Genomic DNA, 54,425 nt, shown 5'->3' on the forward strand with positions numbered 1-54,425 from the left:
CCCGGCCCGCCGTGGTTGTCCTAGCTGCCCAACGGGATCACCAGGTTGACGCCCAGAAGGGTATCCTCGACGCCGGCCTCGTCGACCCGGGCCAGCGCGCCGCCCAGGGTCAGGCCGTTGGCCAGTTCGTACTCGGCCCCGATTGAGACCAGGTCGGTGCGCCCGGCGCTGGACAGGTCGCGCATGGCGTAGGTGCCCGACAGGGTCAGCTGGCCGATGGCATAGGCCGCGTTCAGCGTGGCATAGGTGGCGTCATCCGTGGTGCCGCCGTAGCCGTCAAAGGCCGCCACCTCGCCAAAGAGGTCAAGCCCGTTGCCCAGCGAATGACCCAGGCCGGCGACGATGCCGGTCTCGTCATCCACGTCGCCGACGCCCGCCGAGAGATAGCGCAGGCCGACATAGCCAAAGGTATCGTTCCATTCGTTGGACCATTGCAGCGCGGCGTTGTTCAACTCTCCGGTGTTGCCAGCGCCGCCAAAGGACGAGGAATTGCGGCCCCGGTTGAAGCCGATGGAATCGCTCAGCCCGGTGTCGTCGGCATAGAATACCCCCATCGACAGCGTGCCCGCCGCCCCGAGGTCGACTGAGGCCAGGGCGCCGATCTGTTCGGACAGCTCATAGTCTTCGGCCAGCGCCGAGCCATAGAAGCCGGCCGCCGAATCCCAGGCGGTGCCGAACTCGGGGTGGACCTTGCCGATCTGGAAGGTGGCCGCGCCGGTTTCGAACTGCAGGCCCAACTCGTGGAAGTAAAAGCCGTAGCCGGTATTGCCGCCGGCGTCCTCGACTTCCTCGAAGGTCAGCCCGCCGAAGACCGACAGGCTGTCGGTCAGGGCAAAGGCGCCGTTGAATTCGCCGCTGGCATAGGCGCTGTCGCCCTCATTGGCGGGCACGGTCGAGTCGAAGGTCGATTCGTATCCGATCTCGACCTCACCGTCCCAGGTGAAGCGGCCGGTCTCCTGCGCCATGGCGGCGGGCGCAAGAATCGCGAACGGCGCGCCGAGGGCCAGCGCCGCAGTCAGGGTCTTACTCATGTCTTGGTCTTTCTCGTGGAGCAAGGCCGGGCTTGCGCGGGCGCTGGCTGGGCCGGATTGGGTTGTATTGGGTTGGGTCGGGGTTACTGGAACACGGCGGTGGGGTTGTCGAGGCTGTCGGAGCCTTCGAATTCCATCTGGTCGAGGTTCAGGGTGGAGACGATCCGCTCGATGGTCTTGGTCTGGTCGATCAAGCCGTTCACGCCGCCCATCACCAGGGCCTCGCCCGCCGCGTTGCCGCGTGCCAGCATCTGGTCATAGGCCAGGCCGGATTCGGCGGCGGTCTTGATGCGGCCCAATGCCTCCATCGTCGCGGTCAGCTTGGCGCGCATCTCGGCATCCAGATCCGGGTTCGCTTCGGCCACCAGGTCGGACAGCGACGGGCCGGAGACAAGTTCACCATTCACCCGCAGGTATTGACCCAGGTAGACGTTCTGGATGCCCTTGCCGTCATAGAAATGGCTATTGTGGGTGTTGTCCGAGAAACAGTCGTGCTCTTCCTCGGGGTCGTTCAGCATCAGGCCCAGCCGCATCCGCTCGCCCGCCTGTTCGCCGTAAGACAGGCTGCCCATGCCGGTGAGCATGGCGGTGATCCCGGCGGGGGCGTCCTGTTCCAGCGTGGCGCGGGCGGCGCCGCCCTCGGCCCATTGCGCCGCCATCCAGTCCAGATCGCTGACCAGCAGGTCGGTCGCCGCCCTGAGGTATTCGGCCCGGCGGTCGCAGTTGCCGTTGGTGCAATCGTCGCCCTTGGCGTAATCTGTCCAGGGGCGGTTGCCGGCGCCGGGGCCGGTGCCGTTCAGGTCCTGCCCCCAAAGCAGGAACTCGATGGCGTGATAACCGGAGGCGACGTTGGATTCGATCCCGTCGGCCTCGTGCAGGGTGCCCTCAATCAGCGCCGGGGTGATCTGGGTCGCGTCCACCTCCTGCCCCGCGATCGAGAGCCTGGGCTGCGCCACCACGTTCAACGCCGCCAGCGGATTTTCGTCCGACGCGCCCCCATAGGCGGCGTCGACATAGTCGATCAGCCCCTCGTCCAGCGGCCAGGCGTTCACCTTGCCCTCCCATTCGTCGACGATGGGGTTGCCGAAGCGGAACGCCTCGGTCTGCTGGTAAGGCACGCGGGCGGAAAGCCAGGCGGATTTGGCGGCGGCCAGGTTTTCCGCCGAGGGATTGGCGATCAGCGCATCGACGGCGGCCAGCAGGCGGCGCGCGGTGATCGCGCTGTCCTCATAGCCCGCCTGGGCGATATCGGCATAGGTGTCGATCACCTCGGGTTTTTCGACGGCATGGGCGGCGGTGCTGGCGAAGCCGGCGAGCAATGTCGCGCACAGCAGTTTCGTCTTCATGTCACATGTCCTCTGGTTCGGGTTATCGGGGCCGGGGCGGCGCGTCGTGGTGCGCGTGCGCGTTGCGGTGCAGGTCGTCCAGCCAATCAAGCTGGAAGCACACCCCCTCGCCGCTGGTGTCCATCAGTGCGCAGCGCTCGGCGCAGCACAGCGCCAGCGGCGCGGGCGGCGTCATCGGCATTGACGGAAAATCGGTTTCACACGGCATACAGGGCCCCTTGGGATGGAGTGCGGGCTGACCTGTCGGGGACAGGGTGGCTGTGCGCGCTATAACTGAGTGATTAAGTCAGGCATGTCAACGACCTATTCCGACAGCCGAGAAGGATTTTGATCGGTCGGATGCGACAGGGTGTTGGGGGCCTTTTTCCGGGCATCGGGGCGGCTGTTATCGTCGCACCGGCGGGGGTTTCTGGCCAAGGACGCGACGCGGAAAGATCCCCGCTTGCGCGGGGATGACAAGATCAAGGGGAGGGGCCAGCCCTGTCACCCCCGCGAAAGCGGGAGGCTCATGGCGGGGGCGCCGAAGGGAGAGGTCTTCTGGTGACAAGATCAAGCGGCATGCCCCACCCTGTCATCCCCGCGAAGGCGGGGATCTCATGGCGGGGGCATCAATGCGAAAAGACCCCCGCTTGCGCGGGGGTGACAACAGCTGGGGATGGCAGGGCGACGCCTTACATCACTGCCTCGATCAGCACCGGGCCGGGGGTGGAGAGGCCGGCGTCGAGGGCGCGGGCGAACTCGGCGGTGTCCTCGACCCGGGTCGCCTCGACCCCCATGCCGCGGGCCATCTCGACCCAGCCCAGCGTGGGCCGGTCCAGCGACAGCATGTCGATGGCGCGCGGGCCCGGGTTTTGCACCCCGACGTTGGTGAGTTCCCCCCGCAGGATCTGGTAGGCGCGGTTGGCAAAAATCACCACGGTCACATCCAGCCCCTCGCGCGCCAGCGTCCACAGCGCCTGAACCGTGTACATGGCGCTGCCGTCGCTGATCAGCGCCAGCACCTTGCGGTCGGGACAGGCGATGGCGGCGCCGATCGAGACCGGCATGCCGTAACCGATGGAGCCGCCGCAGTTGTTCAGCCAGTCATGCGGTGCGGCCCCCGCCATGGCGGGACCGAAGCGGCGCCCGGTGGTGACGGATTCATCCACCACCACTGCATTTTCCGGGATCGCGCGGGCGATCACCGGCGCCAGGCTCTCGGGGGTGAGCGATCCCAGCGGCGGCAGGTCGGGCAGCGCGGCTTTCGCCAGCCGCGCTTCCGCGCCCCCTGCCCCCACGGCCTGAACCAGCGCATCCAGCGTGGCGGGCAGATCGGCACCGGCGTTGGCCAGTTCGAGGATCTCGGCCTCGGGGTGGGTCAGCCGCGCGGGTTTGCCCGGATAGGCAAAGAACCCGATCGGTGCCCGCGCGCCCAGCAGAACGATGCGGCGATAGGGCGCCAGCGCCTCGAGCGCGAGGTCGATGGGATAGGGCACCTTGGCGACCGACACCCGGCCGGCGCCGCGCGCGGCGCGGGCACTGGCCCATTCGGACATCAGGCCGCAGCCGGTTTTGGCGGCGATCCGACCGGCAAGCTCCAGCGTCGCCTCGCCCATCGCGTCGCCGCCCAGAAGCAGCAGGCTGTCCGGTCCGGCCAGCACCTGCGCCGCCTGTTCGACCAGCTCATCCTCGGGGCGTTTCGGGGCGGGCGGTGCCAGAGGCTCGGCCACCGCGCCGCCCTCGCTCCAGGCGGTATCGCCGGGCAGGATCAGGCTGGCCACCTGGCCCGGCGCCGTGCGGGCCGCGCGCACCGCGCGGGCGGCGTCGAACCCCACGTCGACGGCAGAGGTCGAGCTGTGCACCCAATGCGACACCGGCCGCGCGATCCCCTCGATATCCGAGGTCAGCGGCGCATCCAGCGCGATATGGGTCGAGGCATGTTCCCCGACGATGTTGACGACGCCCGAACCGGCCTTTTTCGCGTTGTGCAGGTTGGCCAGCCCGTTGGCGAGGCCGGGGCCGAGGTGCAGCAGGGTCGAGGCCGGCTTGCGCGCCATGCGCCAGTAGCCGTCGGCGGCACCGGTCGCCACCCCTTCGAACAGCGCCAGCACCGAGCGCATGCCCGGCACGTGGTCGAGCGCGGCAACGAAGTGCATCTCGGAGGTGCCGGGGTTGGTGAAACAAACCTCCACGTCACTGGCAAGCAGGCTGCGCACAAGGCTTTCGGCACCGTTCATCGGGTCTCTCCGGATCTATGGACATGAAAAGGGCGGGTGCCGAATGGCCCCGCCCCCTTATCATTCCACGCCGCCGGGCGCGGCGCCAGATCGGAATCGCCCAAGGTTACTTCAGGCCGCGTTCGATCCGGTCCAGTGTCGCCATCGCCGGCAAGGTTTGCGCAACCGAGGCGTTGGGTTCGCGCCCCTCACGGATGGCGGCGATGAATTCGCGGTCGATCAGCTCGATGCCGTTGTTCGATACCGCCACGCCGCTGAGGTCGATCGGGGTCTCGTTGCCGTCGAAAAGGTCGTCGTAGCGCGCGATGTAGGTGCCCTTGTCGCAGATGTAGCGGAAGAAGGTACCGAACGGCCCGTCGTTGTTGAACGACAGCGACAGGGTGCAGATCGCGCCCGAGGGGGTCTTCATCCCGATGCTCATGTCCATCGCGATGTTCAGCTCCGGGTGCATCGGCCCCTGCAGCCCGAAGGCCTCGGAGCAGGTCTCGCCGGTCTGGTACTGGAACAGGTCGACAGTGTGGCAGGCATGGTGCCACAGCAGGTGGTCGGTCCAGCTGCGCGGCTCGCCCTTGGCATTGGTGTTGGTGCGGCGGAAGAAATAGGTCTGAACATCCATCTGCAGGATCTTCAGCTCGCCGGCGGCGACCTTGTTGTGGATCCACTGGTGCGAGGGGTTGAAGCGGCGCACCTGCCCCGCCATCGCCACCAGCCCGGTCTCTTTCTGCTTGTCCACCACCGCCTGGCTGTCGGCCAGACTGTCGGCCATCGGGATCTCGACCAGCACGTGCTTGCCGGCCTCCATGCAGGCGATCGCCTGTTCCGCGTGGACCTGGGTCGGGGTGGCCAGGATCACCGCGTCGACATCCTCGCGCGCAAGGCAGTCGGCCAGGTTGTCGGCGGCGTGGGGAATGCCGCGCTCGGCCGCGAAGGCCTCGATCTTGGACTTGGTCGGCCCCATCACCGAGGTCACCTCGACCTCGTCGATATTGGCCAGCGCGTCCAGATGCTTGATGCCGAAGGCGCCATAGGCGCCGGCCACGCAAATTCTCATCTCAATCTCTCCGTTCGCCGGGTTTCAGTCGTGGTTTTCAAGGATGATATGGCCCACCGCCGTGTTCGAGGCGGGCACATGGTAATGGCGGTGTACCTCGGTCACCTTTTCGTCGAGCGCGCCGCGCATGACCAGCCACATCACCATCTCGATGCCCTCCGAGCCGGTCTCGCGCAGGTATTCGACATGCGGAATCTGGCTGGCCGCGACCGGGTCGTTGGCCATCATGTCGAGAAAGCGGTTGTCCCATTCCGGGTTGATCAGCCCGGCGCGCTTGTACTGCAACTGGTGGCTCATGCCGCCGGTGCCGAAGATCATCACGTTGAGATCCTCGTCATAGGCGTCGATCGCCCGGCGGATCGCCTTGCCGAGGTTATAGCAGCGGTTGCCGGTCGGCGCCGGGTATTGCACCACGTTGACCGCCAACGGGATCACCAGCGCCGGCCATTCGCCGTCCTGCGGCACCTCGCCGTACATCACCGAAAGCGGCACGGTCAGCCCGTGATCAACCTCCATCTCGTTCATGATGGTCATGTCGAACTCGTCCAGCACCAGCGACTGGGCGATATGGCTGGCCAGCTTCTGGTGATTCTTCACCACCGGCACCGGGCGCGGGCCCCAGCCCTCGTCGGCGGGCTGGAACTCGGCCGCACAGCCCAGCGCGAAGGTGGGGATGCAGGAAGCATCGAAGGCGGTGCAATGGTCGTTGTAGACTAGGAAGATCACGTCCGGGTTCTGCTCTTTCATCCACTCGCGGGACTTCTTGAAACCGTCGAACACCGGTTTCCAATAGGGTTCGTCGGTGATGCCGGTGTCCATGGCGACGCCGATGGCCGGCACATGGGAACAGCCCACACCTGCGGTGATCCGTGCCATTACTCTTCCTCCCATTCCGATTTGGAGCGGTTGCCCTCGATCGGGCGTCCGCCGTGCAGCATCATGTCGCGATAGGCCTCGACCCCCATGCCGGTCATCAGCCCGGCAAGGTTCTGGAAGTTGATCCCGTCATTGGCGGCCAGCTTGGACGTGTAATAGATGTTGCCGCCCAGTTCGAGCAGCCGGTTCCAGTCGCGGGCCAGCACCGCCGCGCGCTGCTCGGCGCTCATCGGGTATTTGTCCAGATAGCCCTCTTCGTCGGCATTGAAGGCATCGCGGTTCCTCTGCAAGCGCAGCGAGATGCAGAACTGGTTCAGGTGATAGCCCTCGCGCGAGCGGTCGGCGTCGAACACGAAGGTGCCCGGAATATCCTCATAGGGTTTTTCTGGTCGATCGGTCATCTGCGTCTCCCTTCCGCATCCCTTCCGCACGGGGGCGGCAGCTCCACCCCGCCCGTCACTCTGGCAGGCCGTCGCCGGAATCGCATCCGGTCCCGCCTAGCCTGTCGCCCTGCCCTAGCAGCCCCGCGCCCGTGACAGAAATTCTTTGCCGCCGGATTTCATTCGTTTGTGTTATAGATGCGCTCAGACAGCCTGTTCCCGGATCAGATCGAGAAACCGCGCCTGGGTCGGCGTGGGGCGCCAGTTGGCCCTGTAGGTCAGGCCGATGGGCCGGGCGCTGTCGCCCAGGTCGATGGGCAGCGGCGACATGATGCCGTATTGCTGTTCGACCTCGATCTGCTTGTGCGACATGATGGTGACGTAGTCGCCCCGCATCATCAGCCCGCGCACCAGTACCAGCGAATTGGCCACCACCCGCACCGGCGTGTCGGGCAGTTGCGGGATGCGCAGGCTTTCATAGAGATAGGTGCCGGTGGGCGTCGGCTGTGGCGGCGCGATCCAGGGATAGGCCAGCGTATCCTCGAGGGTCAGGTTCGGCTGGCCCGCCAGCGGGTGATCGCGCGCCGCCACCACCGAGAGCGTATCCTCGAACAATGGCTCCTGCACCACGTCGTCGGCGGGCACCGGGTCGCGCAGCGCGCCGACCAGCACGTCCAATTCGCCGAACCGCAGGTCGCGCAACAGCGCGCCATAAGGGCCGTCGACGCAGTGCAGCTGCAACCGCCCCGCGCTCTCGCTCAGCAGCCGGTCGATGGCACCGGGCAGGATCGCGGTCCGCGACAGCGGCATCGCCCCGACCGCGATCCGGGTGGAATCGCGGCCCAGGTATTCGCCCACCTCGTAGTACCCCTGCCGGATCTCGGCCCGGGCCAGCCGCACGTTATGGGCAAAGGCCTCGGCCGCCGGGGTCAGCATCACGCCGCGCCGGACCGGATCGAAGAACACCAGCCCCGAGAGCCGCTCGAGATCACGGGCGGCCCGGTGCACGGCGGGTTGCGAAACGCCCAGCTGTTGCGCGGCATGGCTGAAGTTTCCGGTCTGGGCCACGGCGGTCAGCGCGCGCAACTGCACGGCGGTGGTCAGCCGGTGGAAATCGCGCCGCCCGGCCGGGCCGGGGCGCGGCGCCTTCTTGCGCGCCAGACGCTCGCCCTCTTTCAGAAGGTCGAGCGCGCGCGCGACACGGCGCAGGAAAATCTCTCCCACCTCGGTCGGGAACATCCCTTCGGGGCGGCGGTCGAACAGGCGCGCCGACAGCGCCGCCTCGAGCTTGGCCACCGCCTGGGTCACCGCCGGTTGCGACAGGTGCACCGCCGCCGCCGCGAGATTGATGCGGCTCCGGGCTGCCACCTCCTGCACCGCGAGGAGATGGCGCACGTTGGGAAACAGGATCGTCACGGGGCGCCCCCTTTGGTTTCGCAACATCTATAACATAAACCAATATAACAAACCAAGCTTCCAACTGGCGCTTTCGGCCTGTCCGGACCTAATGTCGCGCCACGCCAGATCCCGCCCCTCGCCGGGCGCGAAACACCGAGGAGAGCGCCCAGATGGACCCCGATTACCTGCCCTTCCACCCCAACCCCAAGGTGCCCGATTTCACGCCGCCCGCGGGGGCCGTCGATGCCCATTGCCACGTGTTCGGCCCGGCCGACGCCTTTCCCTATTCGCCCAAGCGCAAGTACACCCCCTGCGACGCGCCCAAGGAAAAGCTGTTCGCGCTGCGCGATCACCTGGGATTTTCGCGCAACGTGATCGTCCAGGCCAGCTGCCACGGCACCGACAACGCCGCGCTGGTCGATGCCTTGCAGACCGCCGGCGACCTGGCGCGCGGCGTCGCGGTGGTCGCGCCCGATGTGAGTGACGAAGACCTGCGCGCGATGGATGCCGCCGGGGTGCGCGCGGTGCGCTTCAACTTCGTCAAGCGGCTGGTCGATGCCACCCCGAAAGAGGTGTTCACCGGCATTGCCGAGCGCATCGCCAAGCTGGGCTGGCATATCGTGGTTTATTTCGAGGCGCCGGACCTGGAGGAGCTGATCCCCTTCCTCGAAAGCCTGCCGACCACCATCGTGGTCGATCACATGGGCCGGCCGGACGTGAGCAATGGCGTGGATCATCCTGATTTCAAACGGTTTGTCGATCTCCTGGCGCGCAACGACAATATCTGGACCAAGGTCAGCTGCCCGGAGCGGCTGACCGTCGCCGGCCCACCCTATGACGACGTGGTGCCTTTTGCCCGCCATTTGGTCGAGACCTTTCCCGACCGGGTGCTCTGGGGCACCGACTGGCCGCATCCGAACATGAAATCGCATGTGCCCGACGACGGCCAGCTGGTGGACGTGATCCCCCGGATCGCCCCCACAGAGGCGCTGAAAAAAGCGCTGCTGATTGACAACCCGATGAGGCTGTACTGGCCCGAACAGGGCTGAGCGGAGGAGACATGATGGATATCACCGAGTTCGACCATCACAGCCCGATCCCGGGCACCACGGTGTTCGACGGCAAGATGGCGATGAAGGGCTATGCGCTGAACAAGATGTGCTATTCCTTCAACGGGGCCGGAGCGCGGGCGGAATACCTCGCCGACCCAGAGGCTTACATGGAAAAGTTCGGGTTGAACGACGACCAGAAACAGGCCTGCCGCGACAAGAACGTGCTGGCGCTGATCGCCGCCGGCGGCAACATCTACTACCTGGCCAAGTTCGCCGGCATCTATCGGCTCGACGTGCAGGACATCGGTGCCCAGCAGACCGGCCTGACCAAGGAAGAGTTCAAGGAAAAACTCCGGAAAGCGGGAGACTGACCATGGCCAAGATTCTGGGCGGGCTGACCACCTCGCATATCCCCGCCGTCGGCAATGCCATCCACAACGGGCTGTTCGACGATCCCTATTGGAAGCCGTTCTTTGACGGCTATCCGCCGATCCGCGACTGGCTGGATGAACACAAGCCCGACCTCGCCATCAACATCTACAACGATCACGGGCTGGGGTTCTTTCTCGACAAGATGCCGACCTTTGCCATTGGCGCCGCGCATGAATACCGCAACGAGGACGAGGGCTGGGGCATCCCGCAACTGCCCCCGTTTCCCGGCGCGCCCGAGGTGAGCTGGCACATCATCGAGAGCATGGTGGAGCAGGAATTCGACATCACCTCTTGCCAGGAACTGGCGGTGGATCACGGGTTCGTCGTGCCGATGCAGCTGTTCTGGCCCGGTGCGCCGAACAACCCCGACATGCCGCGCAGCATCCCGATCAGCGCCAATACCGTGCAGCACCCGATCCCGACGCTGAAACGGGCGCTGGATTTCGGCAAGGCGCTGCGCCGGGCGATCGAAAGCTACCCCGAGGATCTCAAGGTGGTGGTGCTGGGCACCGGCGGGCTCAGCCATCAGCTCGACGGCGAACGCGCCGGCTTCATCAACAAGGAATTCGACCAGTACTGCATGGAAAAGATCGTCGACGACCCGGAGGCGCTGACGAAAATCAGCCGGATGGAGCTGGTCGAGAAGGCCGGCGCCCAGGGCACCGAGTTCCTGATGTGGATGATGATGCGCGGCGCGCTCGGCGACAAGGTGGTCCGCCGGCATTCCAACTATCACATCCCGATCTCGAACACCGGGGCGGGCACCATGCTTTTGGAATGCGTGGAGTGATCCGGCGACCGGGGAAACCGAGGGGCCCTGCCCCTCTGCGCCTGCGGCGCATTCACCCCGGAGAATTTGCGGCCTTATGTATCAAACGCACCAAGAAACCGGAATCCCCAACCGCCTGATTTCGCTATCCTATGCCCATGCAGGACAAGTCGATAGACAACGCGCTACTGGCGCTGAGAAAGCAGATCATCCGGGGCAACCGGGACGGGCTGGAACACGTAGAGGCGCTGCTCAGGTTGCGCGGGGTGGACATGCCGCGTGTACTGCCAGCCAAGCGGTCAGACGTGGCGCGGCGCGGTCATATGACGCTGTTGATATTGGATATACTCAGGGACGGGCCGAAGACGCTGCAGGAGGTAGCCGCGCGCGTTGCTGAGTATCGGCCAGAAAGCGCTGATCGTGCTTTCTCCCGAACGGCGCAGGCTCTGAGCAAGATGAAAGCCAAGGGGTTGGTGGGGTATGAGGGGCGGGTGTAGAAGCTGGCCCAGAAGGGCCAGCCAACGCTTCAAACCAGAATCAATTTCTCTTCGATATCGAATTTGGTTGAGGGGTCTACCTGATGAATCTGAACACCAAGATTGATTACGCGTGAGACAAGAGCATGCCGATACTCGCTTTCATCGAGCATATTATTGCGGCACAGCCACTCAGACACGTCAACCCAGTCCCACAATGGTGACTTGGCGTTAAACCGGGCATCAGGCAATGGGAAACCGTCTCGCCGTTGCCCCTTCGCGTAGTTATCAACCGCCGCCCTCGAAAGCTTGGCGCGTTCAGCTATCTCAGGAGCAGACACAAGAAAATCAGGCTCAAATCTGATGATTTCCACGCCAGTAGACTTAATGTCTTGGTATGCGGACAAGACCGCGTCTTTGTAGGTTTCACCCTCTCTGTCAAAGCTGACGGCAAGAGCGCCTCTTCTCAAAATGAAGGTAGCGTCGTCGCAGCCAGCCTCAATGAATACGTCTTCGAAGCTTTCATCGCGCGGGTCGGCCCCCACGATGAAAGTAAAGTCATACGTCTGCATCGTCCTCCCCTCCTTGGTGTGGGCATGTATCAAAGACCCTCCGCAACTTCGCGGCGTGGTTATGGGCGTTTTTCGGCGTTGAGTTCACAGACACTTGACACCCGTCTCTATCAGCGTGCTCACATAGCATACGACCCCAGACGTGGGCGCTTTTGCCTGGAGCCTTGTACCGCCATCCGTTCCTATCACCGTACTGGAGGGCGGCTTCAATTTCCTTATTCGGGTGCCTTGGTCGGCTCACTCGTCTTGCCCCTATATAGAGTTGGCCGTTGACAAACGTCAACGGATCATTCTCAACAAGCCGAAATTGTGATCGGCAACTCAACATTTAGTAATCGAGGTAACCAAGGAGTGCCACCATAAGGGGTAGCAGGCAACAATCACGTTGCTGCGCTGTAACATTGCGCCGCCCGTTGCCAGTAACCCTTCCACTGGCGGCTGACCGGCGTACTCATGGCGTTCGACACCACGATCTGTGCCAGCGTTCCGTTGTCGGTGCGGCGGTTGTCTTCCAGCCGTGCGGCGTGGTTCGCGTACTGGGACAGGTACTGCGGACTGACGTGGTGGTGTTGGCCTTCGACCATGCGGCGCAGGCGGGAAAAGAAGCTCTCGACCATGGTCGCGGTCTACCTAACCGCAACTGACCAAGAGTGGCACTGCACGGCTGCAATATTCGACATCTACATCAGGGATGCTACCGGCTGCGGGCTTGGCTATCCTTTCCCATTGGACGGGGAGGCTGTACCCGGTGAGCGGTTCAATATCGTCATGCGCCGCAACGCCATAGGCACTTGATACGGCTGCCAGCACCAACGCCTTAAACATCGCTCAGCCCTCGCACGCTTGGTGCGTTTGATACATAAGGCCGAGAATTTGCACCAAGAGAAGAAGAGGCGCGGTCGCGGCTGCGCTTTTTTTCTGGCGGCGATCTTGGCGGCGGGCCACAGCGTAACAGGTAAGGGACATGAAGATTGCGATGACCGACCCGCTCGACGCGCTGATCGTGGCGCATGGCCAGCCCTCCGACCCTGACCCGGCCGAGGCCGCACTGGCGGCGCTGGCCGTCCGGGTTCAATCGCGGATGGACGGTGCTGCAGTGGGTTCGGCCACGCTGGCCGCGCCCGGAACGCTGGAGGCCGCTCTGGACCGGCTGGCGCCCGATGGGGCGATCTATCCGTTTTTCATGGCCGACGGGATTTTCGTGCGCAAGACGCTGCCGGCGCGGCTGGGCGGGCATCCGGCACGGGTGCTGGCGCCGCTGGGGCGCGACCCAAACCTGCCGGCGCTGGCGGCGCGACATCTGGAGGAGGAGCGCGTGGCGCGCGGCTGGCCGGCGGAGGAGGTTGCCCTGCTGATCGCGGCGCACGGCTCGGCACGCGGGCCAAGCGCGGCGGCTGCGGCGCGGGATTTCGGCGCTGCGCTGGACGCGCTTTGGCCCGGATTGGCGCCGGTGTTCGGTTTTGTCGAACAGGCGCCTTTTCTGGCCGAGGCGGCGCGGGCGCAGCCCGCGCGCACGCTGTGCCTGCCGTTCTTTGCCGCCGAGGGCGGGCATTACCGCGAGGACGTGCCCGAGGCGCTGGAGGCGGCCCGGTTCGCCGGCGCGCTGCTGCCGCCGCTGGGCCAGCACCCCGGGGTGCCGGAGCTGATCGCGCGGGCGCTGGGGGGCTGACCGCGCCGCCGGGTCAGATCCGAAAGATCGGCTGCAACAGGCGCGGAATCATGCTGCTGAACCGCAGCGGCGCGTCGGTGGCGGCCAGGCAGATGCAATCGGCCCCGACCCCGGCCACCGGTGTATGCTCCAGCGTATCATCGGCGATCTCGACGTCACCGACGCGGAACTCGCCGGTCTCGTCGCGGAAACTGCCCTGCAGCACCAGCGTCAGCTCCATGCCGTTGTGGCCGTGGTCCGGCACCGCCTGGCCGGCGGGAATGTAGAGCAGCCGGGCGCTGCCGGCCTCACCGGCACTCAGGATGGTCTGGCGCACGCCGCCGCCCAGCCGTTTCCAGCGCGGTGGACGGCCCTTCAGCGCCTCCATCACCGGGCCGGGATAAACACCGGCGCGGCGAAATACCGGTTCCGGTTCAAAGGGCGCATCCAGCATCTGCATCAAACCGGGTTTGAGGGCGGGCGACAGCGCCTCGGGCGTTATCTGTTCCAGCAGGGCGCCGCCCACGGCCTCATGCGCCTCGAAGCTGGCGCGGCAATCGTCGCAGAGCGACAGGTGCGTCGCAACCACCAGTGCGAAGGGATGATCGAGCGATCCGGCCGCATAGGCGGCGAGAACGGGCTCGGGGATATGATGGGTAATCGTGGTCATGGTTCTCGGATACTCTTCAATTCGTGTCGCAGACGGTCGAGGCCAAGGCGGATCCTCGATTTGATCGTGCCCAGCGGCAACCCGGTCTGATGTTTGATCTGCTGATGGGTCAGTTCGCCCAGATAGGCCTTTTCGATCATCTCGCGCTGCTCGGGCTTGAGCCGGGACAGCGCCTGCTTGAGCTGCGCTGCCTCCTGCTCCAGCGCAATGACCTGTCCGGCGTCCGGTTCGCTGTCGGGTTCATGCGCCAGCGCCTCGGGCAATGGCCGGTTCTCGCGGCGCATCTTGTCGATCTGCCGGTTGCGCGCGATCTGATAGATCCAGCTGGCCACCTGGGCGCGTTCGGGATCGAACATCGCGGCCTTGCGCCAGACCGTCAGCATGACTTCCTGCACGACCTCCTCGGCCTGACCCGAGCCGATGCCGCCGCGCATCACGAAATGCTTGAGCCGGGGCGCGAAGAAATCGAACAGCGCGGCAAAGGCCGCCCGGTCGCGGCTGTCGCGCACGGCGATCATCCACAGGGTCTGCTCGGACATCTTCGGCTCGGCGCTCACCGCGGTGCGATCTTTCCCCGCCCGGCCCGGCGCAGGGGGTGCGGGCGGGGTGGACGGCCTGTCGAGGGTTTCACTTTGCATCAGCATACCCCGGATACGCGGCCTGAACAGGGCCGGATCAAAAAATGATCCGGTTGGGTGACAGGGGCGTAATCCCTGTATTGTAACGAGGGCGAGAGCAGTATGACATTTCACGACGATCGGATCGCGGCGCAGCGGGTCGCCATCATCGGGGGCGGGATTTCCGGCTTGGCCGCCGCCTACCTGCTGGCCCCGCGCCACGCGGTGACGCTGTATGAGGCGGCGCCGAGGCTGGGCGGTCATGCCCGCACGATCCTGGCGGGCCGCAACGGCGACCAGCCGGTCGATACCGGGTTCATCGTGTTCAACACTGCCAACTACCCGCATCTGACCGCCATGTTCGACGCGCTCGACGTGCCGGTCGAGAACAGCGACATGAGCTTTGGCGCCACCATCGACGGCGGCCGGATCGAATACGGGCTGAAGACGTTGACCGCGCTCTTTGCCCAGCGCCGCAACCTGACCCGGCCCGGATTTGCCCGGATGATCCGCGACATCCTGCGGTTCAACGCGCAGGCCGAGCGCAGGGCGACAGACGACAGCGCCACGGTAGGAGAATTGATGGACGAGTTGCGGCTGGGCCGCTGGTTCCAGGACTATTACCTCACGCCGCTTTGCGGTGCGATCTGGTCGACCCCGACCGAGCAGATCCGCAGTTTTCCGGCGCGGTCCCTGGTGCAGTTCTTTCGCAACCACGCGCTGCTCTCGACGCGCAACCAGCACCAGTGGAAGACCGTCTCGGGCGGGTCGATCGAATATGTTCGCCGGCTCGAGGCGCACCTGCGCGCGCGCGGCGTGGCGATCCGCAGCGGCACCCCGGTGCAGGCGGTGACCCGCGACGGCACGCAGAGCACGATCCGCACCGCGAACACGCCCGACGAGCGGTTCGATCACGTCATCTTTGCCTGCCATTCCGACGATGCGCTGCGCCTGCTGGAGCGCCCCACCGGTGCCGAGACCTCGGCGCTGTCCAACCTCACCTACCAGGGCAACCAGATGGTGCTGCACCGCGACACCGGCCAGATGCCGCGCCGCCGGGCGGTCTGGTCCAGCTGGGTCTACCAGGCCGACAGCGCAACCGTGCGGGACCGGATCGGCGTCACCTACTGGATGAACCGGCTGCAGAACATCCGCGAGGATGATCCGCTTTTCGTCACCCTGAACCCGGCCCGCCCGGTGGACGAGCGGTTGATCTATGACCAGACCACCTTTCGCCACCCGGTGTTCGACCACGCCGCCCTGCGCGCACAGCGGGAATTGACCGCGATCCAGGGCGACAACAACACCTGGTTCGCCGGCGCCTATACCCGCCACGGCTTTCACGAGGACGGCATCCTGAGCGCGGTGAAGATCGCCCGCGCGCTGGAGGGCACGCCCGAGACCGAGATACAGGCGGCATGACCCGTTGGCCGGAACATATCGCGGGGGTTACCACCCATGCGCGGCGCGGCGCGATCCGCAACGCCTTTCGCTATGGTGTCGATTACGTGCTGATCGACCCCGAGGCGCGGCGAGGGCCATGGCTGTTCGCGCGCAACCGCTTCAACCTCGCCTCGGTGCATGACCGCGACCACGGCGGGCCGCTCAGGGCCGGGCGCGGGGCGGATTGGGCGCGCGACGTCCTTGCCGACCGGGGGCTGCGTGACGTGCGCCTGCTGCTGCTGACCCAGCCGAGATTCCTGGGCTACCAGTTCAACCCGGTCAGCTTCTGGTTGGGGTTTCGCGGCACCGATCTTGTTGCCGTGATCTGCGAGGTGGACACGCCCTTTGGCGATCGCCATAGTTACCTTTGCCACCTGCCGGGGTTCGCGCCCATTACTCCCGAAGCCCGGATAGAGGCCCCCAAGCGGCTTCATGTCTCGCCATTCCAGGACCGCGACGGCCAGTACAGCTTTCGCTTTGACATCCGGCCCGACCGGATCGCCATCCGGATCACCCACCAAAACGGGGACGAGGGGGTGATCGCCACCCTGTCCGGGCCGCGCAAACCGGCGACCAGCCTCGGCCTTTTGTCCGGGCTCCTGCGGCGCCCGGCGGGGGCGCTGCGCACCATCGCGCTGATCCATTGGCAGGCGCTGAAACTGAAGCTCAAGGGCGCCCGTTGGCGCCGCCGCCCCGCGCCCGTCGCCGAGGCGCTGACCGGGCCGACTTTACCGATTGTACCGACCCCAGTAACGAGGAGTGATTTTGATGACCGTCCTGTTGACGATCCTTCTGGCCGTGATCCTGTTGGCGCTGTTCGCGCGCCGGATGCTGTCCTTTCCGGCGCAGAAACCGGCTGATTACGCCGCCACCGGCCCCGCCTTTGATCTGCATCGCCACCTGAACGGCCTGATGACCTGCGATGGCATGATTTACGGCCCCACAGGGCGCGTCACCTCACGGTTTTCGGCACGGATGGAGGGCCGCTGGGACGGCGAGAACGGGCGCCTGACCGAGGCCTTTGTCTATTCCAGCGGATCTCGGCAGGACCGGACCTGGCGGCTCAAGATCGGCCAGTCCGGCCGATTTACCGCCCGCGCCGACGACGTGATCGGCGAGGCGCAGGGTGTGATCTCGGGCGCGACGATCCGCATGAGGTATCAGTTGCGGCTGCCCGACGAGTCCGGCGGGCATGTGGTGTCGGTGACCGACTGGCTTTACCTGTGCGAGGGCGGCGTGATCCTCAACCGCTCGCAGCTGCGCAAGTTCGGGGTCAAGGTCGCCGAATTGTTCGCGGTGATGCGCCCCGCGGACGCGGACGGCTGACAGGAGGCGCGCCCCGAAAAGACGGTTGATTTTCTGCAAAACCCCCTTGACATTGACACTAATGTCAAGGGGGTAAACGCGTTCGGGAAAGGGAACCGACCATGCAGATCAAGCAAGCCGCCGATCACCTGGGGATCAGCCCGCGCAGCCTGCGCCACTATGAGCAGGTGGGCCTTCTCTCGCCCGCGCGGGACAGCAGCGGGTACCGCCATTATTCCCCGGCAGACCTGCGCCGGGCCGCGCGGATCCGCGACATGATCGCCACCGGGTTTTCCACCCGCGAGGTGCTGGCGATGGCCCCCTGCCTGAGCGATGACGGCGCCGGCGCCTGTGAGGGCGGGTTGGCCGACCTGGAGCACAAGCTGGCGCAGATCGACCGGCTGATCGACGAACTGCACAACCGTCGCCAGACCACGCTGGAGCGGATCGCGCAGTTCCGCGGGGCCCTTTCGAAGACCACAATCGAAAGGGACACCCCCGACCATGACACCCACGACCCTACTACTGTTTCTGATCGCCTTTCTCGTCGGCAGCGATGAATTCCTGCTTGGCCCGATCCTGACCCCCGTCGGCGCCGACCTCGGCGTCGCCCCCGAACGGATCACCCTTTTCATCGGGGCCTATGCGCTGCCGGTGGCGCTTCTGGCCCCGGTCTTCGGAGCGCTGTCCGACCGGCATGGTCGGCGCGCGGTGCTGCTGCCGGCCGTCGTGCTGTTCTGCCTCGGCTCACTCGGCACCGCCGGCGCGCCCGGCTATGGGCTGGCCCTGCTCACCCGCGTCGTCACCGGGATCGGCGCGGCGGGCCTTCTGCCGGTGGCCTTCGCCTGTGCCGCCGACAGCGGACCGGCGCGGGCGCCGGCCAATATCGCCGCCGTGCAGGCCGGCCTGACTGGCGGCATCATCCTCGCGCCGCTCTACGGCGCCTGGGTCACCGGGCTATTCGGCTGGCAATGGGCCTTTGCCGGCCTCGCCCTGGCCGCCGCCCTCACCCTGCCCGGCCTTGTCGCGCTGCGCGGCGGCACGGCTCCGACCGGCGCGGCCCCCTCCGGCCCGGTGTTCGTGCCCGGCGCGGCGGGCGCGATCCTTGCCATGGGGTTCGGCCTCGGCGGCGCGGTCGGCGTCTATGCGCTCGCCGGCGAGCGGCTCCGCGACCTCACCGGGTTCGAGACCGGGGGCGTCGGCCTTGTCTACGCCGGGTTCGGGCTGCTCACGCTGGCCGGCAACCTCTTGATGCCCCGCGTGATCGGTCAGGTGCGGGACGGACGCCAACTCATGCAGCTGTGCCTTGCCGGCGTGCTGGTGGCCATCGTCGCCCTGTTCGCGCTGCCGCTGGGGCCGATGGCGGCCTGTCTCGCGCTCATTTTCTGGGCAGGTCTGGGCGGGCTGGGTGCCCCGGCGTTGCAAAACCACCTCGCCACGCTCTCGGACAGCCGACGCGGGACCCTGATGGCCCTGGGCGCCAGCGCCCTGAATCTCGGGGTCGCGGTCTGGTCGACGCTGGCTGGCATGGGCTTTGCGCATTCTCCCGCGCTGGTGGCGGCGCAGGCCACCGCGACGATCGGCCTTGCCATCGGGGCGCTGGCCCCGCGCCGCGGGCGGCAACAGGCCGGTTGCGTCACCCCGCATGTTCGATAAAGTCGCGACTCGCAGGACGCGGTACCGCCGCGCCCTGCCCGGCCCAGCCTATCGCGAGGAACACCCATGCATTACCATCGCCCCGCCACGTTCGAGGATGCCGTGGCGCTTGCCACCGGGTCCGAGGGCGTCACACGATTTCTTGCCGGGGGCACCGATGTGCTGGTGCAGATGCGCGCGGACATCGTCACCCCCGACACGCTGATCGACATCAAGGCGATCCCCGGCACCCATGAGATCGCCCGGCAGGAGGATGGCGGCTGGCGCATCGGCGTCGCCGTCACCGGCGCCGAGATGCGCGAACATGCGGAACTGGGCCGCGACTGGCCCGGGCTGGTCGAGGCGATGGACCTGATCGGTTCGACCCAGGTGCAGGGGCGCGCCACGCTGACCGGCAACCTCTGCAACGCCTCGCCTGCCGCCGACTCGGTGCCGGCGATGATCGCCGCCGGGGTCACCGCCACCATCACCGGCCCGGGCGGAACCCGCACTGTCCCGGTCGAGGAGATCCCCGCCGGTCCGGGCAAGACCACCCTCGCGCGCGGCGAAATCATCACCGCCCTGCACGTGCCGCCACGCGGCACCGAGGGCGGCGATGCCTACCTGCGGTTCATCCCCCGTACCGAGATGGATATCGCCGTGGTCGGCTGCGGCGTGAACCTGACCGTCGAGGGCGACACCATCACCCATGCCCGCATGGCCCTGGGCGCGGTCGCCCCCACCGCCGTGCTGGTCCATGCCGCCGAGGACGCGCTGGTGGGCCGGACGCTGGACGAGGACGCGCTTACCGCGCTGGCCGACCTGGCCGAAGCCAGCTGCAACCCGATCGACGACAAGCGCGGCACGATCAAGTTCCGCACCCATGTGGCCGGCGTGCTGGCCCGCCGCACCGCCAAGATCGCCTTTGACCGCGCGAAGGGAGCCGCGAAATGAGCAAGCTGCACGTCACCACCAAGATCAACGGCGACGAGGTCGAGTTTCTTTGCGACCCGCGCGAAACCCTGCTGGACGTGCTGCGCGACCGGCTCGGCCTGACCGGCGCCAAGGAGGGCTGCGGCACCGGCGATTGCGGCGCCTGTTCGGTCACCGTCGACGGGCGGCTGGTCTGTTCCTGCCTGATGCTGGGCGCCGAGGCCGAGGGGAAAGAGATTGCCACCGTCGAGGGCATCGCCGAGGGCGAGGCCCTGCATCCGCTGCAGAAGAAGTTCATCGAATATGCCGCCCTGCAATGCGGCATCTGCACCCCCGGCATCCTGGTCGCGGCCAAGAACCTGCTGGAAAAGAACCCGGACCCGACCGAAGAACAGGTCCGCTACTGGCTGGCGGGCAACCTGTGCCGCTGCACCGGGTACGACAAGATCATTCGCGCCGTGATGGACACGGCCGCCGAAATGCGGGAGGCCTCGTGATGGCGCTGGACAGTTCGAAAACCACCGGTTTCAAATATGTCGGCACCCGCCCCGACCGGCCCGACGGGCTGGACAAGGTGACCGGCCGCGCCCGCTTCGGCGCCGACGCCACCGCCCCCGGCATGCTGTTCGCCGCGATCAAGCGCAGCCCCCATGCCCATGCCCGCATCCTGCGGATCGACGCCACCAAGGCGCTGGCGATGGAGGGGGTCAAGGCGGTGGTCACCCGCGCCGATTTCGCCGAGGGGCTGACCGGCGAGAACTGGAACATCCTGGAAAACGTCATGGCCGGCGACACCGCGCTCTATGACGGTCACGCAGTCGCCGCCGTCGCTGCCACCACGGCGCTGGCCGCGCGCGACGCGATCAAGGCGATCGAGGTCGACTACGAGATCCTGCCGCATGTCACCGATGTCGACAAGGCGATGGCGCCGGACGCCCCGGTGATCCGAGCCGGGGCGGCGGACGCCTCGGTGCCCGAGGGGCTGCATCCCAACGTGGTGCGCTACCACGAAAGCGGCCATGGCGACGTCGAGGCGGGCTTTGCCGAGGCCGACCTGGTGATCGAGGATCATTTCGTCACCGAGGCCACCCACCAGGGCTATATCGAGCCACATGCCTGCCTTGGCACGCTGGGCACCGACGGCAAGGGCGAGCTGTGGTGCTGCACCCAAGGGCATTGGAACGTGCAAAAGGTCTGCGCCGCGCTGCTGGGGCTGGAAACCAGCCAGCTGCGCGTCACCGCGTCCGAGATCGGCGGCGGTTTCGGCGGCAAGACGGCGGTGTTCATCGAACCCGTGGCGCTGGCGCTGTCGCGCAAGGCCAACCGCCCGGTGAAACTGGTGATGACCCGCGCCGAGGTGTTCAAGGCCACCGGCCCCACCTCCTCGACCTCGATGGATGTCAAGATCGGGATGAAAAAGGACGGCACCATCACCGCGGCGCAGGGCACCTTCCGCCTACAGGGGGGCGCCTTTCCCGGTGCCCCCTGCGAGATGACGGCGATGTGCGCCTTTGCGCCCTATGACCTGAAACACGTGAAGCAGGTCGGCTATGACGTGATGGCCAACCGCCCGAAACAGGCGGCCTACCGTGCGCCGGGCTCTCCGATGGCGGCCTTCGCGGTGGAATCGGTGATCGACGAGCTGTGCAAGAAACTCGATCTCGACCCGATCGACACCCGCCTCAAGAATGCCTCGCGCGAGGGGACGCGCGCCAGTTTCGGCCCGACATGGCCCCGCATCGGGCTGGTGGAAACGCTGGAGGCGGCCAAGGCGCACCCGCATTACTCCGCCCCGCTGGAACCGGGCCAGGGGCGCGGGATCTCCTGCGGATTCTGGTTCAACCACGGCGGCGAAACCTCTGTTTCTCTTGCACTTTCCGAGGATGGCACTGCGCAAATCGCGGTCGGCACCCCGGATATCGGCGGCTCGCGCGCCTCGATGGCGCTGATGGCCTCCGAGGTGCTGGGCATCCCCTATGAGGATATCCGCGTCATCATCGCCGACACCGCCTCGCTCGGCTATAACGAGATCAGCCACGGCAGCCGGGTGACCTATGCCAGCGGCCTGGCCACCATCAAGGCCGCCGAGGACGCAGTGCAAAAGCTGTGTGCGCGGGCGGCGGCGAAATGGGGCATCCCCGAGGACGCGGTCTATTGGGAGGATGGTTTTGCCAAGCCGTCCGGTCCCAACGCCGGGGATTTCGCTCCGCTGCCGATCGCTGAGATCACCGCGACCATGGGCGCCACCGGCGGGCCGATCAGCGGCCATTTCGAAGCCACGCCCGAGGGCGCCGGCGTCAGCTTTGCCACCCATATCGTCGATGCCGAGGTCGACCGCGAGACCGGATCAACCAAGGTGGTGCGCTATACCGTGGTGCAGGACGCCGGCAAAGCGGTGCACCCCACCTATGTCGAGGGGCAGTTCCAGGGCGGCGCGGCGCAGGGCATCGGCTGGGCGCTGAACGAGGAATACATCTATGGCGAGGACGGACGGCTGCAGAACGCCGGCTTCCTCGATTACCGGATTCCGGTCGCCTCGGACCTGCCGATGATCGACACGGTGATCGTCGAGGTGCCCAACCCCGGCCATCCCTTCGGCGTGCGCGGGGTCGGCGAAACTTCGATCTGCCCGCCGCTGGCGGCCATCGCCAACGCGGTTTCGGCCGCCGCCGGGGTGCGGATGCGGCAATTGCCGATGCGCCCCTCGCGCATCCTCGAGGCACTGGACAGCGCGGCGGATGGTTGACGTCGCGCTCTGGTCCGGCCTGCGGCCCCTGATCGGGGGCCGGGACAGCGTGGCGGTCGAGGGCAGCACCGTGGGTGAGATCCTGACCGCCCTGCGCCGGGATTACCCGGCGTTGGGTCCGACGCTGGACGCCGGCGTCTCAGTGGTGGTCGATGGCCGGGTGATCGCCAGCAGCCTGACCGAACCGGTCCGCCCCGACAGCGAAGTGGTGCTGATGATGCGGCTGAAGGGGGGCTGAGGGCCGCGCCCGGCACCCCGACGGGATCAAACCAATGGCTCAGGTTTCCCGGTTATAGCACTGAGAGAAAAGACAAAAGGGAGAGTGCCCATGCAAACGGTTGCCAATTTCGACCGCATCGGCGAAGAGAACGCCTTTGCCGTTCTGGCCCGGGCCACCGCGCTGGCCGAGGGCGGCATGGACGTGATCAACCTCGGCATCGGTCAGCCGGATTTCCCCACCCCGCCGCATATCGTCGAGGCCGCCGTCAAGGCGATGCGCGACGGGCAGCACGGCTATACCCCTGCCGCCGGGATCGCGCCGCTGCGCGCGGCGGTCTCCGCCGACCTGCACCGCCGCTTCGGCGCCGAGGTCAGCCCCGACAGCGTGCTGATCGTGCCCGGCGGCAAGGTCACCATGTTCACCGCGATCCTGATGTTCGGCGAACCGGGGACCGAGATCCTCTATCCCGATCCGGGGTTCCCGATCTATCGCTCGATGATCGAGTTCACCGGCGCCACCCCGGTGCCCGTGCCGGTGCGCGAAGAGAACGGCTTTGCCATCTCCGCCGAGGAGACGCTGTCGCTGATCACCCCTCGCACGCGACTGTTGATCCTGAACTCCCCCGCCAACCCCTGCGGTGGCGTCACGCCGAAGCCCGAGATCGACCGGCTGGTGGCGGGGCTGGCCGATCACCCCGAGGTGGCAGTGATGTCGGACGAGATCTATGACCAGATCCTCTACGACGGCGAATCCCATGTCACTCTGCTGGACTACCCCGAGATCCGCGACCGGCTGATCCTGCTCAACGGCTGGTCCAAGACCTATGCCATGACCGGCTGGCGGCTGGGCTATTCGATCTGGCCGGAGGGGCTGTTCGACAAGGCGCGCAAGCTGGCGGTCAACGCCTGGTCCTGCGTCAACACGCCGGCGCAATATGCCGCGCTGGAGGCGCTGACCGGCCCGCAGGACGCGGTGGCCGAGATGGTCGCCGCTTTTGATGTCCGCCGCCGGGTGGTGGTCGATCTGCTCAATGCCATGCCCGGCGTGCGCTGCGCGGTGCCCAAGGGCGCCTTTTATGCCTTTCCCAATATCTCCGCCACCGGCTGGGCGTCGAAACCGCTGGCCTCGGCGCTGTTGGAGGAAACCGGCGTCGCCACCATCGGCGGCCCCGACTTCGGCACCCTGGGCGAGGGGTTCATCCGCATCTCCTACGCCAACAGCGAAGCGAACATCCGCCGGGCGCTGGGGCGGATGGGCGATTTCCTCGCCAAGGGCGGGCGGGGCTGAGCCTGCGGCCCCCTGCTTCGCCCGCCGGGCGGACAGGATTTCGCAAAATTCCCCAATTCGGGACGAAAACCGTACGATCATGACCTTGCCGGGGTTGGACAGCGACGCAAATTTCCGTAGGCAAGGTGCAATCGAAAATTGCCCGCCAAAGCTGGAGACTGCCGTTGTCCCTGTTCCTGATCGCGGCCCTGCCTTTTCTCGGCGCCGTGTTCCCCGCGCTGCTGATCCGTGCCGGACGCAATGCCGCCGCCGCCTCGACCGGTTCCGTCACCCTGCTGGCGTTGATCGGCCTGCTTCTGAATGCCCCCGCCGTGCTGCGCGGCGAGACCGTTTCGGCCCGGCTCGACTGGCTGCCGGACCTTGGCTTGAACGCGAATTTCCAGCTTGACGGGCTGGGGCTGCTGTTTGCCGGGCTGATCCTGGGGATCGGCCTGTTGATCATCATCTACGCGCGATTCTACCTCAGCCGCGAGGATCCGATGGGGCAGTTCTACAGCTTTCTGCTGCTGTTCCAGGGCGCGATGGTCGGCATCGTTCTATCCGACAACATCCTGCTTTTGCTGGTTTTCTGGGAGTTGACCTCGCTCTCGTCCTTCCTGCTGATCGGCTATTGGAAACACCTGCCCGAGGGGCGGCAGGGCGCGCGCATGGCGCTGGCCGTCACCGCTTCCGGCGGGCTGGCGATGATCGGTGGCATGCTGATCCTGGGCCATGTCGCGGGCAGCTACGACATCAGCGTGATCCTTCAGCACAAGGAGCTGATCCAGGCCTCGCCGCTCTATGCCCCGGCGCTGATCCTGATCCTGATCGGGGCCTTCACCAAGTCGGCGCAGTTCCCGTTCCATTTCTGGCTGCCGCACGCAATGGCCGCGCCGACACCGGTCTCGGCCTACCTGCACTCGGCGACGATGGTCAAGGCGGGGCTGTTCCTGATGGCGCGGATGTGGCCGGTGCTGTCGGGCACCGAGCTGTGGTTCTACCTGGTGGCCACCACCGGGCTGGTCACCATGGTGCTGGGCGCGGTGATCGCGCTGTTCAAGGATGATCTCAAGGCGCTGCTGGCGTTTTCAACCGTCAGCCACCTGGGGCTGATCACCATGCTGCTGGGTCTTGGCACCAAGGCGGCGGCGGTGGCGGCGGTGTTCCACATCATCAACCACGCCACCTTCAAGGCGGCACTGTTCATGAGCGCAGGCATCGTCGATCATGCCGCCCACACCCGCAGCATCCGGCAATTGGGCGGGCTGCGCCACCTGATGCCGGTGACCTTCACGCTGGCGGGCATCGCGGCGCTGTCGATGGCCGGCATCCCGCCGTTCAACGGGTTCCTGTCGAAGGAGATGATGCTGGAGGAGGCCGCCCACGCGGTCTGGGCCGGCTCGGCCTACTTGCTGCCGGCAGTGGCGGTGTTCGGTGCGCTGTTCTCGGTGGCCTATTCGCTGCGCTACATCGCGCATGTCTTCCTTGGCCCCAAGCGACACGATTACCCCACCCTGCCGCATGATCCCGCCCCCGGCATGTGGCTGCCGCCTGCGGTGCTGGTGGCGCTGGTGGTACTGATCGGGCTGTTCCCCGAGGCGATCGCCGCCCCCATCGTGGTCTCCGCGGCGGACGCGGTGACCGGCGACCATCATTCCTATTTCCACCCCAAGCTCTGGCACGGGCTGACCCCGGCGCTTTACATGTCGGTGGTGGCGGTGGCCGGCGGCGCGCTGCTGTTGATGCTGCACCGCCCGGCCGAGGGCCTGTGGAACGCCCTGCCCCGCCCCGAGGCCAAGGTGATCTACGACGCCATCGTCGGCGCCGCCACCCGGGCCAGCCGCAGCTTTACCGAGACGCTGCATGACGGGGCGCTCAGCCGCTATTCCGCGATCTTCCTGCTGTTCACCCTCGCCATCGCTTATTACGCTTATGCGTCGGGCGACATCGGCGCATCGACCCGCGCAATGCAGCCGATCACGGCGATGACCGTCGTGGGCTGGGTCTGCCTGGTGGGTTCGGCGCTCTGCGTGGTGGCGTTCCACCGCAACCGGCTGCTGGCGCTGGTGCTGATCGGGGTGGCCGGGCTGATGGTCTCGCTCAGCTTCAACTATCTCTCCGCCCCCGACCTGGCGCTGACCCAGATCTCGGTCGAGGTGGTCTCGATCATCCTGCTCCTGTTGGCGCTGAACTTCATGCCGCAGGAAACCCCGCGCGAGAGCAGCGCCGGCCGCAAGCTGCGCGACGCGGTGCTCTCGATCGGCGCAGGCCTGGGCGCCGGCGGGCTGATCTATGCGCTGATGACACGCGATTTCGCCCTGCCGTCGATCTCGGAATACCACCTAGCCAATTCCTACAAGGGCGGCGGCGGCACCAACGTGGTCAACGTGATCCTGGTCGATTTCCGTGGCTTTGACACCTTTGGCGAGATCATCGTGCTGGGGATCGCCGCGATCATCATCTTTGCCATCACCGAGTCGGTGCTGGGCAGCCGGGTGCGCGCACGCCTGCTGAACCGCAAGCCGTGGTATCCGCTGGCCGGTGATGCGCACCCGCTGATGATGGTGGTGGCGACCCGGGTGATGATGCCGATCGCGCTGATGGTGGCAGCCTATATCTTCTTCCGCGGGCACAACATGCCCGGCGGCGGCTTCATCGCCGGGCTGATCGCCGCGATCGCGGTCGTGATGCAATACATGGCCTCGGGGTTCTCCTGGGCAACCGAGCGGCAGGGCCTGCCCTATCACGGCATCATCGGCACCGGCGTTCTGGTCGCCGCCGCCACCGGCATGGGCGCATGGTTCAACGGGCTGCCTTTCCTGACCAGCGCCTTCGGCTATGTCGACCCGCCCTACCTGGACGAGTTCGAACTGGCGACTGCGGCGCTGTTCGACCTGGGCGTGTTCCTGGCCGTTCTGGGCGCGGTGCTGCTGGCGCTGCAAAGCCTGGCGCGCTTCGCGTGGCAACCCGGCATCGCCAGCGAGCACCCGATGGACATCAACCCCGAGCGCGACGAAGCGACAAAGACAATCGAGGGGCACTGAGCACATGGAACTCCTTCTGGCCAGCGCGGTCGGCATCCTGACCGCCAGCGGCATCTACCTGATCCTGCGACAGCGCAGCTTTCCGGTCATCATCGGGCTATCGCTGCTGTCCTACGCGGTGAACCTGTTCCTGTTCGCCACCGGGCGGCTGGCGCTGAACCAGCCGCCGATCCTGAACAAATACGCCGAGGCAGCCTATACCGACCCGCTGCCGCAGGCGCTGGTGCTGACCGCGATCGTGATCTCCTTCGGGATGACGGCAGTGGTGGTGATGATCGCGCTCAGCGCCTATCTCTCGGCCCGCAATGACCGCATCGACATGACCGACGAGACGGGAGAAGACGCATGAACCACTGGATCATCGCGCCCATCCTGCTGCCGGCGGTGGTCGCGCCCTTCATCATCATGGTGATCCGCTATCACCGCGACCTGCAACGGGTGTTCTCGGTCGCCTCGGTGGTGGCGCTGAACCTGATCGCGCTGGTGCTGCTGGCGCAGGCGATGGACGGCACCATCGGGGTGTACGAGTTGGGCGACTGGCCCGCCCCCTTTGGCATCGTGCTGGTGCTGGACCGGCTGTCGGCCATGATGGTGCTGCTGACCACGCTGCTGGCGCTGGCGGTGGTGCTCTATGCCATCGGCTCGGGGTGGGATACGCGCGGGCGGCATTTCCACGCCCTGTTCCAGTTCCAGCTGATGGGGGTGCTGGGCGCCTTCCTGACCGGTGACGCCTTCAACCTCTTCGTCTTTTTCGAGGTGCTGCTGATCGCCTCTTACGGGCTGATGATCCACGGCGGCGGCGCCACCCGGCTGCGGGCCGGCGTGCAATACGTGGTCTACAACCTGCTGGGCTCCAGCCTGTTCCTGATCGCGCTCGGCACGCTCTACTCGGTGACCGGCACGCTGAACATGGCCGACCTGGCGGTACGGGTGGCCGAACTGCCCGCCGAGGACACCGCTCTGCTGCGGGTGGGGGCGGTGCTGTTGCTGCTGGTCTTTGCCATCAAGGCCGCCGTGCTGCCGCTGCATTTCTGGCTGCCGGCGTCCTATGCCAACGCACCGATGCCGGTGGCCGCGCTGTTTGCCATCATGTCCAAGGTCGGCGGCTACGCGATCCTGCGCATGTACACGCTGGTTTTCGGCCCCGACCTGGCGGTGACCGACGGTCTGGTCGGTGACTGGCTGCTGCCCGCCGCGCTGCTGACCCTCGCGGCCGGCTCGATCGGCGTTCTCGGCGCGCGAGAGCTGGGCCGGCTGGTCGCCTTCTCGGCCATCGCCTCAATGGGGACGCTGCTGATCGCCATTTCGCTGTTCACACCGCAGGCGGCGACGGCGGCGCTCTACTATGTCATCCACTCGACCTTCGCCACGGCGATGATGTTCCTGGTGGCCGACCTGGTGATCGAACGCCGGGGCGGCGCCCTGATTCCGACACCGCCGATGCCGCAGGGCGGCCTGGTCGCGGCGCTGTTCTTTGCCGGGGCCATCGCGCTGGCCGGGATGCCGCCACTGTCGGGCTTCGTCGGCAAGCTGCTGGTGATGGATGCTGCCCGCGACAGCGACCAGGTCTGGACCGTCTGGGCGGTGATCCTGGTCACCTCGCTGATCACCATCGTCGGAATGGCACGGGCCGGCTCGATCCTGTTCTGGAAGGCGCATGACCACAGCGTGCTGCCGCCTGACCCGCCCGAGCACACCGACGACGGCGCCCCCGTGGCCGCCGACCTCGCCCCCGAGCCGGTGCCGGGGCTGGCCTTCGTGCCGGTCTTTGCCCTGCTGACGGCGCTGGTCGCGCTGACGGTTCTGGCCGGTCCGGCGATGCGCTATACCGAGGCGACCGCTGCGCAGCTCTTTGCGCCGGCGGATTACATCGAAACCGTTCTGCAAAGGCCCGGATCATGAGGCTGCTGTCCCGCATCTTTCCGCACCCCTACCTGACCGGCCTGCTGACCCTGGTCTGGCTGCTGCTGGTCAATCACTTCTCGTGGAACTCGCTGGTGTTCGGCTTTCTGCTGGGCATCGTGATCCCGTTTCTCACCCGCCCCTACTGGCCGGATCGGCCCGAGCTTCGCCACCCGCTGAAAATCGCCGCCTACATCCTGATCGTGATCTGGGACATCATCGTGGCCAATGTGATCGTAGCCGGGATCGTCCTGTTCAAGCGCAACGCCGATCGCCACCCGGCCTGGATCTGCATCCCGATGGAGCTGCGCAGCCCCGAGGCGATCACGGTGCTGGCCGGCACCATCACCCTGACCCCCGGCACGGTCAGCGCCGATCTGTCGGCCGAGGGGCATTTCCTGCTGGTCCATTGCCTCGACGCGCCGGACCCCGAGGCGGTGCGCGACGAGATCAAGGACCGCTACGAACGCCGCCTGATGGAGATTTTCGAATGATCGCCTATGCCATCTTTTTCGCCGCCGGCTGTTTCGGCCTCGCCTTCCTGATGAACCTGTGGAAGATCGCCACCGCCGAGGGCGTCGGCGACCGGGTTCTGGCGCTGGACACCATGGTGATCAACGCGATCGCCCTGATGATCCTCTACGGGCTGGCCAACGGCACCGAGATCTTTTTCGAGGCGGCGATGATCGTCGCCATGCTGGGGTTCGTCTCGACCGTGGCCTACGCGCGCTTCATGCTGCGCGGCAACATCATCGAATAGGGGCACGTCATGGAGCAGGTTCTCGATCTTCTGATCACTTTCTTCCTCGTCATCGGCGGGCTGTTCGGGCTGGTCGGGTCGTTCGGGCTGATCAAGCTTGACGATCCGATGTCGCGGCTGCACGCCCCGACCAAGGCGACCACGCTGGGGGTGGGCGGTGTGCTGATCGCCTCGATGCTGCATGCCTATGCCTATGAGGGACACCTGTCCTGGCATGAGCTCCTGATCACGCTGTTCCTGTTCCTGACCGCGCCGATCACCGCGAATTTCATCGCCAAGGCCCATATCCACCGGCACGAGACACCCGACAGCCTGCCACTGGCCGGGGACGACCGCAAATGGGCCACCCAGGATATCCCGCCCGACGAGCAGGAGGCCGCCAGCCCCCCCGCCGACCGCGGCTGACCCGGCACCGAGAGGACCACCGAACGTGCACCAGCCCCCTGCTCCCCTGACCCGCGATCTCGTGCTTGTGGGCGGCGGCCATACCCATGCGCTGGTGCTGCGCAAATGGGGCATGACCCCGCTGCCCGGCGCGCGGCTGACGGTGATCAACCCAGGCCCCACGGCGCCCTACTCGGGCATGTTGCCCGGCTTTGTCGCCGGGCATTACGACCGCGACGCGCTGGATATCGACCTGGTGAAACTGGCACGTTTCGCCGGGGCGCGGGTGGTGCTGGGTGCCTGCGAGGGAATCGACACCCAGGCGCGGCTGGTCCATGTGCCGGGGCGCCCGCCGATCGCCTATGACGCCTGTTCGGTCAACGTCGGCATCACCTCCGACATGCCCGCCCTGCCCGGATTTGCCGAACACGCCATACCGGCCAAGCCGCTCGGTCCCTTCGCGGCGCGCTGGCAGGCGTATCTTGCCGGTGATCGCCCGGCCCGCGCCGCCGTGATCGGCGGCGGTGTCGCGGGGGCCGAGCTGATCATGGCGATGGCCCATGCGCTGCGCGCCCGGGGGCGGACGGCCGAACTCAGCCTGATCGACAGCGCCCGCGCCCTTTCGGCCCTGGGCGAGGGCGCCGCGACCCGGGTGCGGGCCGCCATCGACGGGCTGGGGATCATCCTGCGCGAAGGGGTCGCCGTCACCGAGGTCACCGCAGATGGCGTCGGTCTGGCCGATGGCACCACGATCGCCTCGGAGTTCACCACCGGGGCCGCCGGCGCGCGTCCCTACCGCTGGATCGCCGACAGCGGGCTGGCGCTGCAGGACGGGTTCATCACCGTGGATGCGCATCTGCGCAGCAGCGACCCTTCGGTCTTTGCCGCCGGCGATTGCGCCCACCTGTCCTTTGATCCCCGCCCCAAGGCCGGGGTCTACGCGGTGCGCGAGGCGCCGGTGCTTTTCGACAACCTGCGCGCCACGCTCGAGGGCACCCCGCCCCGGCGCCGCTATCGCCCGCAGAAGGATTACCTCAAGCTGATCTCGCTGGGCGGCAAATCGGCGCTTGGCGAACGGTTCGGCCTGCCGTTCTCCGGCCCGCTGATCTGGCGCTGGAAGGACCGGATCGACCAGAAATTCATGGACCGGTTCCGCGCGTTGCCGGCGATGCAACCGCCCGCACCGCCCCGCCACCGCGCCGCCGGGCTGGAGGAGATGCCCGGCGACAAGCCGATGTGCGGCGGCTGCGGCGCCAAGCTGGGGCGCGGTGCGCTGCGGGCCGCGCTCTCGGCGCTGCCGACCGGAACACGGCCAGACATCACGCCCCTGCCCGGCGACGACGCGGCGGTCCTGACCCTGGGCGGCGCGCGACAGGTGATGACCACCGACCATCTGCGCGCGGTCACCGACGACCCGGTGCTGATGGCGCGGATCGCGGCGGTGCATGCGCTGGGGGACATCTGGGCGATGGGGGCGGCGCCACAGGCGGCCACCGCGACGCTGATCCTGCCGCGCATGACGCCCGAATTGCAGGCCCGCACCATGGCCGAAATCATGATCTCCGCCGGCGAGGTGCTGCGCGAGGCGGGCGCCGAGATCGCCGGGGGCCACAGCTCCATGGGGGACGAACTGACCATCGGCTTCACCCTCACCGGCCTGCTGGACCGCGATCCGATCACCCTGGCGGGCGCGCAACCGGGCGACGCGGTGATCGTGACCAAGCCGATCGGCTCCGGCGTGCTGATGGCGGCCGAAATGCTGGGCGCGGCGCGCGGCGACTGGGTCGCGGCGGCCTATGCGCAGATGACCCGGGCCCAGGGCGGTGCCGCCCGCCTGCTGTCGGACGCCCATGCGATGACCGACGTCACCGGTTTCGGCCTTGCCGGCCACCTGCTGAACATCTGCGAGGCCTCCGGCGTGGCGGCGCAGCTCGACCTCGATAGGGTGCCGCTGATGGCCGGCGCGCTGGAGCTGTCCCGCCAGGGACACCGCTCGACCCTCTACCCGGACAACAAGGCACTGGCACCCGAGCTGCCCGTCGGCCCGCGCGCCGACCTGCTGTTCGACCCGCAAACCGCCGGCGGGCTGCTCGCCACCGTCGCGGCAGAGCAGGCTGACGATCTGGTCGCAAAACTGCGCGCCGCCGGACACGGGGCCGCGCGGATAGGAGCGATCACCCAAGGCCCCCCGCGCCTGAGCCTGGGGTAACGCCGCAGTCCCCCTTCGTCGCCCCGGTCCTTCTTCTCTGCGAAAATACTCCGGGGGAGGCGCCGAAGGCGACGGGGGCAGCGCCCCCGCATCGCCCGCCAAGTCACGCCCGTTCAGCCCTGCGACCGTACCGCCCGGTCCTTGAGCACGCGCTCGATCTCGACCGCTGCCACCTCCAGCCCCGGCGCATCCAGACTCGCCGCCGTGACGCGGGCCAGCACCTCGGCCCCGACCGCCTTGCGCGACTTGGCATAGGCCGGGTCATAGTGCTGGACCATCAGCGCCCGGGTCAGCCCCGGCTTGTCGCCCGCCGCGATCCTCTCGAACCATCCGTCCACCACCGCGTGGCCGCGATGGGTGCGCAGCGCGTCGAGCTTGGCGTACAACCGCTCGGAATCCGACAGGATATCGTCATAGGCCCGCACCAGGTAGGCCGCGCGCGCCTCCAGCGGGGCTTCGACCTCGATCCGTGGCGCGGCCTTCATCGCCGCCCAGAGCGCGGGCGGCACCATCCGCTCGCCGACCTTGCTCGATTCCGCCTCGACCAGCACCGGACGCGAGGGATCGAGACGGTCGAGCTCGATGGCCAGTGCCGTTTCGAAGGCCTTCTGGCTGGGCTGCGGCTCCGCCATCTCACCCAGCAGGGATCCGCGATGCGCCGCCAGCCCCTCGAGGTCGAGCACTTGCACGCCACGCCGGTCGAGGATCTGCAACAGCGCGGTCTTGGCGGTGCCGGTATAGCCGTCGAGCAGAACCAGTGGATGCGGCACCTGCCCCTCGTAAAGCGCGCGATAGACCAGCCGGCGATAGCTTTGGTAGCCGCCCTTGATACTCTCGGAGCGCCAGCCGATCTGGCCCAGCATCCAGGCGAACGACCCCGACCTCTGGCCGCCGCGCCAGCAATAGACCAGCGGCCGCCAGCCGCCCGGCTTGTCCTGCAACACGGTCTCGATATGGCGCGCGGCATTGTGGAACACCAGCGCGGCACCGATCTTGCGGGCGCGGAACGGGCTGTCCTGCTTGTAGAGGGTGCCGACACGCGCGCGCTCCTCGTTGTCGAGCACGGGCAGGTTGATCGCGCCGGGCAGGTGATCCTCGGCGTATTCGGCGGGGCTGCGCACGTCGATCACGGTATCGTAATCGTGGTCGAGCAGGTCGGACAGGGATTGAAACTCTCTCGGCATGGGCCTCTGTACCGCGCGGCGCGGGCAAGGGAAAGCGCGGCCGCGGCCGTCGGTCAAAATAGCTGCAACCTTCAATATATGCGTACTTGCAAAGCCACCGGGCAAGGGACATCATCGCGCCGGCCCGTACAACCGGAGAGAACATGGACATCCACACCATGCCCGGACACCTGATCCGGCGGCTCAACCAGATTTCCGTGGCCCTGTTCATGGATCGCATGGCACAGGCCGGTCTGAACCTGACGCCGGTTCAATACGCCGCGCTCTGCGCGATCCGCAATCATCCGGGGATCGACCAGGCCACCGTGGCGGGGCTGGTGGCCTATGATCGCGCCACGCTGGGCAAGGTGATCGACCGGCTGGATACGCGTGGACTGGTACGACGGACCACCTCGCGCAGCGACCGACGGGCCAAGACACTGACGCTAACCGCCGAGGGCGCCCAACTGGTGGCGGATGCACGCCCCGAGGTAGAGGCACTGCAATCCGACATCCTGGCCGGGCTCGACGCCGAGGAAACGGAAACCTTCGTCGCGCTTCTGAAAAAGGTCACGATGGCCGGCAATGAAAACAGCCGCGCGCCGCAAAAGGCCCCGGCGCCCCGCCCCACGCGTCTGCGGTCCTGAGCAGGCTCACCCCGGCTCCAGCGGCGCGATCAATTCGGCCCCCGAGGCGCGGTTGGAATTGACCGCCGTGCCGACCCGATGAAAATCGAGCGTTCCCTCGTCCGCAGGCTGCATCAGTCGCGCCGCCCCGTGGCCGGCCTCGCCCAGCCAGAGTGACCAGTCGCTCGGCTCCAGCACCAGCGGCATGCGGTGGTGGATGGATGAAACCGCGGCGCTGGCCGCAGTGGTGACGATGGCGCAGGTGGGCTGGGGATCCTCCCTGCCCCAATCCTGCCAGACCCCGCCAAAGGCCAGCGGTGCGCCGTCCCGCCGATAGATGTACCAGGGCAGGCGTTTCCCTTCGTCCGTCCGGGTCCATTCGTAAAAACCGCTGGCCACCACGATGCAACGCCGCGCGCGGCAGGCGGCGCGAAAGGCGGGCTTTTCCGCCAGCGTCTCGGCGCGCGCGTTGATCAACAGCGGCCCGTCGCTGGCGCTCTTGTACCAATGCGGCAGGAACCCCCAGCGCATCGGCACCAGACGCCGCCTGCCGTCGCCCGCGCGCACCACGTGAACCGGGTTGGTCGGGCAGACGTTGAAGTTCGGCACCGGCGGCAGATCGTTGGCCGGTTGCGCCGCGAAGAGCCGCGCCATCGCGTCGTTTGGCAGGGTGATCGCAAAGCGTCCGCACATTTAATCACACCAATGATCACAATCCGGGCGCATGTGAAACCGGACCGGGCGAATTATTGCCTTTGCCGGCGACAGAAGTTACCACGGCCTTCGTGAAGCTTATGTGACACGGATAGCACCGCTCAAGAGTATTCCAGCATGCCCAAACAAAACCCACATGGCGTGGTCCATGTCCAGCTTCAGCAGGGCCGCTACAAGAGTGCGCTGAAGGCCGCCAAATCCGCCATGGCGCGATTTCCCAAGGATCCGATTCTTGCCAATCTGGCGGGGTTGGCGATGTGCGGGCTTGGCCAGCAGCGCGCCGCGATCCCGATGTTCCAGAACGCGATCCGGCTGGATCCGCATTTCGTCGATGCCCAGCGGAACCTGGCGCAAACCCTGCTCTTGCTGGGCATGACCAAGAAGGCGCAGACCCTGCTCGACCGGATGGTCGCGATCCACCCCGAGGACGAGGGCGCCCACTACCTGCAGGCTCAGGCGCTGGCCAAGCTCGGCCTGACCGAGGCCGCCGAGGCCGCCGCGTCGCGGGCCATCGACCTGGCGCCGGGTCAGCCGCGCAACTTCAACCTACGCGGGATTCTGCGCAACACGCTGGGCCTGACCGATCAGGCGCTGGAGGATTTCGAGACCGCCCTGCGGCTCGATCCCACCAACGTCGACACGCTGATCAACATCAGCCTGCCGCTGGCTCGCCAGACCCGCTATGACGCGGCGCTGGACGCCGCCCGTCGCGCGGTGGCCCTGGCCCCGGCCCATATCGGCGCGCATCTGCGTCTTGCCGCCAGTTACCTGGAGACCGGCGACAAAACGGCGGCGCAGGGCGAATATCGCGAGATCCTGACGCTGGAGCCGCAGAACGCCGAGGCCATCGAACACCTGGCCGCACTGCAAAGCCGTGAACAGAATTCCTCGCTTTCCAAGGCCGCGCGGGCCGCACTGAAACGGGCCGGATCGCGCCACCAGGAGCGGGCCAGCCTCAACTTCGGGCTGGCCCGCATCGCGCAACAGGCCGGCGATACCGGGGCCGAGGCGCGCCATCTGTCCGAGGCCAACCGCGCCATGGCCCGCGCCCTGCCCTATGACGCGATCCACGACAGTGCACTGAACCATGCGATCATGGCGCGGTTTCCCGCCGCGCCGGATGTGACCGGCCCGGAAACCCCCATCACTCAGATCTACGTGCTGGGGCTGCCCCGCTCGGGCACCACGCTGGCCGAGGCGATGCTCGGGGCGCACCCCGCGGTCAAACCGCTGGGCGAACAGATCGTCGCCGGCCGCCAGCTGTACCCGTTGATCGAATCCGAACGCCCCTTTGGCGCGGCAGAGATCGAGGATTACCTGAGTGCCGAGCGGCGCATGTTGCCCGACCTGCCCGAGGGCACGACCGCCTTTACCGACAAGATGCCGGAAAATTACCGGCTGATCGGATTCCTGAAAACCGTACATCCCGGGGCCCGTTTCGTACATTTGCGCCGCGACCCGCGCGACGTGGCCCTGTCGATGTGGCGCGGCCATTTCTCGGGCAGCGCGTTGAACTACACCTACGACCTGCGGGGGATGGCGCATCGGTTCAACCTCTATGCCGAGATCATGGCCTTCTGGCATCGGCTGTTGCCGGGGCAGATCCTGGAGCTGCCCTATGAGGAGATGACCGCCGATCCGGAAGCGGCCAGCCGGACCCTCGCCGCCCATTGCGGATTGGACTGGGTGCCGCAGATGGCCCGCCCGCACGAGACCCCTGAGGCGGTCCTGACCTCGAGCGCGGCGCAGTTGCGCCAGCCGGTGCACCGCCGGTCGGTCGGGGCCTGGCGCCAGCACGCGGAAACGCTGGCCCCGTTCATCGCCGGGCTCGACCCGGCGCTCTGGCCCGGGTTGGACAAGTAAGGTCGACCGGAGCGCAATCCCGCTCCGCGAAAGCCAAGCTGTCATCCCGGATCTGATCCGGGATCTGCCTGACCATTTCCAAGCTTCTCCGAGGCCCCGGGTCAAGCCCGGGGGACAGGGGGAGGAGTTGTGACGCCCCTCCCCGGCACCGGCGTTATTTCTTGCTGATCCGCCCGTCGGTATAGGGCTGATAGGGAGACTGCGCGGCCAGGTACTCGGCGGTGACATCGGCCAGGTCGGGGCCGTAGTCATAGGCGTTCTTGTCGTCGCCCGAGAACGCCTTGTAGCCGTCCCCGCCGTTGCGCACGTAGTTGTTGGTCACCGCCAGGTAGCTGGCCGCCGGGTCGAGCGGCACGAAACCATCCTCGCTGGCCACCATCACCTCGGACACCCGCGCGCCCGCCGGTGCGGCGGGATCCCAGGTGAAGGTCAGGCCGGCTACCTGCGGGAAACGGCCCGCCACCTCCTCGACCTGGCTGACCCCGTTTTCGAGCGCGTCGATCAGGCCCTGCCCCGAGATCTCGAAGGTCGAAAGCGTGTTCTGGAACGGCAGCACCGTCAGCACCTCGCCCATGGTCACCGCGCCCGCATCGATGCTGGCACGCAGCCCGCCGGAGTTGGCAATGGCGACGGTGACACCCTGATCGGCCACCCGATCCAGCATGGCATCGGCCACCAGGTTGCCCATGGCGCATTCCTGCACGCGACAGATGTCGCGATTGCCCTCGATGGGGGCGGCGGCCTCGGCCACCACTTTTTGCCGGATCTCCTCGAGCGGCACGGCCAGCGTGGCGATCCGCTCGACCGTCGCGGCGTCCTCGGTCACGCCGGCGTCCATGATCAGCGGCTCGCCCTTGGCCTCGATCAATTCCCCCGCGTCGTCAAAGGTCACGTTCAATTCGCCCAGGAACTTGCCATAGGCATAGGCCGAGACGATCGCCACGCCGTTGACCATGGTCGGATAGGGCCCCTCGGCGCGGTCCGAGACATTGCTGAGATACGTGTTGGTATGGCCGCCGACGATGACATCGACGCCGGTGGTCTCGGCCGCGACACGCTGGTCGACCTTGTAGCCCGAATGGCTGAGTACGATGATCTTGTTGACACCCTGCGCGGTCAGGCGGTCGACCTCTCCCTGCACCGCCGGCACCGGATCGGTGAAATGCACGTTCGGTCCCGGGCTGGCCAGTTCGTGGGTGTCCTCGGGTGTCAGCCCGATCAGCCCCAGCTTTTCACCGCCGCGCTCGATCACCGTGGATTTCAGCAGCTTGGTCGCCAGTATCTCTTCGCCCGAGACATCGGCGTTCGACATCAGCACCGGAAACTCGACCGCGTCCATGAAGCCTCGCAGCACCTCGGGGCCGTCGTCGAATTCGTGGTTGCCCACGGTCATCGCGTCATAGCCGAGCTTGTTCATCATCTCGGCGGCGACCTTGCCCTTGTAATACGTATAGAACAGCGTGCCCTGGAACTGGTCGCCGCCGTCGACGAGGATCGAGTTGTTGGACCGCGCCCGCGCCGCTGCCACGGCCGAGACCAGTCGCGCCGAGCCGCCGAAGCATTTGCCCTCGGCATTGGCCTCGGCATCGCAGCCGCTGTCGTATTTGCTGATCGGCTCGAATCGCGCGTGGAAATCGTTGGTGTGCAGGATGGTCAGGCTGTAATCGGCCGAGGCCGCCCCGGCGCTGAGCGCCAGCGCGGCAAAAGGGGTGAGAAAACGCGTCTTCATGAAACAACTCCCGGTTGGCTGGTTTTTCCCCGAATGGTGCGCCGCAATTCGCATCCTGTCAAAGCCTGTTGCACGGCGCCCTGCGCCAATCGCGCTTGATTCCGCGGGCCTGCCAAGGCATCACGCATCCATGCTGATTTACAAGATATTCCGCGCCGAGGAATGGGCGGCGCTGCAACAGGCGGGCGAGAGCGCCGGGGCGCCGGTCGACCTGGCCGACGGGTTCGTGCATTTCTCGACCGCCGAGCAGGCCGCCGAGACCGCCGCGAAACACTTCGCGGGCGAAGAGGGGCTGATGCTGCTGGCCTGTGACGCGGATGCCCTGGGCGACGCGCTGAAATGGGAGGTCTCGCGCGGCGGGGCGAAGTTTCCGCACCTCTACCGTGAACTTCGGATCACCGATGTGCTCTGGGCCAGGCCGCTGCCGTTGGAAGACGGCGTGCACCGCTTTCCCGAGGACATGGCATGAGCCTGGTGGAAAAGGCCGGTCTGGCGATACTGCACCGGGTCGATCCCGAGGTCGCGCATGGGCTGTCGATCAAGGCGCTGAAGGCGGGTCTTGTGCCCGGATCCGGCGCGCTGACCTCGCCCCGGTTGCGCACGCGGATCGCCGGACTGGAGCTGCCCAACCCGGTGGGGCTGGCGGCGGGCTATGACAAGAATGCCGAGGTCTTGGCACCGCTGTCACGCTGCGGCTTCGGCTTTGTCGAGGTCGGGGCGGCCACCCCGCGCCCGCAGCCCGGCAACCCGAAACCGCGGCTGTTCCGCCTGACCGGGGACCGGGCGGCGATCAACCGCTTCGGCTTCAACAACCAGGGGATGGAGGCGATCGCGGCGCGTCTGGCCCGGCGCCCCGAGGATGCGGTGATCGGCCTCAACCTCGGCGCCAACAAGGACAGCGACGACCGCGCCGGTGATTTCGCCCGGGTGCTGACCCATTGCGGCGCGCATCTGGATTTCGCCACGGTCAATGTCTCGTCGCCCAACACCGAAAAGCTGCGCGACCTGCAGGGCAAGGCGGCGCTCTCGGCGCTGCTGGCCGGGGTGATGGTGGCGCGCGATGCGCTGGCCCGGCCGATCCCGGTGTTCCTGAAGATCGCGCCGGATCTTAGCGAGGCCGAGCTGGCCGATATCGCCGAGGTGGCGCGCGACACAGGGGTCGATGCGATCATCGCCACCAATACCACGCTGTCGCGCGATGGGCTGAGCAGCCCGCAGCGGGACGAGGCCGGCGGCCTCTCCGGGGTGCCATTGTTCGAAAAATCCACCCGGGTTCTGGCCCGACTGAGTGCCCTGACCCAGGGCGCGATCCCGCTGATCGGGGTCGGCGGCATCGCCTCGCCCGAGGATGCCTATGCCAAGATCCGCGCCGGCGCCGGCGCGGTGCAGCTGTATACCGCGCTGGTCTATCAGGGCATGAGCCTGGTGCCCCGGATCGTGACCGGGCTGGAGGCGCTATTGGCGCGCGACGGCTTTTCCAACGTGGCCGAGGCGGTGGGAACCAATAGAGAGGACTGGCTATGATCGAATATTGGCATAACCCGCGCTGTTCGAAATCGCGCGCCGGGCTGGCCCTGCTGGAAGAGCACGGCGCCGAACTCGCGGTGCGTCGCTACCTGGAGGACGCGCCGAGCGCCGAAGAACTGGCCGCCGCGCGCGCGGCGCTGGGAAACCCGCCGGTGATCGAGATGATGCGGCCGGGAGAGGCGCTGTTCAAGGAACTGGGCCTGTCCAGGACCGACAGCGACGAAAAATTGATGGCGGCGATGGCAGACCACCCCCGTCTGATCGAGCGCCCGCTGGCCATTTCCGGCGATCGCGCGGTGATCGGGCGGCCGCCGGAGCGGCTGTTGGACCTGTTGTGACCGCCGCGCGGGCGTCCTTTTTCAACAAATTCCGTGGATAACCCTGTGGGCGCTTTCTGTGTGATGGGGATTTTTTTCACGTCTGAACAGGATGATATGAAATTTTACTCACCTTTCGGTGACGCGCAGGGATTGTCTAATCCGAACAATCCTCAGATCGCCCGCGCCTCCAACACCGGATAACGCAGGCCCAGGGTGATCGCCCGCGCGACGAAGGATATCAGCAGCGCCAGCCACAGCCCATGATTGCCAAGGATCGGCACCAACAGGGCCAGCGCGGCGGCATAGATGGCAAAGCTCACCGCCATCATGTTGCGCATGTCCCGGGACGCGGTGGCGCCGATGAAGATCCCGTCGAGCATGAAGGCCGCCACCCCCAGCACCGGCGCGGCCACCGCATAGGGCAGGAACAGCCGCGCACGGTCGCGGACCTCGGGCGCGGTGGTCATCAGGTCGATAATCGCGCCGCCGGCCAGAGCAAAGGCCAGTGACAGCGCCAGCACGACCACCAGGCCCCAGGCGCTGCTCATCAGCGCGGCGCGGCGCAACCGGTCGCGCGCCCGGGCCCCCAGCGCCTGGCCGACCAGCGTTTCGGCGGTAAAGGCGAAGCCGTCCAGCGCAAAGGCGGAAAAGGTCAGGAACTGCATCAGCACCTGGTTGGCCGCCAGCGTCACGTCGCCAAAGCCCGATCCGATGAACAGGAAGCTGACGAAGATCGCCTGCAACAGCAGCGAGCGGACCAGGATGTCGCCGTTGACCGCCAGCATGTGGGTCAGCCGGGCGCGCTCGAACACCTGGGCGGGGTCGCGCCATTCCGGCCGGGAAAAGCCGTCGCGGCAGAACCACAGCCCCACCGCCAGACCCGACCACTCGGCAAGGAAGGTGGCCAGGGCAACCCCTTCGACGCCCCATCCGAGGCCGAGCACGAACCACAGGTCCAGCCCGATGTTCAGCCCGTTCATCCAGAGCTGCATCATCAGCACGGCGCGGGTCCGCTCCTGCGCGATCAGCCAGCCGGTGATGCCGTAGATCGCGATCGCCGCCGGGGCCGACCAGATTCGGATGCGCATGTATCCCGTCGCCATCGCCTCGACCTCGGGCGAGGCCGGCGAAGCCTGCAGCGCGCCCCAGAACAGCGGCACCTGCAGCGCGATCAGGGCGATGCCCCCCGCCCCGCCGATCAGCAGCGCCCGGGTCAACAACGCGGCCACCTCGCCGCGCTCGCCCGCGCCCAGCGCCTGGCTGGTCAAGCCGACGGTGCCCATGCGCAGGAAGCCGAACACCCAGTAGACCGCCGAGAGGATGATCGCCCCCAGCCCGACCGCGCCGATCGGTTCGGGCAGGCCGAGCTGGCCCACCACACCGGTATCGACGGCGCCGAGGATCGGCACGGTGATGTTCGACAGCACGATCGGCACCGCGATGTGCAGGATGCGCCGGTGCGTGATCGCCCCGCGCGGCGCGGTGCCTTGGGTCATGCGTCCCGGTCCGGCGTCGGCGCCGGTTGCGGCATCAGGAAATGCCCGGTGGCCTGGGCATAGTGCCGGTCGTGGTGGTCCTGCCAAGCCGCCACGTGAACCGAGGCATAGCGCCGCCCCGAGCGGCTGATCGTGGCCCGCGCATAGGCGTCGCGCGGCAGGCCGGAGCGCAGGTAGTCGACGGTGAAATCAATGGTCTTGGGCAGGCGCGGCAGCTTGCCCGCGACCAAGTCCTGGGGGTCCAGCGCACCGGTCTCGATCCGGGGCCACAATTGCGACCAGCCCAGGGCGATGATCGCCGTCACCTCGAGGAACGCCGCGGTGGCACCGCCGTGCAGCGCCGGCAGGAACGGGTTGCCGATCAGCTTTTCGTCATAGTTCATCACCCCGGTCAGCTCGTCGCCACGGCGATCGAAGGTGACACCGAGGAACCGGCTGTAGGGCACCCCGTCGACCAGCGCCTTCAGCGCGGCATCACGGCGTTGCTTGACCACCTGGACGGGTTCGGGACGGGGACGGGCCATTAGCGTTTCTCCACCGTGAAGGTGCCGGTCGCACTGGCGACGGGCCGCGCGGCGTCGTCGTCGACGGCGGTGGCGCGCACAAAGGCCACGTTGCGGGTGATATGATAGCATTCCGCCGTGGTGGTCACGGCCTGGCCCGGCGTCGCCGCGCGCATGTAGTCGATCCGCAGGTCGATGGTGGCGGTCGCGCCGGGGGCGGCAGGGTGACTCATCACCGCCGCACCGCAGCAGGTGTCCATCATCGCCGAGACCGCGCCGCCGTGGATCACCCCGGTCTCCGGATCGCCGATCAGGTGGTCGCCATAGGGCATGGTGATCACCGCGCTCCCTTCTCCGAGGTCGACCAGCTCCAATCCCAGCGCGCTGGCATGGGGGATCGCCTCGATGAACTGGCGCGCGAACTTGACCTTGTCCACCACTGTGAATGCTCCTGTCCCGGTTGCCCGTCTTTATGATCCCGCGCACAACCAAAGGGCAACCCCCCGGGCATTGCGCTTGCCGCAGCGCCGCAATAAGTTGCGCGGCGTGGGAGAAATATGAATGTCAGAACAACGATTGTCGTTCAAGGAAATGTGCGCCGAGTTCGATGTGACGCCGCGCACCCTGCGTTATTACGAGTATATCGAGTTGCTGGAGCCCGACCGCGAGGGGCGCGCCCGGTTTTACGGCCCGCGCGAACGCGCGCGGATGACGCTGATCATGCGCGGGCGCAAGTTCGGCTTTCAACTCGAAGAGATTCGCCAGTGGCTGCTGATCTATGAGAACGAGGGCACCGAGGCCCAGCTCAAGGCCTTTGTCGAAATGGCCGACCGCCAGACCAGCGCGCTCAAGGAACAGCGCGCGCAGATCGACGAGGCGCTGGACGAGCTTGCGCAGCTGCGCGCCGACATCCTCAGCAACCTCGGTTGACCCGGGCGCGGCATCCGCGCCCCTATTTCGTTGACGACATCATCGCCTGGGGGCCGGTCCCGGCCCCCTCTCTTGCTGTGCCTCGAGGCTCGGTCCCGACCCTGGCTTTGGTCCTGGCGATGTGATCCGACGTCACCCCGGGTGATGACGCAACGTCGAAGTTACGTCAACGTCAACCTCATGTTGTATAAGGGTCAGCGAGGCCACATCTCTGACACGGAGACATGACCCCCAAGCCGACGACGAGCGACCGAAGATGACCGAAAACCTCATGACGATCCGCGAAATGTGCGACGCCTATGACGTCACCCCGCGCACCTTGCGGTTCTACGAATCGAAAGAGCTTCTCTTCCCCCGTCGCGAGGGGCAGAAGCGCCTGTTCACCAAGCGCGACCGCGCCCGGCTCAAGCTGATCCTGCGCGGCAAGCGTTTCGGCTTCAGCCTCGAGGAGATCCGCCAGTTGCTCGATCTCTACTACGTCGGTGACCAGCAATTGACCCAGTTGTCGCGCACCTACGAGATTGCCCGCGACCGGCTGGCCGACATGGAACACCAGCGCGCCGAACTCGACGAGGCGATCGACGATCTCAAGGCGCAATTGAAATGGGGCGAACGGATGATCGCCTCGATGACCGAAACCCGCAAGGTGGCCGAATAGCCCCCCTGCCCCGCTCAAACGCACGCGTACCGATACCCTGAGGGAGGATTCACATGCCCAGCTATACCGCACCCACCAAGGACATGCAGTTCATCCTGCATGACGTTCTCGCCCTGAGCGCGAGCGACATCCCCGGCTATGCCGAACTGGAGGCCGATTTCACCTCTGCCATCCTCGAGGAGGCCGGCAAGATCAGCTCCGAGGTGCTGCACCCGCTGAACGTGGTCGGAGACACCGAGGGCTGCCGGCTGGAAAACGGCGTGGTCCACACCCCCACCGGGTTCAAGGCGGCCTTCGAGCAGATGAAGGAAGGCGGCTGGACCGGCCTCGACATGCCCGAGGAATTCGGCGGCCAGAACATGCCCTACGTGATCGGCACCGCCGTGGGCGAGATGTTCTCCTCCGCCAACCAGGCATTCACCATGTACCAGGGCCTGACCCACGGTGCCGCCAGCGCCATCCTCGCGCATGGCTCGGACGCGCAGAAGGCGACCTATCTGCCCAAGATGGTGTCCTGCGAATGGACCGGCACCATGAACCTGACCGAACCCCATTGCGGCACCGACCTGGGGCTGATGCGCACCAAGGCCGAGCCGCAGGATGACGGCAGCTATCGCGTGACCGGACAGAAGATCTTCATCTCGTCGGGCGAACACGACATGGCCGACAACATCGTGCACCTGGTGCTGGCCAAGATCCCCGGCGGCCCCGAGGGGATCAAGGGCGTGTCGCTGTTCATCGTGCCGAAATTCCTGGTGAACGAAGACGGCAGCCTCGGCGCGCGCAACGGCGTCTCGGTCGGCAAGATCGAGGAAAAGATGGGCATCCACGGCAACTCCACCTGCGTGATGAACTATGACGGCGCGGTGGGCTACCTGCTGGGGCAGGAGCACAAGGGCATGCGCGCCATGTTCACCATGATGAACGAGGCCCGCCTGGGCGTCGGCATGCAGGGCCTGGCCCAGGCCGAGGCCGCCTATCAGAACGCGGTGGAATACGCCAAGGACCGGCTGCAGGGCCGCGACGTGACCGGCGTCAAGAACCCCGACGGGCCGGCCGACCCGCTGATCGTGCATCCCGACATCCGCCGCAGCCTGATGGATCAGAAAAGCTTTACCGAGGGCGCCCGTGCCTTCATCCTCTGGGGCGCGACGCTGATCGACCAGGCCCATCGCGGCGGCGACGCGGCGGCCGACGGGCTGATCTCGCTGCTGACGCCGGTGATCAAGGGCTTCCTGACCGACCAGGGCTATGACATGACGGTGCAGGCGCAACAGGTCTATGGCGGCCATGGCTACATCGAGGAATGGGGCATGTCGCAATACACCCGCGATGCCCGCATCGCGATGATCTACGAGGGCGCCAACGGCGTTCAGGCGCTCGACCTGGTCGGCCGCAAGCTGGCGCAGGACGGCGGCAAGCACGTGATGGCCTTCTTCGACCTGGTCAAGAGCTTCTGCAAGGAGAACGCCGGCACGGACGAGGCCTATGACCGCGATTTCATCGAGCCGCTGAAGGCCGCCTCCAAGGATCTGCAGGCGGCCGGGATGTACTTCATGCAGAACGGCATGAAGAACCCCAACAACGCGCTCTCCGGCTCTTATGACTTCATGCACATGTTCGGCCATGTCTGCCTCGGGCTGATGTGGGCGCGCATGGCCAAGGCCGCCAATGCGGCGCTGGCCGGCGGCGCCTCGGACGCGGCGTTCTACCAGACCAAGGTGATGACCGGGCGATATTACATGGCGCGGCGCCTGCCCGCCACCGCCCTGCACCTGCGCCGTATCGAGAGCGGCGCGGACACGGTGATGGGGCTGGACGCGGCCGACTTCTGAAGCCGACAAGGGCGCCGGGTCGATGGCCCGGCGCCGCAACCAAAGGGAGGATATCCGATGGCAAAACGATTCCGACTGACCCGCCGCTTCCCGGTCGCGATGACCGAGGACGGATACCGGCGGCTGAAATCCTTTGCCGCCGAGGCCGGGCTCGACGAGGGCGAGGCGCTGTCCTTCCTGTTCGAGAACTTCGACGCCGTCACCGACGAAGAGCACCTGGCCCACCGGTTGCGCCAGTTCAATTCCGAGTTGGACGCGCGAAAACGGTGAGGACGCGGTGACGGAGAGATGGGGGGAGCCATGATCACGAAGACCAGTGCGAAACGGTCGATCGGGGACGCCTCCGGCGGGAGTATTTTCAAAGAGAAGAAGCCGCGGTCATGTCCACCCCGCCATCCGGCGCCGGCCGCGTCGGTCCGGGACCGGGCGGGACGGCGGGGCTTCTCCTCTTGCGGTCATCGGCTCTCCAGCCTGTACCGCGCCGCCAGCCTGCCCACTGCGGCGTTAACGTCCCGTTACCGCCCCTGCCCCCTTGCTTCTTCTCTTTTCAAATACTCAATTCCGACAGTAGCCAATCGCGCCTGGGGAGGGCCTGAAAGATGACCATCAAACTCTATTGCTTCGGAGAAAGCGGCAATTCCTACAAGGCTGCGCTGGCGCTGCAGCTTAGCGGGCTGGCGTGGGAGCCGGTCTATGTCGATTTCTTCAACGGCGAGACCCGCGCGCCGGAGTATCGCCAGACCGTCAACACCCTGGGCGAGGCGCCGGTGATGGTGGATGGCGACCTGAGGCTCAGCCAGTCGGGGGTGATCCAGCAATATGTCACCGACAAGACCGGCAAGTTCGGCGGCACGACCGAGGCCGAGCGCTACGAGGTTCTGCGCTGGGTTCTGTGGGACAATCACAAGCTCAGCTCGATGGCGGGGATGACCCGGTTCCTGATGAACTTCCTGCCCGAGGACAAGCGTCCGACCGAGGTGATCGGGTTCAACCAGGCCCGCCTCAAGGCCGCCTACCAGCTGCTGAACAGCCATCTTGAGGGCCGCGACTGGATCGTTGGCACGGGCGTGACCAACGCCGATCTGAGCTGTTGCGGCTATCTCTACTATCCCGAACCCTTCGGGTTCGATCGGGCCGAGTGGCCCCATATCGATGCCTGGCTGACCCGGCTTTCCGAGCAGCCCGGCTGGAAACACCCGTATGATCTGATGCCCGGCAACCCGTCGGACCGCGCATAAGGAGACGACCATGACAGAAGCCTATATCTATGACGCGCTGCGCACCCCGCGCGGCAAGGGCCGCAAGAACGGCGCCCTGCACGAGGTGACCTCGCTGCGGCTGTCCGCGCTGACGCTGAACGCCCTTAAGGAGCGCAACAACCTTGACGGCCACGCGGTCGAGGACGTGATCTGGGGCAATGTCACCCAGGTGATGGAACAGGGCGGTTGCCTGGCGCGTTCCGCTGTTCTGGCCTCGGACCTCGATGAATCCATTCCCGGGCTGGCGATCAACCGGTTCTGTGCCAGCGGCATGGAGGCGGTGAACCTGGCCGCCAACCAGGTCAAGGGCGGTGCCGGCGAGGCCTATATCGCCGGGGGCGTGGAAATGATGGGCCGGGTCGCCATGGGCAGCGACGGCGCCGCCATCGCGGTGGACCCGACGCTGGCGATGGACAGCTATTTCGTGCCGCAGGGCATCTCGGCCGATATCATCGCCACCGAGTACGGCTTCAGCCGCGAGGACGTCGATGCGCTGGCGGTGGAAAGCCAGCGCCGCGCCGAGATCGCCTGGAAAGAAGACCGCTTTGCCAAATCGGTGATCACGGTGCGCGACCAGAATGGCTTGGCGATCCTCGATCACGACGAGTACATGCGCCCCGAGACCAGCATGCAGACGCTGGGCGCGCTCACCCCGTCGTTCCAGATGATGGGCGAGCAGATGCCGGGCTTCGACAAGATCGCGCTGCTGAAATACCCGCACCTGGAAAAGATCAACCACGTGCACCATGCGGGCAACAGCTCGGGCATCGTCGACGGTTCTGCCGCCGTGCTGATCGGCAACAAGGAATTCGGCGAGAAATACGGGCTCAAGCCCCGCGCCCGGATCAAGGCCACCGCCAAGATCGGTACCGATCCCACCATCATGCTGACCGGCCCGGTGCCGGTGACCGAGAAGATCCTCAAGGACAACGGCATGGAGATCGGCGACATCGACCTGTTCGAAGTCAACGAAGCCTTTGCCGCCGTGGTACTGCGCTTCATGCAGGCGTTTGACGTCGATGCCTCCAAGGTCAACGTCGGCGGCGGCGCCATCGCCTATGGCCACCCGCTGGGTGCCACCGGGGCGATGATCATCGGCACCGTACTGGACGAGCTGGAACGCCAGGACAAGCAGGTGGGTCTTGCCACCCTTTGCATCGCGTCGGGCATGGGCGCGGCCACCATCATCGAGCGCGTGTAAGCGACGGAACGGGAGACTGGAACTATGGCTGAATTTACCCTGACCAAGGACGCCGAGGGCGTCGCCACCATCACCTGGGACGTGCCGGGCAAGTCGATGAACGTCATGTCCTTCGACGGGCTGGCCGAGTTGGAGGCCTGCATCGACGACGCGCTGGCCGATGGCGCCGTCAAGGGCATCGTCGTCACCTCGGGCAAGGAAGGCTCCTTTGCCGGCGGCATGGACCTCAACCTGCTGGCCAAGATGAAGGAAGACGCCGGCGACGATCCCGCGCGCGGGCTGTTCGACGGCATCATGCAGATGCACGCCCTGCTGCGGAAGATCGAGCTTGCGGGCATGGACCCCAAGACCAAGAAGGGTGGCAAGCCGATCGCCGCCGCCCTGCCCGGCACCGCCGCCGGGATCGGGCTGGAGCTGCCGCTGGCGACCCACCGCATCTTTGTCGCCGACAACCCCAAGGCGCGGATCGGCCTGCCGGAGATCATGGTCGGCATCTTCCCCGGCGCCGGTGGCACCACACGCCTTGTTCGCAAGCTGGGCGCGATGGGCGCCTCGCCCTTCCTGCTGGAGGGCAAGATGGTGGAGCCGGCCAAGGCCAAATCCGCCGGGCTGATCGACGAGGTGGTCGCCGATCCGCTGGCCGCCGCGAAGGACTGGGTGCTGACCGCCAAGGATGCCGATATCGTCAAGCCATGGGATGCCAAGGGCTACAAGATGCCCGGCGGCGCGCCCTATCACCCGGCGGGCTTCATGACCTTTGTCGGCGCCAACGCCATGGTCAACGGCAAGACCAAGGGGGCATTCCCCGCGCCCAAGGCGCTGTTGTCGGCGGTTTATGAGGGCGCGCTGGTCGATTTCGACACCGCCCTTCGCATCGAGGCGCGCTGGTTCACCCACGTGCTGATGAACCCGTCATCGGGCGCGATGATCCGGTCGCTGTTCCTGAACAAGGAGGCGCTGGAAAAAGGCGCGGTGCGGCCCAAGGACATTCCCGATCAGCGGGTCAAGAAGCTGGGCGTGCTCGGTGCCGGCATGATGGGCGCGGGCATCGCGCTGGTCTCGGCGCAGGCGGGCATGGAGGTCGTGCTGATCGACCGTGACCAGGCGGCGGCCGACAAGGGCAAATCCTATACCGAGGCCTATCTCGACAAGGGGATGAAGCGCGGCAAGGTGACGGCCGAGAAGAAAGAGGCGATGCTGGCCCGCATCACCGCCACCCCCGACCTTGATCACCTCAAGGGCTGTGACCTGATCATCGAGGCGGTGTTCGAGGATCCCAAGGTCAAGGCCGAAATGACGCAAAAGGTCGAGGCGATCATCCCCGAGGATTGCATCTTTGCCTCCAACACCTCGACCCTGCCGATCACCGAACTGGCCAAGGCCAGCAAGCGGCCCGAGCAGTTCATCGGCATCCACTTCTTCTCGCCGGTCGAGAAAATGCTGCTGGTCGAGATCATCAAGGGCAAGGAAACCGGGGACCGGGCGGTGGCCAAGGCGCTGGATTACGTGCGCCAGATCCGCAAGACGCCCATCGTGGTGAACGACGCACGGTTCTTCTACTGCAACCGCTGCATCATTCCCTACATGAACGAGGCGATGCGGATGGTGACCGAGGGCGTTGCGATGCCGCTGATCGACCATGCGGCGCAGCAGCTCGGCTTCCCCGTCGGGCCGATCCAGCTGACCGACGAGACCTCGGTCGACCTGGGTGCCAAGATCGCCCGCGCCACCAAGGCGGCGATGGGCGATGCCTATCCCGACAGCCCGTCCGACGACCTGATCTTCTGGCTGGAAGAGCTGGGGCGCCTGGGCCGCAAGTCCAAGGCCGGCTTCTTCGACTATGACGAGAAGGGCAAGCGGTTGGGCTACTGGAAGGGCATGGCGGACAAGTACCCGCTGGCCGGGGACCAGCCCGACCTGATCGAGGTGCAGGAGCGGCTGATGTTCGCACAAGTGCTGGAGGCGGTCCGCGCGCTGGAGGAAGGCGTGCTGATGGATATCCGCGAGGGCGACGTGGGCGCGATCCTAGCCTGGGGCTTTGCCCCGTGGTCGGGCGGCCCGCTGAGCTGGCTCGACATCATCGGCACCCCCTATGCCGCCGAGCGCTGCGACCAGTTGGCAGAGAAGTACGGCGAGCGTTTTGCCTGCCCGCCGCTGCTGCGCGAAATGGCGGACAAGGGCCAAACCTTCTATGGCCGCTTCAACCCGGAGGCCAAGGCGGCCGCCTGATCGGCGACCCCGGTGTGACAGCCAGGCCCGGCGCGCTTGCGTGCCGGGCTTTTTCGTGCCCGCTTCCGGCGTTTTGAAACCGGATGTTAACCCCTCCTCCGCCACAGTTTTGCCACATTCGCGCGTGGACCAGGACGAAAGGCGGCCCCTTGCACGGAACCATTCTGATCATCGACGCCGACGCCACCCGGCGCATGATGCTGGAGCTTCAGCTGGGCGCGGCATGGTACCGGGTGGTACAGGCCACGCGGCTGTCCGATGCCCTTGCGCTGGCGCCACGGCTCCGGCCCGACCTGATCGTCGTGGCGATGATGCTGCCCGATGGCGATGCACCGGCGCTTCGGGCGCGGTTTGACGGTGATCCGGCGCTGGCGCGGGTTCCGATGATCGCGCTGACCGCGCCCAACGACCGCGCCGCACGATTGCACGCGCTGGCGGCGGGGATCGACGATGCGCTGTCCGTTCCGGTCGACGATCGGCTGTTGCAGGCCCGGATTCGCAGCCTGCTGCGCGCCGGCTTCAGCGGCGAGGGGCTGGGCCTGTCCGGCAGTGCGCCGGACCTCGCCGGCCTGGCCGAGCGAAGGGCCCGGTTCGCCCCGCGTCCGACCGGAACAAAAGTGGCGGTTCTGACCGACCGGGTGAAAACCGCGCAGGACTGGCGCCGGGCGCTGAGCCCGCATCTGCCCCATGCGCTCTCCTGTCACCGGATCGACGTGCCGCAACCCGCCCTTGTTCCCCGTCCCGACGCGGTGGTGATCGAGCTGGACACGGCGACGGACGCGCATGCGGCGCTGCATCTGCTGGCGGGGCTGCGCGCCGGCGGCGCGACCCGAGACACGGCGGTGATCGCGGTCCCCCCGGCCGGTGCGGATCACCTGGCCGCCGAGGCGCTGGACCGGGGCGCGCATGACGTGGCGCCGCGGGGCTTTGACGCAGCTGAACTGGCGCTGCGGCTCAAGGCGCAACTGCGCCGCAAGGCCGAGGCCGACCGGCTGCGGACCACCGTTCAGGATGGGCTGCGCGCCGCGCTACGCGATCCGCTGACCGGCCTGTACAACCGCCGCCACGCGCTGCCGCATCTGAACACGGCCCTGCTCCACGCGGGGCAGGCCGATGAAACGGTGGCGGTGCTGCTGGTGGATCTCGACGATTTCAAGCGGATCAATGACCGCCACGGCCACCCGGTGGGCGACGCGGTCCTGACCGAGGCGGCGCGGCGGTTGCGCCGTGCGCTGCGCGGCCCCGACATGATCGCGCGCCACGGGGGCGACGAGTTCCTGATCGTGATGCCCCGCACCGGTCAGCAGGAGGCCGGCCACGCCGCGGCACGGATGTGCCAGGCGCTGGGAGAGGTGCCGATCGATGCCGCCGCCCCGGCGCCACCGCTACGGGTCACCGCCAGCATCGGCCTGGCCTTCGGCCCAACGCACGGGGACTCGACCGATCCGGCGGCAGCGGTGATCGGCCAGGCCGATCGGGCGCTCTACGCCGCCAAGACCCAAGGCCGCAACCGGGTGTCCATCGCCCCGGAGCACGCCTGACCGGCGCCCGCCGGCCTAGCGTTTGCGGTCGTGCTCATGGCGCGCCATTTCCTCGGCCAGCCGGTCGGCATAGGCGGCGCGCGCGCTGTCGCTCATCTTCGACACGCGGGTCAGCCATGCGGCGCGCAGCGCCTGCTCCAACGCGTCGCGTTGCTGCGATTGCGCGGTGAGGAACCCCTCGACCCGGGCCGGATCAAACGGCACGGCCCGCAGCGCCGCGTCCAGTTCGGCGATCTCCGCGCGCCGCCGTTCGGCGCGCACGGGCCGCGTGCCCAGTCGGGCGTCGCGCAGCGCGCGGCGATCCTCGCGCGGGAGTTCACGATACAGCACCGCGCCCAGCGGCAACGGTGGCCCCGCCCGCTCCGGGCCACCAAAGCGGATCGCCGCGCCCAGCCCCAGCCCGACCACCGCCAGGTTCAGCGCCAGTGATGCCCCCAGCACGATCCGCAGCCAAGGCCGCACGCGCGGCGATTTACGATCGGTCACATCGGTCATCTCACCCATCCTCCGGCATTAGCGACGACAGCGAATAACTGTCCAGAAGGTCCACGGAACTGCTCTGCTCGGCCACCACCATCCCGACCGGGTCGGGCAGGAAATCGGGCGGCGCGATGCCAAGCCAGACCCCCGCGGCACAGGCCGTCGCCAGCCCGCCCATTGCCGGCCATCCGCCCAGCAGCGCCAGGAATTGCTGCCAAAGGCCCGCCCCATCGGCGCGGGCCTCGCGCCCGACCTCTTGCCAGGTGGCCTGAACCCGGTCCGCATCGGCAAGCATCCGCGCCGCCAACCCGGCGGGCAAGTCCGCATCCACACGGCGGGCGGCCGCGAAATGGGCCTCGAGAATGCTGTTTTCGGTGTCGTTCTCAACCATCGCTATACCCCAGTTCCTCTTTCCGCCCCGCCAGGGCCGCGGCCAGTGACCGCTTGCCCCGGGCGGTCAGGCTCTCGACCGCCTCCACGCTGATCTCCATGATCCCCGCGATCTCGGGGTTGGAGAGTTCCTCGATATGACGCAGGACCACCGCCTGCCGCTGCCGCTCGGGCAGGGTCATCAGCGCCGCCTGCAAGGCATCCGCCCGCGCCCCGTCCTGCATCCGCTCCGGCGCGCTTTGGCCCGGATCGGGCGGGTCGGCCACCGCGTCGAGCGGTACCGCCCCGGCGCGCTGTCCGCGCCGCTTGCGATCAAGGCAGAGGTTCATCACCACCCGGTACAGCCAGGTCGAGACCTGCGCCTCTCCGGGGCGCCACTCCGGCGCCATGCGCCAGAGCCGCAACATCGCCTCCTGCGCGGCATCCTCGGCCTCGGCCCGGTTGCCCAGCACGCGCAGGGCAACCGAAAAGGCCTTGGGGCCAAGACGCGCGGTCAGAACCCGCGCCGCCCGCTCGTCGCCATTGGCGAACAGCGTGACCAACGCATCGTCGGACAGCTCGGCGTCCTCGTCCCCGGGCGGCGCGGCATGACTGCCGCGCGCGCCCCTGGGTCCGGATATGATCCCGGCCCGGGTCACAGGATCAGTTGTCGCCCTGTGTACGCTGGCGCATCGGGCCGTCACAGCCGTTCCTGTCGCCGCCTTTCTTGTGGCCGTGGCCCATGCGGTGCCCGTCGCCGTGACCCTTGCCATGACCCTCGCCACGTGCGTCACGCTTGCCGTGCTGGCGGCCCATCCGGTCGCCGGCGCGGTCGAACTCGTCCTTCGACAGGGCGCCGTCGTCATTCGCATCGGCACGCTCGAACATGCGCTCGGCCCGGGTCATCGGACGCTGGCCCGGCATCTCTTCGAAGCTGACGGTGCCGTCGCCGTCACGGTCCATCCGTTCCAGCATCTTCTTGGCCATCTCGTCGGCCCGGGCACGGGCCTGCGCCTGCATTTCCTCGAGGCTCAGCTTGCCGTCACCATCGGCGTCGGCCTTGGCAAAGCGTGCCTTGGCAGGGGCCATCATCTCTTCGGCGGTGACGGTGCCATCCTTGTCGGCATCCAGTTCTTCGAAGCTGGGTCGCTGATGCATGCCCATCCCCCCCATCGGGCCATCCATCGGCCCCTTGGCCTGCGCCAATGCCGCGCCGGCCCCCAGAACGCCTGCCGCCAAAACGATGCCCGTGATGAATTCACGATGTTTCATAACTGCCTTCCTTTCGTGTCCCGGCGGGCCCTTTTGCCGCCGTTCATACAGTTCAAACGCGGCACCGTGCATTATCCGTCGCAGAATTTTAAAGTTTCTTCCACGCCCGAAATCTGCGACACCATCCCGGACCGGGGTTTGCGACATCGGGACGCAACGGGACCCCTTCCCCTTACGCTTCGGGGACAAAACCCCCAGATTGTCCCGAACAAGTTAAGAGAGACGCGCGCATGACCGACCAGACCCTCACCGCCGAGACCGGAACAGACCGCCCGCTGCGCCCCGCGCTGTGGCGCGGGTTTCGACGCAAGTGTCCGAATTGCGGCGAG

56 protein-coding genes and 2 pseudogenes (1 of these 58 running past the window's edge) are annotated in these 54,425 nt (G+C 66.9%); 36 read left to right on the plus strand and 22 right to left on the minus strand.

Annotated features, from left to right (window positions below; all coding sequences use genetic code 11):
* Nucleotides 1-20: 20 nt before the first annotated feature.
* The 8 genes from ABWV23_RS02130 to ABWV23_RS02165 form a co-directional block, all read right to left on the minus strand.
* Nucleotides 21-1,031: a porin gene (locus ABWV23_RS02130; RefSeq protein ID WP_353344433.1), complete on the minus strand. Its 1,011-nt coding sequence runs from the start codon at nucleotides 1,029-1,031 to the stop codon at nucleotides 21-23.
* Between the two features lie 83 nt (nucleotides 1,032-1,114).
* Nucleotides 1,115-2,377, minus strand: a complete 1,263-nt coding sequence (locus tag ABWV23_RS02135) for an imelysin family protein (RefSeq protein WP_353344435.1) — start codon at nucleotides 2,375-2,377, stop codon at nucleotides 1,115-1,117.
* A gap of 22 nt (nucleotides 2,378-2,399) precedes the next feature.
* Nucleotides 2,400-2,585 carry a hypothetical protein gene (locus tag ABWV23_RS02140; protein WP_353344437.1) on the minus strand — a complete coding sequence of 62 codons (186 nt, stop codon included), beginning with the start codon at nucleotides 2,583-2,585 and terminating at the stop codon, nucleotides 2,400-2,402.
* A gap of 463 nt (nucleotides 2,586-3,048) precedes the next feature.
* Nucleotides 3,049-4,593 carry an acetolactate synthase large subunit gene (locus ABWV23_RS02145; protein WP_353344439.1) on the minus strand — a complete coding sequence of 515 codons (1,545 nt, stop codon included), beginning with the start codon at nucleotides 4,591-4,593 and terminating at the stop codon, nucleotides 3,049-3,051.
* A gap of 106 nt (nucleotides 4,594-4,699) precedes the next feature.
* Nucleotides 4,700-5,644 carry a Gfo/Idh/MocA family oxidoreductase gene (locus tag ABWV23_RS02150; protein WP_353344441.1) on the minus strand — a complete coding sequence of 315 codons (945 nt, stop codon included), beginning with the start codon at nucleotides 5,642-5,644 and terminating at the stop codon, nucleotides 4,700-4,702.
* A gap of 24 nt (nucleotides 5,645-5,668) precedes the next feature.
* The gene (locus ABWV23_RS02155) at nucleotides 5,669-6,520 is read right to left on the minus strand and encodes a class III extradiol dioxygenase subunit beta (RefSeq protein ID WP_353344443.1); all 852 of its coding nucleotides are present in this window, start codon (nucleotides 6,518-6,520) and stop codon (nucleotides 5,669-5,671) included.
* Entirely contained in the window at nucleotides 6,520-6,921 is a 402-nt protein-coding gene (gene ligA, locus ABWV23_RS02160; RefSeq protein WP_353344445.1) for a protocatechuate 4,5-dioxygenase subunit alpha, read from the minus strand. Before ligA ends, ABWV23_RS02155 begins: the two co-directional genes overlap by 1 nt.
* A gap of 183 nt (nucleotides 6,922-7,104) precedes the next feature.
* Nucleotides 7,105-8,316 (minus strand): LysR family transcriptional regulator, encoded by a 1,212-nt coding sequence (locus ABWV23_RS02165; protein WP_353344447.1) that lies wholly within the window; start codon nucleotides 8,314-8,316, stop codon nucleotides 7,105-7,107.
* Between the two features lie 152 nt (nucleotides 8,317-8,468).
* Between ABWV23_RS02165 and ABWV23_RS02170 the strand changes: the two genes are divergently transcribed.
* From ABWV23_RS02170 to ABWV23_RS02185, 4 genes are all read left to right on the plus strand, one after another.
* A complete protein-coding gene (locus ABWV23_RS02170; protein WP_353344449.1) occupies nucleotides 8,469-9,347 on the plus strand; it encodes an amidohydrolase family protein in 879 nt (292 codons plus the stop codon).
* 11 nt (nucleotides 9,348-9,358) lie between these two features.
* Nucleotides 9,359-9,721, plus strand: coding sequence for a protocatechuate 4,5-dioxygenase subunit alpha (locus ABWV23_RS02175; protein ID WP_353344451.1), 363 nt, complete (start codon nucleotides 9,359-9,361; stop codon nucleotides 9,719-9,721).
* A 2-nt stretch (nucleotides 9,722-9,723) separates the two neighbouring features.
* Nucleotides 9,724-10,572: a class III extradiol dioxygenase family protein gene (locus tag ABWV23_RS02180; RefSeq protein WP_353344453.1), complete on the plus strand. Its 849-nt coding sequence runs from the start codon at nucleotides 9,724-9,726 to the stop codon at nucleotides 10,570-10,572.
* Nucleotides 10,573-10,709: 137 nt separating this feature from the next.
* Nucleotides 10,710-11,048, plus strand: coding sequence for a hypothetical protein (locus tag ABWV23_RS02185; protein ID WP_353344455.1), 339 nt, complete (start codon nucleotides 10,710-10,712; stop codon nucleotides 11,046-11,048).
* A gap of 29 nt (nucleotides 11,049-11,077) precedes the next feature.
* Here the strand turns inward: ABWV23_RS02185 and ABWV23_RS02190 are convergent, their stop codons facing one another.
* Both ABWV23_RS02190 and ABWV23_RS02195 read right to left on the minus strand, forming a co-directional pair.
* Complete coding sequence (locus tag ABWV23_RS02190) at nucleotides 11,078-11,599, minus strand: helix-turn-helix transcriptional regulator (RefSeq protein ID WP_353344457.1); 522 nt, start codon at nucleotides 11,597-11,599, stop codon at nucleotides 11,078-11,080.
* Between the two features lie 380 nt (nucleotides 11,600-11,979).
* Nucleotides 11,980-12,216 (minus strand): annotated as a pseudogene (locus ABWV23_RS02195) (transposase); the annotation flags it as partial.
* A 347-nt stretch (nucleotides 12,217-12,563) separates the two neighbouring features.
* Between ABWV23_RS02195 and ABWV23_RS02200 the strand changes: the two are divergent.
* Entirely contained in the window at nucleotides 12,564-13,268 is a 705-nt protein-coding gene (locus tag ABWV23_RS02200) for a sirohydrochlorin chelatase (protein ID WP_353344459.1), read from the plus strand.
* A gap of 13 nt (nucleotides 13,269-13,281) precedes the next feature.
* Here the strand turns inward: ABWV23_RS02200 and ABWV23_RS02205 are convergent, their stop codons facing one another.
* Both ABWV23_RS02205 and ABWV23_RS02210 read right to left on the minus strand, forming a co-directional pair.
* The gene (locus ABWV23_RS02205) at nucleotides 13,282-13,917 is read right to left on the minus strand and encodes a ChrR family anti-sigma-E factor (protein ID WP_353344461.1); all 636 of its coding nucleotides are present in this window, start codon (nucleotides 13,915-13,917) and stop codon (nucleotides 13,282-13,284) included.
* A complete protein-coding gene (locus ABWV23_RS02210) occupies nucleotides 13,914-14,456 on the minus strand; it encodes a sigma-70 family RNA polymerase sigma factor (protein ID WP_353344662.1) in 543 nt (180 codons plus the stop codon). The genes ABWV23_RS02205 and ABWV23_RS02210 overlap by 4 nt, the downstream gene beginning before the upstream one ends.
* A gap of 201 nt (nucleotides 14,457-14,657) precedes the next feature.
* On the opposite strand from ABWV23_RS02210, the gene ABWV23_RS02215 reads away from it, so the two are divergent.
* From ABWV23_RS02215 to selD, 17 genes and pseudogenes are all read left to right on the plus strand, one after another.
* On the plus strand, nucleotides 14,658-15,956 hold the full coding sequence (locus ABWV23_RS02215) for an NAD(P)/FAD-dependent oxidoreductase (RefSeq protein ID WP_353344463.1): 1,299 nt from the start codon (nucleotides 14,658-14,660) through the stop codon (nucleotides 15,954-15,956).
* Nucleotides 15,953-16,678 (plus strand): annotated as a pseudogene (locus ABWV23_RS02220) (DUF1365 domain-containing protein); the annotation flags it as partial. The gene ABWV23_RS02215 and the pseudogene ABWV23_RS02220, both read left to right, overlap by 4 nt.
* 67 nt (nucleotides 16,679-16,745) lie before the next feature.
* On the plus strand, nucleotides 16,746-17,303 hold the full coding sequence (locus tag ABWV23_RS02225; RefSeq protein ID WP_353344465.1) for a DUF3833 domain-containing protein: 558 nt from the start codon (nucleotides 16,746-16,748) through the stop codon (nucleotides 17,301-17,303).
* 101 nt (nucleotides 17,304-17,404) lie between these two features.
* A complete protein-coding gene (locus tag ABWV23_RS02230) occupies nucleotides 17,405-17,842 on the plus strand; it encodes a MerR family transcriptional regulator (RefSeq protein ID WP_353344467.1) in 438 nt (145 codons plus the stop codon).
* On the plus strand, nucleotides 17,787-18,938 hold the full coding sequence (locus ABWV23_RS02235; RefSeq protein ID WP_353344469.1) for an MFS transporter: 1,152 nt from the start codon (nucleotides 17,787-17,789) through the stop codon (nucleotides 18,936-18,938). The genes ABWV23_RS02230 and ABWV23_RS02235 overlap by 56 nt, the downstream gene beginning before the upstream one ends.
* Nucleotides 18,939-19,004: 66 nt before the next feature.
* The gene (locus tag ABWV23_RS02240) at nucleotides 19,005-19,871 is read left to right on the plus strand and encodes an FAD binding domain-containing protein (RefSeq protein ID WP_353344471.1); all 867 of its coding nucleotides are present in this window, start codon (nucleotides 19,005-19,007) and stop codon (nucleotides 19,869-19,871) included.
* On the plus strand, nucleotides 19,868-20,347 hold the full coding sequence (locus ABWV23_RS02245) for a (2Fe-2S)-binding protein (protein WP_353344473.1): 480 nt from the start codon (nucleotides 19,868-19,870) through the stop codon (nucleotides 20,345-20,347). Before ABWV23_RS02240 ends, ABWV23_RS02245 begins: the two co-directional genes overlap by 4 nt.
* Nucleotides 20,347-22,596 carry a xanthine dehydrogenase family protein molybdopterin-binding subunit gene (locus tag ABWV23_RS02250; protein WP_353344475.1) on the plus strand — a complete coding sequence of 750 codons (2,250 nt, stop codon included), beginning with the start codon at nucleotides 20,347-20,349 and terminating at the stop codon, nucleotides 22,594-22,596. The genes ABWV23_RS02245 and ABWV23_RS02250 overlap by 1 nt, the downstream gene beginning before the upstream one ends.
* The gene (locus ABWV23_RS02255; protein ID WP_353344477.1) at nucleotides 22,589-22,834 is read left to right on the plus strand and encodes a MoaD/ThiS family protein; all 246 of its coding nucleotides are present in this window, start codon (nucleotides 22,589-22,591) and stop codon (nucleotides 22,832-22,834) included. Before ABWV23_RS02250 ends, ABWV23_RS02255 begins: the two co-directional genes overlap by 8 nt.
* Nucleotides 22,835-22,924: 90 nt before the next feature.
* Nucleotides 22,925-24,103, plus strand: coding sequence for a pyridoxal phosphate-dependent aminotransferase (locus ABWV23_RS02260; protein WP_353344479.1), 1,179 nt, complete (start codon nucleotides 22,925-22,927; stop codon nucleotides 24,101-24,103).
* Nucleotides 24,104-24,267: 164 nt separating this feature from the next.
* A complete protein-coding gene (locus ABWV23_RS02265) occupies nucleotides 24,268-27,126 on the plus strand; it encodes a monovalent cation/H+ antiporter subunit A (RefSeq protein WP_353344481.1) in 2,859 nt (952 codons plus the stop codon).
* 4 nt (nucleotides 27,127-27,130) lie between these two features.
* Nucleotides 27,131-27,475, plus strand: coding sequence for a Na+/H+ antiporter subunit C (locus ABWV23_RS02270; protein WP_353344483.1), 345 nt, complete (start codon nucleotides 27,131-27,133; stop codon nucleotides 27,473-27,475).
* Nucleotides 27,472-29,028, plus strand: a complete 1,557-nt coding sequence (locus ABWV23_RS02275; RefSeq protein ID WP_353344485.1) for a monovalent cation/H+ antiporter subunit D — start codon at nucleotides 27,472-27,474, stop codon at nucleotides 29,026-29,028. The genes ABWV23_RS02270 and ABWV23_RS02275 overlap by 4 nt, the downstream gene beginning before the upstream one ends.
* The gene (locus tag ABWV23_RS02280; protein WP_353344487.1) at nucleotides 29,025-29,522 is read left to right on the plus strand and encodes a Na+/H+ antiporter subunit E; all 498 of its coding nucleotides are present in this window, start codon (nucleotides 29,025-29,027) and stop codon (nucleotides 29,520-29,522) included. Before ABWV23_RS02275 ends, ABWV23_RS02280 begins: the two co-directional genes overlap by 4 nt.
* Nucleotides 29,519-29,788: a K+/H+ antiporter subunit F gene (locus ABWV23_RS02285; RefSeq protein WP_353344489.1), complete on the plus strand. Its 270-nt coding sequence runs from the start codon at nucleotides 29,519-29,521 to the stop codon at nucleotides 29,786-29,788. The genes ABWV23_RS02280 and ABWV23_RS02285 overlap by 4 nt, the downstream gene beginning before the upstream one ends.
* A gap of 9 nt (nucleotides 29,789-29,797) precedes the next feature.
* Complete coding sequence (locus ABWV23_RS02290) at nucleotides 29,798-30,193, plus strand: Na+/H+ antiporter subunit G (protein ID WP_353344491.1); 396 nt, start codon at nucleotides 29,798-29,800, stop codon at nucleotides 30,191-30,193.
* A 25-nt stretch (nucleotides 30,194-30,218) separates the two neighbouring features.
* The gene (gene selD, locus ABWV23_RS02295; RefSeq protein WP_353344493.1) at nucleotides 30,219-32,381 is read left to right on the plus strand and encodes a selenide, water dikinase SelD; all 2,163 of its coding nucleotides are present in this window, start codon (nucleotides 30,219-30,221) and stop codon (nucleotides 32,379-32,381) included.
* Between the two features lie 113 nt (nucleotides 32,382-32,494).
* Here the strand turns inward: selD and mnmH are convergent, their stop codons facing one another.
* The gene (gene mnmH / locus ABWV23_RS02300; RefSeq protein WP_353344495.1) at nucleotides 32,495-33,565 is read right to left on the minus strand and encodes a tRNA 2-selenouridine(34) synthase MnmH; all 1,071 of its coding nucleotides are present in this window, start codon (nucleotides 33,563-33,565) and stop codon (nucleotides 32,495-32,497) included.
* Nucleotides 33,566-33,708: 143 nt separating this feature from the next.
* Between mnmH and ABWV23_RS02305 the strand changes: the two genes are divergently transcribed.
* Nucleotides 33,709-34,191: a MarR family winged helix-turn-helix transcriptional regulator gene (locus ABWV23_RS02305; RefSeq protein WP_353344497.1), complete on the plus strand. Its 483-nt coding sequence runs from the start codon at nucleotides 33,709-33,711 to the stop codon at nucleotides 34,189-34,191.
* Nucleotides 34,192-34,197: 6 nt separating this feature from the next.
* On the opposite strand, the gene ABWV23_RS02310 is transcribed toward ABWV23_RS02305, so the two are convergent.
* Nucleotides 34,198-34,863: an SOS response-associated peptidase gene (locus ABWV23_RS02310; RefSeq protein ID WP_353344499.1), complete on the minus strand. Its 666-nt coding sequence runs from the start codon at nucleotides 34,861-34,863 to the stop codon at nucleotides 34,198-34,200.
* 138 nt (nucleotides 34,864-35,001) lie between these two features.
* On the opposite strand from ABWV23_RS02310, the gene ABWV23_RS02315 reads away from it, so the two are divergent.
* Nucleotides 35,002-36,747 (plus strand): tetratricopeptide repeat-containing sulfotransferase family protein, encoded by a 1,746-nt coding sequence (locus tag ABWV23_RS02315; RefSeq protein WP_353344501.1) that lies wholly within the window; start codon nucleotides 35,002-35,004, stop codon nucleotides 36,745-36,747.
* Between the two features lie 154 nt (nucleotides 36,748-36,901).
* Here ABWV23_RS02315 and ABWV23_RS02320 read toward each other — a convergent pair whose 3' ends face one another.
* Nucleotides 36,902-38,476 carry a bifunctional metallophosphatase/5'-nucleotidase gene (locus tag ABWV23_RS02320; RefSeq protein ID WP_353344503.1) on the minus strand — a complete coding sequence of 525 codons (1,575 nt, stop codon included), beginning with the start codon at nucleotides 38,474-38,476 and terminating at the stop codon, nucleotides 36,902-36,904.
* A 130-nt stretch (nucleotides 38,477-38,606) separates the two neighbouring features.
* Between ABWV23_RS02320 and ABWV23_RS02325 the strand changes: the two genes are divergently transcribed.
* The 3 genes from ABWV23_RS02325 to arsC are packed head-to-tail and all read left to right on the plus strand — an operon-like array spanning nucleotide 38,607 to nucleotide 40,341.
* Nucleotides 38,607-38,945, plus strand: coding sequence for a DUF952 domain-containing protein (locus ABWV23_RS02325; RefSeq protein ID WP_353344505.1), 339 nt, complete (start codon nucleotides 38,607-38,609; stop codon nucleotides 38,943-38,945).
* Nucleotides 38,942-40,000 carry a quinone-dependent dihydroorotate dehydrogenase gene (locus ABWV23_RS02330; protein WP_353344507.1) on the plus strand — a complete coding sequence of 353 codons (1,059 nt, stop codon included), beginning with the start codon at nucleotides 38,942-38,944 and terminating at the stop codon, nucleotides 39,998-40,000. Before ABWV23_RS02325 ends, ABWV23_RS02330 begins: the two co-directional genes overlap by 4 nt.
* Complete coding sequence (arsC, locus tag ABWV23_RS02335) at nucleotides 39,997-40,341, plus strand: arsenate reductase (glutaredoxin) (RefSeq protein ID WP_353344509.1); 345 nt, start codon at nucleotides 39,997-39,999, stop codon at nucleotides 40,339-40,341. Before ABWV23_RS02330 ends, arsC begins: the two co-directional genes overlap by 4 nt.
* Before the next feature lie 152 nt (nucleotides 40,342-40,493).
* Here arsC and ABWV23_RS02340 read toward each other — a convergent pair whose 3' ends face one another.
* The 3 genes from ABWV23_RS02340 to ABWV23_RS02350 are packed head-to-tail and all read right to left on the minus strand — an operon-like array spanning nucleotide 40,494 to nucleotide 42,762.
* The gene (locus ABWV23_RS02340; RefSeq protein WP_353344511.1) at nucleotides 40,494-41,819 is read right to left on the minus strand and encodes an MATE family efflux transporter; all 1,326 of its coding nucleotides are present in this window, start codon (nucleotides 41,817-41,819) and stop codon (nucleotides 40,494-40,496) included.
* Nucleotides 41,816-42,343 carry a PaaI family thioesterase gene (locus tag ABWV23_RS02345; protein ID WP_353344513.1) on the minus strand — a complete coding sequence of 176 codons (528 nt, stop codon included), beginning with the start codon at nucleotides 42,341-42,343 and terminating at the stop codon, nucleotides 41,816-41,818. The genes ABWV23_RS02340 and ABWV23_RS02345 overlap by 4 nt, the downstream gene beginning before the upstream one ends.
* On the minus strand, nucleotides 42,343-42,762 hold the full coding sequence (locus tag ABWV23_RS02350) for a PaaI family thioesterase (protein WP_353344515.1): 420 nt from the start codon (nucleotides 42,760-42,762) through the stop codon (nucleotides 42,343-42,345). The genes ABWV23_RS02345 and ABWV23_RS02350 overlap by 1 nt, the downstream gene beginning before the upstream one ends.
* A gap of 121 nt (nucleotides 42,763-42,883) precedes the next feature.
* Between ABWV23_RS02350 and ABWV23_RS02355 the strand changes: the two genes are divergently transcribed.
* From ABWV23_RS02355 to ABWV23_RS02390, 8 genes are all read left to right on the plus strand, one after another.
* Nucleotides 42,884-43,252, plus strand: coding sequence for a MerR family transcriptional regulator (locus tag ABWV23_RS02355; protein WP_353344517.1), 369 nt, complete (start codon nucleotides 42,884-42,886; stop codon nucleotides 43,250-43,252).
* A gap of 256 nt (nucleotides 43,253-43,508) precedes the next feature.
* Nucleotides 43,509-43,910: a MerR family transcriptional regulator gene (locus ABWV23_RS02360; protein WP_353344519.1), complete on the plus strand. Its 402-nt coding sequence runs from the start codon at nucleotides 43,509-43,511 to the stop codon at nucleotides 43,908-43,910.
* A 53-nt stretch (nucleotides 43,911-43,963) separates the two neighbouring features.
* The gene (locus ABWV23_RS02365; protein WP_353344521.1) at nucleotides 43,964-45,745 is read left to right on the plus strand and encodes an acyl-CoA dehydrogenase C-terminal domain-containing protein; all 1,782 of its coding nucleotides are present in this window, start codon (nucleotides 43,964-43,966) and stop codon (nucleotides 45,743-45,745) included.
* Nucleotides 45,746-45,802: 57 nt separating this feature from the next.
* Nucleotides 45,803-46,015: a hypothetical protein gene (locus ABWV23_RS02370; RefSeq protein WP_353344523.1), complete on the plus strand. Its 213-nt coding sequence runs from the start codon at nucleotides 45,803-45,805 to the stop codon at nucleotides 46,013-46,015.
* 329 nt (nucleotides 46,016-46,344) lie between these two features.
* Nucleotides 46,345-46,983, plus strand: a complete 639-nt coding sequence (locus tag ABWV23_RS02375; protein ID WP_353344525.1) for a glutathione S-transferase family protein — start codon at nucleotides 46,345-46,347, stop codon at nucleotides 46,981-46,983.
* Nucleotides 46,984-46,993: 10 nt separating this feature from the next.
* Nucleotides 46,994-48,205 (plus strand): acetyl-CoA C-acetyltransferase, encoded by a 1,212-nt coding sequence (locus ABWV23_RS02380; protein WP_353344527.1) that lies wholly within the window; start codon nucleotides 46,994-46,996, stop codon nucleotides 48,203-48,205.
* 24 nt (nucleotides 48,206-48,229) lie between these two features.
* The gene (locus ABWV23_RS02385; RefSeq protein ID WP_353344529.1) at nucleotides 48,230-50,434 is read left to right on the plus strand and encodes a 3-hydroxyacyl-CoA dehydrogenase NAD-binding domain-containing protein; all 2,205 of its coding nucleotides are present in this window, start codon (nucleotides 48,230-48,232) and stop codon (nucleotides 50,432-50,434) included.
* 149 nt (nucleotides 50,435-50,583) lie between these two features.
* On the plus strand, nucleotides 50,584-51,975 hold the full coding sequence (locus ABWV23_RS02390; protein ID WP_353344531.1) for a diguanylate cyclase domain-containing protein: 1,392 nt from the start codon (nucleotides 50,584-50,586) through the stop codon (nucleotides 51,973-51,975).
* A gap of 15 nt (nucleotides 51,976-51,990) precedes the next feature.
* Here ABWV23_RS02390 and ABWV23_RS02395 read toward each other — a convergent pair whose 3' ends face one another.
* The 4 genes from ABWV23_RS02395 to ABWV23_RS02410 form a co-directional block, all read right to left on the minus strand.
* The gene (locus ABWV23_RS02395; protein WP_353344533.1) at nucleotides 51,991-52,470 is read right to left on the minus strand and encodes a periplasmic heavy metal sensor; all 480 of its coding nucleotides are present in this window, start codon (nucleotides 52,468-52,470) and stop codon (nucleotides 51,991-51,993) included.
* Between the two features lies 1 nt (nucleotide 52,471).
* Nucleotides 52,472-52,846: a hypothetical protein gene (locus ABWV23_RS02400; RefSeq protein ID WP_353344535.1), complete on the minus strand. Its 375-nt coding sequence runs from the start codon at nucleotides 52,844-52,846 to the stop codon at nucleotides 52,472-52,474.
* A complete protein-coding gene (locus tag ABWV23_RS02405) occupies nucleotides 52,839-53,402 on the minus strand; it encodes an RNA polymerase sigma factor (protein WP_353344664.1) in 564 nt (187 codons plus the stop codon). The genes ABWV23_RS02400 and ABWV23_RS02405 overlap by 8 nt, the downstream gene beginning before the upstream one ends.
* An 85-nt stretch (nucleotides 53,403-53,487) precedes the next feature.
* Nucleotides 53,488-54,096: an EF-hand domain-containing protein gene (locus ABWV23_RS02410; RefSeq protein ID WP_353344537.1), complete on the minus strand. Its 609-nt coding sequence runs from the start codon at nucleotides 54,094-54,096 to the stop codon at nucleotides 53,488-53,490.
* A 230-nt stretch (nucleotides 54,097-54,326) separates the two neighbouring features.
* On the opposite strand from ABWV23_RS02410, the gene ABWV23_RS02415 reads away from it, so the two are divergent.
* Nucleotides 54,327-54,425: the beginning of a DUF983 domain-containing protein gene (locus ABWV23_RS02415; RefSeq protein ID WP_353344539.1), read on the plus strand. The gene runs 300 nt beyond the window's last position; 99 of the gene's 399 nt are visible here — the first part of the coding sequence; its start codon is at nucleotides 54,327-54,329; the stop codon falls past the right edge of the window.

The sequence above is a fragment of the Aquicoccus sp. SU-CL01552 genome, from assembly GCF_040365005.1.
GTDB lineage: Bacteria > Pseudomonadota > Alphaproteobacteria > Rhodobacterales > Rhodobacteraceae > Antarcticimicrobium.

What these genes read in the sequence shown, in the direction of transcription:
- ABWV23_RS02130 (WP_353344433.1), bottom strand. Translation starts at nt 1,031, where the DNA reads ATGAGTAAGACCCTGACTGCGGCGCTGGCCCTCGGCGCGCCGTTCGCG.
- ABWV23_RS02135 (WP_353344435.1), bottom strand. Translation starts at nt 2,377, where the DNA reads ATGAAGACGAAACTGCTGTGCGCGACATTGCTCGCCGGCTTCGCCAGC.
- ABWV23_RS02140 (WP_353344437.1), bottom strand. Translation starts at nt 2,585, where the DNA reads ATGCCGTGTGAAACCGATTTTCCGTCAATGCCGATGACGCCGCCCGCG.
- ABWV23_RS02145 (WP_353344439.1), bottom strand. Translation starts at nt 4,593, where the DNA reads ATGAACGGTGCCGAAAGCCTTGTGCGCAGCCTGCTTGCCAGTGACGTG.
- ABWV23_RS02150 (WP_353344441.1), bottom strand. Translation starts at nt 5,644, where the DNA reads ATGAGAATTTGCGTGGCCGGCGCCTATGGCGCCTTCGGCATCAAGCAT.
- ABWV23_RS02155 (WP_353344443.1), bottom strand. Translation starts at nt 6,520, where the DNA reads ATGGCACGGATCACCGCAGGTGTGGGCTGTTCCCATGTGCCGGCCATC.
- ligA (WP_353344445.1), bottom strand. Translation starts at nt 6,921, where the DNA reads ATGACCGATCGACCAGAAAAACCCTATGAGGATATTCCGGGCACCTTC.
- ABWV23_RS02170 (WP_353344449.1), top strand. Translation starts at nt 8,469, where the DNA reads ATGGACCCCGATTACCTGCCCTTCCACCCCAACCCCAAGGTGCCCGAT.
- ABWV23_RS02175 (WP_353344451.1), top strand. Translation starts at nt 9,359, where the DNA reads ATGATGGATATCACCGAGTTCGACCATCACAGCCCGATCCCGGGCACC.
- ABWV23_RS02180 (WP_353344453.1), top strand. Translation starts at nt 9,724, where the DNA reads ATGGCCAAGATTCTGGGCGGGCTGACCACCTCGCATATCCCCGCCGTC.
- ABWV23_RS02185 (WP_353344455.1), top strand. Translation starts at nt 10,710, where the DNA reads ATGCAGGACAAGTCGATAGACAACGCGCTACTGGCGCTGAGAAAGCAG.
- ABWV23_RS02190 (WP_353344457.1), bottom strand. Translation starts at nt 11,599, where the DNA reads ATGCAGACGTATGACTTTACTTTCATCGTGGGGGCCGACCCGCGCGAT.
- ABWV23_RS02200 (WP_353344459.1), top strand. Translation starts at nt 12,564, where the DNA reads ATGAAGATTGCGATGACCGACCCGCTCGACGCGCTGATCGTGGCGCAT.
- ABWV23_RS02205 (WP_353344461.1), bottom strand. Translation starts at nt 13,917, where the DNA reads ATGACCACGATTACCCATCATATCCCCGAGCCCGTTCTCGCCGCCTAT.
- ABWV23_RS02210 (WP_353344662.1), bottom strand. Translation starts at nt 14,456, where the DNA reads ATGTCCGAGCAGACCCTGTGGATGATCGCCGTGCGCGACAGCCGCGAC.
- ABWV23_RS02215 (WP_353344463.1), top strand. Translation starts at nt 14,658, where the DNA reads ATGACATTTCACGACGATCGGATCGCGGCGCAGCGGGTCGCCATCATC.
- ABWV23_RS02225 (WP_353344465.1), top strand. Translation starts at nt 16,746, where the DNA reads ATGACCGTCCTGTTGACGATCCTTCTGGCCGTGATCCTGTTGGCGCTG.
- ABWV23_RS02230 (WP_353344467.1), top strand. Translation starts at nt 17,405, where the DNA reads ATGCAGATCAAGCAAGCCGCCGATCACCTGGGGATCAGCCCGCGCAGC.
- ABWV23_RS02235 (WP_353344469.1), top strand. Translation starts at nt 17,787, where the DNA reads ATGACACCCACGACCCTACTACTGTTTCTGATCGCCTTTCTCGTCGGC.
- ABWV23_RS02240 (WP_353344471.1), top strand. Translation starts at nt 19,005, where the DNA reads ATGCATTACCATCGCCCCGCCACGTTCGAGGATGCCGTGGCGCTTGCC.
- ABWV23_RS02245 (WP_353344473.1), top strand. Translation starts at nt 19,868, where the DNA reads ATGAGCAAGCTGCACGTCACCACCAAGATCAACGGCGACGAGGTCGAG.
- ABWV23_RS02250 (WP_353344475.1), top strand. Translation starts at nt 20,347, where the DNA reads ATGGCGCTGGACAGTTCGAAAACCACCGGTTTCAAATATGTCGGCACC.
- ABWV23_RS02255 (WP_353344477.1), top strand. Translation starts at nt 22,589, where the DNA reads ATGGTTGACGTCGCGCTCTGGTCCGGCCTGCGGCCCCTGATCGGGGGC.
- ABWV23_RS02260 (WP_353344479.1), top strand. Translation starts at nt 22,925, where the DNA reads ATGCAAACGGTTGCCAATTTCGACCGCATCGGCGAAGAGAACGCCTTT.
- ABWV23_RS02270 (WP_353344483.1), top strand. Translation starts at nt 27,131, where the DNA reads ATGGAACTCCTTCTGGCCAGCGCGGTCGGCATCCTGACCGCCAGCGGC.
- ABWV23_RS02275 (WP_353344485.1), top strand. Translation starts at nt 27,472, where the DNA reads ATGAACCACTGGATCATCGCGCCCATCCTGCTGCCGGCGGTGGTCGCG.
- ABWV23_RS02280 (WP_353344487.1), top strand. Translation starts at nt 29,025, where the DNA reads ATGAGGCTGCTGTCCCGCATCTTTCCGCACCCCTACCTGACCGGCCTG.
- ABWV23_RS02285 (WP_353344489.1), top strand. Translation starts at nt 29,519, where the DNA reads ATGATCGCCTATGCCATCTTTTTCGCCGCCGGCTGTTTCGGCCTCGCC.
- ABWV23_RS02290 (WP_353344491.1), top strand. Translation starts at nt 29,798, where the DNA reads ATGGAGCAGGTTCTCGATCTTCTGATCACTTTCTTCCTCGTCATCGGC.
- mnmH (WP_353344495.1), bottom strand. Translation starts at nt 33,565, where the DNA reads ATGCCGAGAGAGTTTCAATCCCTGTCCGACCTGCTCGACCACGATTAC.
- ABWV23_RS02305 (WP_353344497.1), top strand. Translation starts at nt 33,709, where the DNA reads ATGGACATCCACACCATGCCCGGACACCTGATCCGGCGGCTCAACCAG.
- ABWV23_RS02310 (WP_353344499.1), bottom strand. Translation starts at nt 34,863, where the DNA reads ATGTGCGGACGCTTTGCGATCACCCTGCCAAACGACGCGATGGCGCGG.
- ABWV23_RS02315 (WP_353344501.1), top strand. Translation starts at nt 35,002, where the DNA reads ATGCCCAAACAAAACCCACATGGCGTGGTCCATGTCCAGCTTCAGCAG.
- ABWV23_RS02320 (WP_353344503.1), bottom strand. Translation starts at nt 38,476, where the DNA reads ATGAAGACGCGTTTTCTCACCCCTTTTGCCGCGCTGGCGCTCAGCGCC.
- ABWV23_RS02325 (WP_353344505.1), top strand. Translation starts at nt 38,607, where the DNA reads ATGCTGATTTACAAGATATTCCGCGCCGAGGAATGGGCGGCGCTGCAA.
- ABWV23_RS02330 (WP_353344507.1), top strand. Translation starts at nt 38,942, where the DNA reads ATGAGCCTGGTGGAAAAGGCCGGTCTGGCGATACTGCACCGGGTCGAT.
- arsC (WP_353344509.1), top strand. Translation starts at nt 39,997, where the DNA reads ATGATCGAATATTGGCATAACCCGCGCTGTTCGAAATCGCGCGCCGGG.
- ABWV23_RS02340 (WP_353344511.1), bottom strand. Translation starts at nt 41,819, where the DNA reads ATGACCCAAGGCACCGCGCCGCGCGGGGCGATCACGCACCGGCGCATC.
- ABWV23_RS02345 (WP_353344513.1), bottom strand. Translation starts at nt 42,343, where the DNA reads ATGGCCCGTCCCCGTCCCGAACCCGTCCAGGTGGTCAAGCAACGCCGT.
- ABWV23_RS02355 (WP_353344517.1), top strand. Translation starts at nt 42,884, where the DNA reads ATGTCAGAACAACGATTGTCGTTCAAGGAAATGTGCGCCGAGTTCGAT.
- ABWV23_RS02360 (WP_353344519.1), top strand. Translation starts at nt 43,509, where the DNA reads ATGACCGAAAACCTCATGACGATCCGCGAAATGTGCGACGCCTATGAC.
- ABWV23_RS02365 (WP_353344521.1), top strand. Translation starts at nt 43,964, where the DNA reads ATGCCCAGCTATACCGCACCCACCAAGGACATGCAGTTCATCCTGCAT.
- ABWV23_RS02370 (WP_353344523.1), top strand. Translation starts at nt 45,803, where the DNA reads ATGGCAAAACGATTCCGACTGACCCGCCGCTTCCCGGTCGCGATGACC.
- ABWV23_RS02375 (WP_353344525.1), top strand. Translation starts at nt 46,345, where the DNA reads ATGACCATCAAACTCTATTGCTTCGGAGAAAGCGGCAATTCCTACAAG.
- ABWV23_RS02380 (WP_353344527.1), top strand. Translation starts at nt 46,994, where the DNA reads ATGACAGAAGCCTATATCTATGACGCGCTGCGCACCCCGCGCGGCAAG.
- ABWV23_RS02385 (WP_353344529.1), top strand. Translation starts at nt 48,230, where the DNA reads ATGGCTGAATTTACCCTGACCAAGGACGCCGAGGGCGTCGCCACCATC.
- ABWV23_RS02395 (WP_353344533.1), bottom strand. Translation starts at nt 52,470, where the DNA reads ATGACCGATGTGACCGATCGTAAATCGCCGCGCGTGCGGCCTTGGCTG.
- ABWV23_RS02400 (WP_353344535.1), bottom strand. Translation starts at nt 52,846, where the DNA reads ATGGTTGAGAACGACACCGAAAACAGCATTCTCGAGGCCCATTTCGCG.
- ABWV23_RS02410 (WP_353344537.1), bottom strand. Translation starts at nt 54,096, where the DNA reads ATGAAACATCGTGAATTCATCACGGGCATCGTTTTGGCGGCAGGCGTT.